The sequence below is a fragment of the Chloroflexota bacterium genome, from assembly GCA_015478725.1.
GTDB lineage: Bacteria > Chloroflexota > Limnocylindria > Limnocylindrales > CSP1-4 > C-114.
This window is the reverse complement of sequence record JADMIG010000001.1, coordinates 1-57,671: the sequence shown is the minus strand read 5'-3', so window position 1 is coordinate 57,671 and position 57,671 is coordinate 1. Positions and strand designations below refer to the sequence as shown.

Genomic DNA, 57,671 nt, shown 5'->3' with positions numbered 1-57,671 from the left:
TCGCGGCGCGAGTCAGCTCGAGGGCGACACTCATCTTGCCGATCGCGCAGTCCGTGCCGACGGTGAGGATCACCCGCTTGCCCGGACCGTGGAGCCGGCCGAGGGCGGTCTCCATCCGCGCGGGCGGTCGGCGGTAGTCGATGACCTCGACGCCCCGCTCCGCCGCCGCGGCGGCAAAGTCCGGGTCGTCTCCGATGAACGTGTGAAGGCCGGACAGGATGTCGAGGCCGGCCCCGATGGCCCCGAGGATCGTCACCCGCCAATCCTCCGGGAGCCGCCCTCCGGTCGGCGCGATGCCGATGAGGAGGGCTGTCGCCGGCGAACCCGCGGCCTCACCGGTGGCGAGCGCCTCCGCGAGCGAGGCGACCACCGGGATGTCGTACCGCGATCCTTCGCCGAGCCATTCGTGGACGGATCGACCGGCATTCGTCGAGTCGATGACCGCCACGACCGGGTCGGGGCCGTAGCGGATCACCCCCATCGCCGTCTTGCCGTGATGGAATCCGAACTGCCCCTCGGCAAGGATGACGATCCGCCGACCCGAGCCCGACGATGCCACGCGTGCGCCTCCCGACTTCAGCCCCCGGAACCGGTCCTGACCCCCGAGCACCGGGAGCATACGGTGCCCCGGCCACGTCGCGCCCCGGGCCACCACGAGAGACGCCCCCGGGGCGCGGTCCGGGGGTACGCCCTGTACAACACGCGGGCCTGGCGCGCCTCAGCGAGCGGGTGCTCCCGCGCATGGCGTGGACTGCGTGGGAACTGGTGCTCCGGCTACCAGCGCCCCGACCATCCGGCGAGCGATCTCACCGTCGACCATGTCGTCCCGCTTGCCATTGGCGATGCCTCGTTCGACGTCGCCAACTGCGCGGTGCTGTGCCGGTCCTACAACTCGACGAAGGGCGCATCGGCGGACGGGGGCAGGGTAGCCCATAGGCCGTCGAGCCTGCCGGCAGACCGCGCCTCCCGTCTGTGACGCGACCGAACGTGGAAGGGCCCCGGGTTGGCGCCCAGGGCCCGAAGGTCGACTGGTCGCGCACCCTCAACGTGGGCATGGGCTCAGTTCTCGTCGAAGGCCATGCCCCCGAGGGGGTGGCCCTTGCAGACGATGAGGGGGCAGGTGCCCATTACATGTCCGTGCGGACACAGCGTGCCGCCGGGTTCATCTCGAGGCGCGGGGGTGGCCGTGTTCCCCGGGCGGAGTGCGGCTCGCCACGGCACGAGCAGCTCGGCCGCCCCCTCTGGGGCGCTGCTCGCGGTCAACGCGAAGGCGGCATCCACGACAGCCCCACGCGCGGAGGCGGGCCAATCGGCGAGGGTGCTCGAGACAATCCGCGCGACGGTGCTCCAATCGCGCGGAGCGCCAGCCGCGCCGGCGGCGCTGGTCACCTTGGCACGAGACGGCTCGTTCTCCTCGTCCAGCCACTCGGTCGCAAGGCGATGCCTGGCGCCAGTGGAGAGCACCTGGGCCCGGGCGATCGTGTCGGCGAGGACCTTCTTGAACTCCGGACCGGCCGGTCGCACCGGTGCCGCGACAGGCCTCGTCGGAGGCTCTGTGGGGCGCGCCGGTGGAGTCGTCCCTGCCGCGGTTGCCGTGGGCTTGTCCCAGATCGGCCGCTGCTGGACCGGCTCAGGCCCCAGCGCGACAGTGACCCGCAGGCATTTCTCGATGTAGGTGCTCGCCGCAGCCGTGAGCGAGGTGCGGTCGTAGAACGCGAGGATCGCCCGCTGCAGCTCGCGATCCGACGGCATGACCGTCGAGCCACGGAGCTGGCGAGCAACCGCCTGGACCTCGGACGGCGGGATCTCCTCGAGGTCCCGGGCGCCGCGCTTCCGAACGACGACCTGCGGCTGATCGGGCAGGCGCAGCACGCGCTCGGCGAGCGAGCTGCCGATCCCCGAGGGCACCGCGATCAGCCGCCCTTCGCGCTCGGCTCGAACCGCCGCCTTGTTCAGCGGCGAGACGACGGTGTGGACCAGCCGATGGAACCCGGCCGCCTGCAGGATCAGGCGATAGGCGCGCCGGGCGAGCACCGGACCTTCGGCGGCGACCACGTCGAGCAGGATGGCCACGAGGTCACCCTGCCTCGCATACCGGGGGTCCGAGACGTCCGAGCCCGCCCAGGCTCGATAGGCGGGCACCTTGCCGAGCACGGCGGGGGCGATGGGAGCGACGGGCTGCGGGGTTGGCGCCGGCGCGGGAGCCGGTACCGGAAGGGGCTCAGGCGGGAGCGGCGGCGTCGGCTGCTCGGGCGGACCTGCTCCCTCGGCCGGCTCCTCGAACGGATCCAGCAGCGCCTCAACGACCGCCTCCAGGTCGCTGCTGTCGACCGCAACGGCACCCGGCTCCAGGGCGGCCACCCCGAGCTCTCCGAATGGCCGAATCCCGACCTCGCCGAGCTTCAGCCACAGCGAGCGGAGCGCGGCCTCCGGGTCCAGGTAGAACTCGCTCTCGCGGATCCGCACGAACCGCCAGCCGACGCGCTCGAGGTCCTGCTGGCGCGCGAGGTCCTTCTCGAACTGCTCGGCGCCGTGCCACTCGTCGCCGTCGCACTCCACCGCGAGCCGGTTCTCGCCGCCTGTGACGACGAGGTCGATCCGGTAGCCATACGCGGGTACCTGTGGGCGGACCCGATAGCCGCGGTTCTTGATCCGCAGATAGACACGCTGCTCGAACAGGCTGTCGAAGGCCTGATGTCGATCCCGCTCCGTGACGATCCCGAGGTCCGGGTCCGGATCAGGCATCTCCGGATGGAGGAAGTGCTCCAGCAGCTTCCACCGCAGGCAGTCCGGGTTCAGGTCCGCCTGCGTCACGGAGTGGAATAGCCACATCTGGTCCCGTGCGCGACTCGCGGAGACATTGAACCGGCGGCGGATCACGTCACTCGTCTGCGCTGGAAGCCGGTTTCCCTTGTCCGTCGGTGCCGCCACCATTCCCAGGAACATGACGTCGCGCTCATCGCCCTGGAAGGCGGACGCGTCGCCGCACTTGATCCGGCGGCTGAGCATCTCATCAGGCCCGATCCGCTCCAGGAGCAGGCGCTCCACGTACCTGGCCTGATGCTCGCCGGTGAGGCTGATGACGCCCATCGACCGGTCCGCGTACGCGGGATCGGCGATGCAGGCGACGATCGCCTCCGCCATCTCGTGCGCCTCGTCGCGGTTGAGGTTGCCGCGCACCCCGACCGACCGGGTGGCGCCGGCGACGTGGCTCGAGCGGAGGGGCGGGAGGCGGTCGGCTCCGAACTGGCGCAGGGGCTCCAGGGGCGAGTCGGCATAGGAGATGCGGTTCGAGAAGGCGATGATCTCCGGCATGCACCGGAAGTGCTCGCGCAGGTACGTGCGGTTGCCGGTGAACGCGATGTCGCCGAGGTCGAACAGGCTGGTGGTGGGCGCGATCACGCTCCCGATGGGCTGATCGCCGAGCAGCTCCTTCTTGATCGCCAGCACTGGCGCGAGCTCGAGGCCTACCGCGTCCGGACTGATCTGCTCATCGTCCCCGACGATCACGACCTTCTTGCCCAGCCACCACAGGAACAGGGCATCGACCCCGGACTGGCTCGCCTCGTCGACGATGACCACGTCGAACGCATCTCGATCCGGCGAGAGCGACTCGGCGACTCGGTAGGTCGGCATGATCCAGGCCGGCACGGCAGCTCGGCACTGCTCGAGCTCCCGCTGGGCATCGGCCAGATAGGTCGGCGCGTACTTGCCCTTGCCCTGGCCATACTTCTTCATGGCCTTCTGGTAGAGCGTCAAGTGCATGCGCTGGCCGAGGGTCAGCGCTGTGAGGCAGTTCCGCCATGCGAGGTGCTCCCCGATCGAGCCCGTTAGGCCGCGGATCTCATCGTTCAGGATCGCCACGCGACTGACGGCGCCACCCGACGACGCGTCCAGCATGTCGTGGAGCCACGCCTCGGCCTTCGCCCACCAGAACGCGGCCTCGTAGCGGGCAAGGCGCTCAGTCCACGACCCGTCCGTGGCCAATTGCGCGAGCGTGGGCTCCGGCGTCTGCGACATGAGCCGGTCCATGAGCTCATCGCGCCGCCGCACGCGGCCCGCTTCCTGCCAGCGCTCCTCGACGGCGGCCCGGGCTGTCGCGAAGGCCTTGGCGTCGCGGGCATCGATGGCCACGAGGACGATCGGGACCAGATCGCCAGGCTCGTCGGTCACCGATCCCTCGACCCGATCTCTGTGGCCTGCGAGCTCTCCGACGGCGGCCTCGAGTGCCGCCCCGGCATCGACGGCCCGTGCCGCCCGACCAAGCGCCACCCAGCCCTCTGTATCGGCCCATGGGGGCAACGGCAGGCCCGGCATTCTCGCCGCCACCGCCACCACGTCGGCCCGGCATCCCTCGGCAGCCACTACGCGATCGAGCGCCGGCAGGAGCTCTTCGAGGTTGGCCAGCACGCTGTACGCAGAGTCGTCCGTCAGGCGGCGCTCCTGGGACCAGGCCGCGCGGGCTCGATCCGCGGCGACACGGGCGTCGATCCAGGTGCGGAGCCGCTGCAGCGCTGGCACGGAGACGGGCTCCAGACCGTCGATGCGCACCGTCCCCAGCGCCAGTCGCGCGTCCTTCACGACCCTCGGCTTGAACGGGCCGAATCCCAGCCCGCGGCCCTCTTGCAGGTGAGCCAGCAGCGCATCGATCGCGGCGCGCGCCGCGATGGGCTCAACGGCCAATGCCCCGGTGACGAGTACGCCGTCCGCGGTCGCCGCCGTCTCCCGCAGCGTCGCGATCCACTCGACGGTGCGGGACTTGCGCTCCCGCCACCTCGCGACCGGTCCGCCGAGAGCGGCCTCGAACGCGGGCAGCTCCCAGGGCTCGGCGACGGCCACCGTTGCCCGCGCCTGCAGCAGGCGATCGATCGCCGCGGCGAGGGTCATCCGGTCGGCGTGGGTCGCGGCGGTCAACGCCGCCGCCGACGGTAGCTGGCGGCTCTCGGCCGCACCTGCGACCGCTACCTCGAGGTCGGCGATCCGCGAGCACAGCTCGGTGAATGTCTCGACCGTGGGCAGATCGGGGAGCGGCACGCGGCAGCGGGCCTCGATCTCCTGGGAGATCGAGGTGGCGAAGGCTGCCAGCTCCGTCGCCTCGGCATTGGTGAGGGTAGGCGCATCGCCGGCCATGCCGGTCGCCCAACCCAGGGCGTCGCGCTGCTCCGCGATCTCCGCGGCGATCTGCGACAGGGTGCCCCGGTAGCCGCCCAGGCCGGGGTCGTGGACCTTCGCGTCCCCCTCACGGACCTCTCGGATCGCCGCGAGGTGGCGCCGGCGCTCCTCGTGCGCTCGCTCCCGCAGCTGCCGGAACCGGGCGATCCGGTGGTCGATCTTCGGCGTCTCCCACTCGGGGTCCGTAGAGCGGTTGACGAGCGCGCTGACCGAGCGCTGAAGCTCGCGCATCCCCGCCCGTCCGTCGCCGACGAGGCTGACGGAGAGCGAGCGGATCTCATCGGGCAGCTTGTCCAGCAGGACCTCGAGCGCGCGACTCGTGTGGCTCGTGACCAGCACGCGTTGGCCCGTCGCGAGCAGATGCGAGACGAGGTTGGCGATCGTGTGCGACTTCCCGGTACCGGGCGGCCCGACCACCACCACCCCATCGGAGGTCGTGAGCCTGCGGAGGACATCGAGCTGCTCGGCGTTGTACGGCTTCGGGAAGTACAGCTCGTCCGTGTCGGCGACAGCCGCTGCCCCGGCGCCGGTCGATGACGATCCATCGGGCTCGGCCACGAGTCCCGCGACGAGGCCCGGGTCCAGCGTCCCGGCTTCGAGCTGCTCGTCCACCTTCCGGTAGAACGCGAGGAGCGATCGCGTCGTTCGCTTGCGAAGGATGAGCGCCGGCGCGAGCGCGACGAGCACGCCCTCCGACGGCATTGCCGGGGCGTCGATCCCAGCGTCAAAGACCGCGTCGTGGCGCATCGCCTGCGTCCACGTCGTGAGGGCGTCAACGAGGGTCGTGCCCGCCCAGATCTCCGTGCCGGCCGCGACCAGGGCTGCATGCGCCGGCTCGCGGAGCTCCTTACGCGGGACGAGCGCCGGGTCCAGCATGTCGTCCTCGAACTGGACGTCGATGCCGTCCGGCGCCGGCCGCACCGTGATCCGCCCCGTCTGCGGCTCGTAGTGGACCTCCGCCCGCATCGTCACGAGGTGGCGGCGAATTCGACCACGCTCTCCTCCCGGAACCAGCGCCAGGCCCGCGGCGACCACGGTCTCGAATCGCTCACCGAGTTGATCGGCCTGCTGCTTGATCCGGAACAGGCGCTCGTAGAGCGCCAGGAGGGGAACTCGGGGGCCATACCTGGCGGTCCAGTCGCGCCAGGCGTCGAGATACTCGTCGTATGCCGCGACGACGTCGTCAGGCAGGTCCTCGCCTTCGTCGAGGTCGCGCAGGGCGGGCTCGGCGGTGCTCTCCGCGTCGTCAACGAGCCAGCCCCACAGCGTTGCCGGGGCCTGAGGCCGTTGCGGGATCCGTGGACGCTCGATCGCGATCCAATCGGCGTCGGCGGTATGTCCTTCGTGCGTGACGCAATGGCTTCCGGACATGTCTGGCACGGAGGCGAACCAGACGACCTCCTCGTACTCGCCCACGTCGCGGACGGGTACGGTCCTCATCTGCGTGAGCCGCCGGAGGAACTCGACGAGGTTCCTCGCGCGGCGGCTCAGTTCAGCCTGATCTGGGCTTGTCAATGCCCCCTGCCCTTCCGATCCCGAAGCTCGGGTTACGCCACCCAATGTACCGGCCCGAGTGACAGCTTGAGTTGCCCACGCGAGGGCCCCGTCTCCGCCGAGCACCCTCTGCTGCGTTGACGATGGCGGCCAGTGCGATGGCCTTCGTCCTCGGGATGACGATGATCCCGATGTGCTCGTGTACCGAGTACACGAGTTGGGCACGCGGATGCCAGAAGTATCCGAATCCCGATCGATGGAGCAGACGTCCCTGATGTCGAGGCTGCGTAGATCCCTCCTGCGCCCCGTTGGATCCCGTACGCGGGTGCCCCGACGGTGGGTCGGGAAGGACGCGACTGACTCGATGGGCTCGACCGCCCCTACTCTTCGCCCTGGCGCCTCCGATCGGCATCGCCTGCGAGCCGGCGGAACTCGGCGACGATCGGCGGCGTGATGTACGGGTTGTTGGCGCTGATCAGGTCGACCGTCCCAACAGCGACATCGATCGCAAGAGCGCCGGCTTCAACGAGGGCGATGAGCGGCCGAAGGCCACGCATCCTCGGCACACCATGGGCGTCGCACTCATCGCCGAGCGGGCCGTCGTTGGTCCAGGCGATTCCCCCGGCATCGCGCGCAACGATTATGCAGACCTTGTCCGCGAACGAGAGCGCAGGGTGGGGAATCGCAGCTTCTCGGAGCTGGTCCAGCGTGGGCTCGACGACCTCCAGGCCGAGTGCCGCGCACTTCAGCTCGTCAAGGCCGTCGACCTCAGCGAGAACAGGCGTGGGGATGATGACCCGTGCCAGGTGCTGAGCGATGAGCCCTAGGACGGCCTCGTTTGCATCCGCGATGTCGATGAGCACACTGGCGTCACCGACGAGCGTGGACCGAGGCGTCCCCTCCACCGGCTACGCCCAGGATTGGTGAAGATCGCGCATCTTCCGGAGGTCGAGACCGAGGATCTCGGCCGCGCGACTGAGTGACATCCGCCGTTCATCGAGCGCCCTCCGGATGAGGCGCATCCGGCGGTCGGGATCGAAGTCGCTCGGGGCAAGCTCAAACGGTTCGCGACCGCGAAGGGGTTCCGGGGCCGCAGTTCCGCGCGCTGCCGGGGACAAGGGATCGGGCTCGTCGATCCGAGTCAGCGCCCGGCCCAGACGCCCCTTCGCCTGTGCCATGAAGCGTGGCCAGACATCCTTGAGTCCGTGCTCATCGAGGCGGTGCAGCACGCTCCTGTAGCTCACCCGGAAGATCCGCTTGATCTTCATCACGGCGTCGAACAGCGAAAGCCCTCGTACCTCCTGCCACTCCTTGGTGAAGCGTGGCTCGGGCATCAGGAGATACGCCGCAAAGACATCCGCCTCGCGTTCCGCGTCGATGTCCTCGGCGACCTCGTCTGGGTTGAACTCGTCTCGGTGGAGGAGCAGATGGCCCAGCTCATGAGCCGCGGTGAAGATCTGTCGCTCCACACTGATGCGATCCCAGCTATTTACGACGATCGCAGGCCCTGAGCCATCCTCGGCGACGGACAGGCCAAAGAACCCGTCCGAGGCGATCTCAAGCCAGAGGACTTTGATCCCGACCTTGTCTTCGAGGAGTCCGCTGATGTCGAAGATCGGGTCGTCGCCGAGCTGCAGCCCTTCCCGGACGAGTTCGGCCGCCTTCCGGGCGCGATCTCGTCCCTCGGGGGGGCTGAAGTTCCGGAAGAGATAGGGCCGCGCTTCGTCGACAAGCCGTTCGAGAGACGCGTAGTCGTCGAGCTCGCGCCCGACATCGTGAAGGATCCGAGGCCGGTCCTTCAGCCTGAGCTTCGACCGAAAGCGCGCCCGTGGCGGCGGCGGTGCCGGGAGCAGCAGGTCGGCTGGTGACACACCGAGCGCCTTGGCCAGCGCGACGAGAGTCGAGGCCCTAGGCTCGCTCAGCCCAGTTTCCAGGTTCCGGTACGCGGCTCGGGACAAGCCGGCTGCTTCTGCCGCTGCCTCCTGGGTGAAGCCGCGCATCCCCCGCAGCCGCTGAAGATTCGCCCCGATGTCCGCGGTCGGCGAAATTGCCATGAGTCCGTCTCCCTGATGAATACGCTGCTAGACTAGTCGATTTGACGATGTCCGTCAAGTTGAATAGTATGAGGCTATGACTCCGAGCGTCGTCCCGATCCTTCTCGGCGAGGATTACCAGCACCTCTACTTCTGGATCCAGGCCGCCCGCCTCTTCATGGAGGACGACCCGGCCGAGGTTGTCTACGTCGAGCACCCGATAATCCAGGCGTTCGACGATGTCGTGGCGGTCAACCGCGTCCCGCTGTACAGCCACGACAACCGACTCATCGAGGTCGACCATTACCAGCTCAAGTACCACGTCGACGGCCGAGAGACAATCCGGGCGCTCGATCTGTCGACGCCGTCGTTCATCGGCGCGACCACGCACTCCCTCCTGGACAAGGCGTACGCGGCCACGAAGGGCGGCGACATCGCCAAGCGCCTGACCCTTGTTACGGCCTGGCGCTTCGACCCGGACGACATCCTGCGGACGCTGGTCAGCAACAACGACGGCGAGATCATCACGAACAAGCTGTTCGTCGACGGGCCGAAGTCGGAGACGGGGAAGGTCCGGGAGCAGTGGCGGGCCGATCTCGGCGGCGTCAGCGATGAGCACCTAGAGCGCGTGCTGCGCCACCTCCGGATCCGGGACAACGTGCCGATGCACCGCATGAAGCAGGACCTCGGCTACGCTCTCGCCCTTGCCGGCATCGCTCCGCCGTCCGATGGGGAGCTGGACAACCCGCACATCTCGATGGTCCGGCGCTTCATCCAGGGCGGCCCACGAGAGCACCGGGCGACGTCCCTGCGGCCATTCCTGGAGAAGGCGAAGCTGTGGCGGGGCCGGCCGCTCCGGGCTGAGTCGGATCCGCGCGACATCGCGATCAAGAGCTTCTCGCGGGGCGCGATCAACCTCGAGGACCACGCCGCGACGCTCGACCTCGTCCCGGACTTCCACGGCCGGTACAAGGCCGCGGAGGTCGACTGGGATCGCGACCTCGCTCCTCGTATCCGCTCGTTCCTCGACGAACGGATCAGCGGGAACCGTATGTACAACCTGTACCTCGACGCCCACCTCTCGATCGCCTACCTGGCAGGCCACCTACTCGGGAAGAACGACACCGTGGCGCCCGTCCAGAGCGATGGTCGGGTGGTCTGGCGCCCGACGGGCGCGGTTGTTGCGGGCGAGCTGTGGACGGTTCACGAGGAGCAGCTCGGCGACGGCCCTGGTCTGGCGATCGCAATCGAGGTAACCCGCCCGACGGCCGAGGACGTCCGGCTCTACGCCGACAAGCACTCCCAAGGGATCGGACGGATGCTGGTGCTGACCATCGCGGGCGGCACCGGACCCACCTCGGTGCGTGACGGCGATCACGCCTGGGCCCTCGCGCGTGACCTCGGCCAGATCGTCGAGGCGCGCCGGACGACGGAGGAGCGGGCTGCCCCGATCCACGTCTTCGCCTCGGTCCCGGTGGCGCTCGCGTACCTGATCGGGCACGAGGGCCGAGCCTTCGGCCGCTCGACCACCTACGAGTTCGACTTCGACAACCGCACGCCCGGCGGCTACACGCCGGCGTTCCATCTGCCGCTGAGTGCCTAAGGGAGGACTGAACCCGTGACCACCGCGACACCCGCATTCGAGCGCTTTCTGAAGAACGTCCGTCTGCCGGAGGAGCTCGCCAACCAGTGCCGGGACGAGCACCTGCGCCTGCGCGGCCTGTTGCTGGCCGACGCGGATCTCCGCGACATCATCGTCTCGACCTTCCTCCAGGGCAGCTATCGCCGGGACACCGGCACCAAGCCCAACGGCGAGGACCCGCACGCCGACGTCGATGTCGTCGTGGTCACGACGCTTGACCCGATCCGCTACACGCCGGACCTCGTCGTTGCCCGCTTCACGCCGTTCCTCGAGAAGTACTACCCGGGCCAGTGGGAGCGCCAGGACCGCGCGATCAAGATCACGCCGGCCGGCAAGGACGTCACCCTCGACCTCGTCGTCACCGCGGCGCCGTCGAAGGTCCAACAGGAGTTCTTTGAGTCGGTCGACCCGACGTTCAAGGCCGCCCGCACCGGCCTGCCCGCGCCGGAGCCCCTGAACTTCCGGGAGGCCTTCGACCGCATCGCCAAGAGCGCCCGGCTCGAGGAGTGGCAGCGCGATCCGCTCCTGATCCCGTCGCGCGACCTCGGCCGCTGGGAGCGGACCCACCCGCTCGAGCAGATCCGTTGGACCCATGAGAAGAACGACAACATGGACGGCCACTACATCAACGTCGTCCGCGCCATCAAGTGGTGGCGGAAGGAGAACCCCGATGGGAAGTACCCGAAGGGCTATCCGCTGGAGCACCTGGTCGGCGACACCTGCCCCGACGGAGTCGGGTCGGTAGCCGAGGGCGTGACGCTGGCGCTCGAGGCGATCCGCGACAACTACCGGATCGACGTCCAGACCGAACAGAAGCCGATCCTGCCCGACCGCGGCGTGCCTGAGCACGACGTCTTCAAGAAGATCACGCCCGAGCAGTTCGCGAGGTTCTGGCGGCTGGTCGCGACGGCGGCGGGTGCCGCACGCGAGGCGCTGAACGCCGAAGCCAACGCCACCAGCGTCCAGCTGTGGCACGACCTGTTTGGCGAGGAGTTCCCGAAGCCGCCGAGGGACGAGTTCAAGGAGTCGGTCGCCGCGGCACTTCGCAGGGGCCCGGCCGGCATCACGGGCGGCGCGATCGTCTCGGGCGGCGGGCGCCCGATCGTCCCGGGCCGATCGTTCGGTGCCGACCACGAGTAGGCCCTCGGATCGCCGCCGCGGGCCGCTGGGTCCGCGCAAGCCAGTCGCGCTCGCCGAGCGCGTTCATCGCCTCGCGCGCCTCGAGGGAGGGCTGGGCGATCACTACGCGTTCGAGCGGGTCTCGACCAACTTCCGACTCCAGGCGTACATCTGGCTGGTCCCGGTCTCCGTGCCGGCCTACGACGAGCGACACGTCCTGCGGATCGAGCTTGACGAGCGACGCGCCGTGCAGGTGACCGCCGAGGGCTGGCACGGACCGATGCGGCACACCTTCGGCGCCAACCGACTCTGCATGTGGTACCCGAAGGACCCACCGAACCGCCAGTGGAACCGAGCAGATGGTGTGCTCAAGCTCGTCGACACAGCGGTGGCGCACCTCTTCAAGGAGCTCTACTTCCGGGAGACAGGCGAGTGGCTCGGCGAGGAAGTGCATCGGGACGTCCCGAAGATCGAGCAGCGCGCGCCTCTCGATCGCGCCGCTTGACGAGTGGTCCGCTGGACGAAGCCGAGCCTCGAGTGCTCCCGAGAGGGTTTGTGACACGGGCTGTAACACTTGTCACAGACGACGATGCGAGCGTCACCCGGTCGAGGGCGCTCGCATCGTAATAGAACATCTGTACTGGCGCGCCCGACAGGAGTCAGCCGCGCCATACCTATTTGTTTGATCCTCGGCTCCGGCTCGACGGCTACCTACCGTCCCGGGGGCGCGGCGCGTTCGTGCTCGGTCGCGAGTCGCTCGAGCAGCCAGGCGACATCGCGGAGCAGCTGAGCAAACTCACCTGCGCCGGCCGTCGCGACGTCGCCGTAGAGCGCGTCGTTGCGGAAGCGGCGCGCCCGATCGAGGCGGCGCAGGCGTGCCCGCTCGGCGTCGCCGACGAGTTCGGTGGTCGCGTCGATCGCCGCCCGGTGGTGACCAGGCTGGCTGGTCACGCGGTAGCCGGCCAAGTCGAGGAGGCCTGCGCAGCAGCGGTATCCGGCCTCGTAGGCGACGGCCATCGCGCGATCGCGATCGACACCCGCAAGCACATCTTTGGCGAGCGCGAGATCCTTGCGCGAGCGGTCCAGCCAGCCCGCGACGCGGCCGGTGTCGGGCGGCTTGCGCTGGAGCAGGCCCGCTCGGACGAGTTCTGCGAGGGTAGGCGCTGGCATCGGTCAGCCACCCACCGTGGTCGGGACAAGCTGGATGCGCGGCCCGGCGAGGACGGTCTCGATGAACCGGTCGCCTGCGGCGCGCAGCCGCTCCAGCTCTGCGCGCTCGTGGGTCGTGACGTTGACGTCGCGATCGAGCTCGCGCTCGAGCTCGGCGAGTCGTTCGGTCAGCGCCACCTGGTCGACCGCTCCGATGACGAACAGGTCAAGGTCGCTCGTCGCCCGCTCGTCGCCCCGCGCGTACGAGCCGTACAGGAATCCCTCCTCGACGCCATCGAGATCCGCGAGCGCCGCGCGTAGGCGGGCCTCGATGCCGATCGTCTTGCGTACGAGCGAGCGGATCTCGGCCGCGATCGGCGAAGCGTCGTCGACCCGGTAGCGACGCGCCCGGCCGATCCGTTCGGAAGTCAGGACGCCGGTCCGCTCGAGCCGGTCGAGCTCGGCCCCGACGATCGTCGGCGAGCGGTCGAGCTCCCGGGCGAGCTCGCGGACATGGCGAACAACCCCCGGCCGCGAGAAGAACCGCTCGAGGATCTGGCGCCGGACCTTGGACTCGCCAAATAGCGCGATGTCAGCCTGCACGTGGACATATGTACACCCCGAGGCGCACATCTGTCCACCGGCTGGCCCGGCCCCGGACGAGGCCAACGAAAGGCCCGATCCGAACGTGGATCGTGCCAGAAATGGCGAATTTGGTACCGCATACCGGATTCGAACCGGTGGTCTCCGCCTTGAGAGGGCGGTGTCCTGGGCCTCTAGACGAATGCGGCGCGGCGGCTCGGCGGCACTCCGTCGGACCGGCCGGCATGATACCAGCCGACCGCGAATCGACGCCATCCGGTCGGCGCCGGGCAGGCACCCGGCGCGGCTCAGAGCCGGTTCGTCTCGAGGAATGCCCGGACGGCCTCGGCCACCTGGACATGGCTGTGCTCGCCGGCGACGAGGCCGAAGTGCGAATGGGCGCCGAACGGCTCGTAGGCCGCCCCGAGCCAGTCCGCGAGTCGTTCGGACCCGGGCTCCGGGACCATCCGGTCGAGGCCGGCCCCGACGACGAGGATCGGGACGCCGACCAGGCGATCCCGGTCCACGCCCACGCCGCTGAGGACCTCACGTCGCGACACGCCGGATTCGTGGGGCTTCTGGCCGAGGAGGTGCTGGATGCGCCGGACGTCGTCCAGGGTCAGGTCGCTGTTGTCGCGCTGGATCCGCTCGGACAGGGTCTCCCAGCCGATCCGATCCTTGCCGTACACGTCGCCGAGCTCACGGAGCTCGTGCAGGCGGGCGGGCACGCGAAGGTCGCGCGGCAGCTCCGGACTGAGGAGGACGAGCCCGCCGACCGGATGCCGCTCGGCGGCCTTGAGCGCGAGGAGTCCACCGAGGCCGTGACCCACGAGGACGGTCCCGTCGCCGAGATGATCGAGGGCCGCGAGGACGTCGAGGACGTACGACTCGACGGTCAGGGTCGTGGGGTCCGCCGTCTGCGACCAGTAGTGGTTGCGGAGATTGACCGCGTGCCCCTCCCAGCCGCGCGACGCGAAGTGACCGAGATAGCGCTCCCAGACCCACGACCCGCCGAGTTCGCCATGGACGAACAGGAGCGGCCGCCGCCGCGAGCGGCGCTCCGGCAGCCAGCTCTCGATGTACACGCCCCGATCGAACAGCTCGATCTCGTCCTTGCGGATCGGTCGGGCGCCGAGGGCCTGGCTCGCGAGGGTGGCGGCTCCGTGCGCTGGGTCGGTCATCGTGCGGTCGTCCTCGTTCGCGCTGATCTCACCATTCGTGAGGGTTGATGAGCAGGCCGCTGAGAGCCTTGGGGAAGAAGTACGTCGACTTCTGGGGCATGACGTCGCCGGCCGCGGCAACCGCCACGATGTCCGCGACGGGGGTGCCCTCGAGAAGGAACGCCGCGTCCGCTCCGTCGACGGCCCGTTCGACGTCCTCGATCGCCTCCGACGCCGATTTGGTGTAGCGAACGCGTCCGCCCGCGATCGACGCGCCGTCCATGCCGGCGAGTCGCTCGAGGACGACCTGCAGGCGGACGACATCGAGGCCACGGACCGCGCTCCCACCCGGGGGCAGCGCCGCCTCGAACGCTCGTGGCCTGGCGCTGAGGATCGCTCCGCCGGACCGGGTCCACAGGCCGAATCTGCCGCGACCGCCCGCCCGTGGATCCGCCGCCTGCGCCGCCGGACCGAAGGCGTCGAGGAGGGCGGACGGCCCCTCCACCGGCGACACCTCGAACCAATCGCCGATCGAGGCGAGGAGGGCGGCCGTGCCGTCGTCGCCGAGTCCGAGCGCGATCCGATGGGTCGGCAGGACGGTGAGCGGTTCGCTCGTGGCGAGGAAGAGGGTGAGGATGTAGTCGAAGGCGGGATCCTCTTCGCAGGACCGGCTCATGCGCCGTTCGTCGCGGTAGCGGAGCGCCGTCTCGTAGCGATGATGCCCGTCAGCGATCGTGATCGGCCGCGCACCGGCCACGGCGGTCAGGGTCGCGGGCGACGGATCGACCGGGGCGTCGTCCCCGGCGGCCGCCGCCGGCAGGATCCACATCCGATGGCGCACGCCGTCGCCATCGGTGACGTCGGCGACGAGACGCCCCGCTTCCCCGTTCGCGACGCGCGCGAGAACCGCGGCTGCGCGGCGATCCGGATCGTCGAACAGCGCGACGACGGGGCTCATGTTCGCGCCGGTCGCCCGGAGGAGCTTGTATCGATCCTCCTTCGGCGCCGTGAGCGTCCGCTCGTGGGGGAGGATCGTGCCGGCCTCGAACGGCTCGAGCCTGAGGCGCGCGAAGAATCCGCGCTGGGTGTGCTCGACTGCCGTCCCGGGCACAGCGTAGGTCTGCTCGTAGACGTAGAGCGACGGTCGCGGATCCTTGTGGAACGTCCCGTCCGATCTCCAGGCGGCGAACGTCCGGGCGGCGCGCCGGTAGCGGTCGTCGGCTTCGTCGCCGAGCTCCGCGGCCGGCAGGTCCAGCCGGATGACGTTCCTCGGGTGGCGGGCGAGGAGCTCGGCCTGCCCGGCGGGATCGACCACGTCGTACGGCGGGCTCGTGACGAGCCCGAGGTCGCCGACCACCTCCACCTCGTATCGAAGCGCGCGGAAGGGTTTGATCTCGGGCACAGGCTCCTCGGGCAGCGGCGACCGGGCCGACGACGATCGCCGGACGACGGGTTTCGGGTTCGCCGCCATCGTACGACAGGCGTGCCACAATCGACCCCGCCGAGGCGTGGTCGCGGCGTCACGAGACCTGGAGACGGGAGGCCGGGCATGTCCGCGCTGCCACACCACTCGGCCACGACGCGAGTCGGCGTGTCCCGGTACCTCCGCCTGGTGACCGCCGGGATCGCCGCGGCGTACCTGTTCGGGGTCACGGCCGGTGGTGCGTCGGCGGCGGGGACGATGGCCACGACGGGATCCGGAGTCGTCGCACCGCAGCACGGTGCCCGCGTCCACGTCATGGAGCTGGGCGCCATCACGCCCGCGATCGCCGCCCGGACCGCATCGATCGCCGCACCGCGGCCCGCCGGGTCGGGATGGGCACCGCGCCCGATCGGCACCGCGTCGCGAGCCCCGCGGCTGTCGCCGGGCGCGACGCCGCCCGGTGCCGGCACGCAGCCTGGGGGAACGCAGCCCGGGCAGCACGTCGCGGTTTCGCTCGGTGGCCGAACGATACCCACCCCCATCGCGCCAGGTTCCTCGGTCGCCGCCACGGTCGCGTTCGCGTTCGGGGGGCTGACCCAGGCGGAGAGCGGGGCGGAGCCGCCGGATGGATGGGTCGCCGTCAACGCCACATCGGTCGTCGCGTCGGTGAACGGGGCCGTCCGGATCTACGATCGAGTCGGCGATCCGCTCCAGACGACGCCGACGTGGGCGTTCTTCGGCGTCCCGGTCGGTCAGGAGGAATCGGATCCACGGATCCTCTGGGACGCCTGGCACGGTCGGTGGGTGGGGAGCATCGTCAGCAAGAACCCGGACTTCAGCGCGAACTTCATCTACCTCGTCGTGTCCGAGACGGCCGATCCGCTCGGGGCCTGGGACCGTTTCGCGTTCCCGAGCGGCGGCATCCTCCCGGATCAGCCGACGATCGCGAGCTCGACGGACAAGATCGTCATCACGGCCAACGATTTCCGCGGCGCCGGAGCGTTCCTCGGGGCGGCCATCCTCGCGATCGACTGGGCCACCGTGATCGCCGGCGGTCCCCTCTCGTTCGTCTGGACGGACGCGGACAGCAGCCTCTTCTCGATCAGGCCGGCCCAGGTCCTCAGCCCGAGTCCGGACATTCACCTCATCGCGGAGGATGCGATCGGCGCCACCCCCGATGTCATGTACAAGGTCCTCAGCGGGCCGGCGACGGCCGCGACCACGAGCGGCTTCATCGACCTCACCACCGGGCCCGCCGCAGTCGCCGCGTTCAGCATCCCTCCGGCCCCCCGGCAGGCAGGCGGCGACACGATCTCGCTCGCGGTCGACGAACGTCCGCTCGACGCGGTGTGGCGGAACGGCATCCTCTGGTTCGTGGCGACTGCGGCGACCGCCACGACGAGCGGGCCGGCGGACGCGGCCAGGTACACCCAGCTCGACACGTCGACGGCGGTCCCGACCGCGCCGGCGGACTTCATCGTCACCGCGCCCGGGGTGGACGTCTACACACCGGGCCTCACGCTATCCGCCGATGGCACGCTGTTCGCCTCGTTCAGCACCTCCTCGCCCACGCTGAACCCGGACATCGAGTTCGCGACGTGGACGGCGGCCGGTGGCCTGAGCGTGCCGCAGGTCCTCGACCGGAGCGCGGCGCCCTATGCGGGCGAACGCTGGGGCGACTACGCCGGGATCGCCGCGGACGTGGTGGGCACCGGGGCGGCCTGGATGGTCGGTGAGGTCGTCGCCGCCGACGGAACGTGGGTGACGGACATCGCCCGACTGACTGCCGACGCGACCGCGCCGCCCGTCCCCAGCCGACCGATCGTCGCGACGATCGTCGCTCCGGCAACGCTCGCGACGGACACGTCCGCGGCCTCGAGCTCGCTCGCCGTGCGACTCACGTGGGGCCCGGCGGCCGACCCGACCAGCGGCGTCGCGACGTACCAGGTCGACGAGGATATCGACGGGACCGGGTTCTTCACGATCGGCCAGGTGACCGCTCTCGGGCTGACCCACACGATTCTCCTCGGCCACACCTACCGGTTCCAGGTCCGTGCCGTGGACGCGGCGGGCAACGTCGGCCCGAACGCGGCGGTGACGCCGGTGACGCCGATCCTCTACGAGGAGACCACGCACGTTGCGTACAGCGGCACGTGGAAGTCGGCCACGAGCGCGCGGGCCAGTGGTGGCAGCACGAGGATGGCGACCGCGGCAGGAGCCACGGCGACGTTCACGTTCGTCGGCTCGGCGGTCGCCTTCCTCTCCGCGATGGGCCCCACGAGCGGGAGCGTCCGCCTGTACGTCGACGGACGGTACGTGGGGACGCGGAGCCTCTACCTCGCCGCGGCGCGCAATCGCCAGCTCGTCTACGCCACCGCCTGGCCGTCCGCGGGCACCCACCGGCTGCAGGTCGTCACGATCGGCACGGCCCGCCATCCGCGGGTCGACATCGACGGCTTCGTCGTCCTCAGGTAGTCGGAGGGACGGCCGGGTCCGCCTCCACCTCGCCTGAGCCCGGATCCGGCGCGCCGCCGTCGACGAGGGCCTCGTCGCCGATCGCATCGCGCCAGGGGTCCACGAGGGCCTCGAAATCGGCCGGATCGAGGAGGTCCCGGAGGGCGAGCGCGAGCGCTGCGTCGACGATCGCCGGCACGGCCGCCGAACGAGCCGAGCCGCCTGCCGTCTCCACCGGATCGGGGTCGACCCACTGCTCGCCCCAGCCGGTCGTGCCATGCGTCTGTGGCTCGTCGCCCCAGCGCACGATCGCGTCCTGCACATCGCGGATGGCGGCGCGCCGATCGGGCGCGGCCGTCGCGGCCGTCTGGGCTCTCGCATGGGCGGTCGCCCGTCGCACCGGGTCGGAACCCGCCCAGAAGGCATGGAGCCGGGCGCACTCGGCAGGACCGAGCGTCGGGAGCGCGGCGGTGAGCTCGTCGAGGGCGAGCTCCGGCGTCCGGTCGAGGTGGTCCATCGTCGCGCCTGGGCGCCTCCGTTCGGGGCGCCATCGTAGCGCCGATGGTAGCCTCGCGCGGTGATCGGATCCATCCGCGCGCTCGGCGTGGCGCGCCTCGTCCTCGTCGCCGGCCTCGTCGCCGGTTGCACCACGTCGAGCGTCCCACCCATGCCCACGCCGGCGGATTTCGGTGGCCTGTCCCAGGTGCTCCAGGCCCGGGGCCTCACGATCCTGAACGTGGTCTCCGGCGATGCCGGATGCGTGAACCCGGACCTCGCCAGGACGGCGATCGCCTTCACCGCAAGCGGCCTCGACCAGGCGACCGCCGTCCCGATGTACCTCTACGTCTTCAACGACCACGCTGCATTCGTCCGCCGCTCGACGGACGTCGGCTCGTGCGCCCAGTCGTACGTGACGGACCCGCAGACCTACGAGTCGCTCGCGATCTCGCCGTACGTCCTGAGCGGCCAGGGTCCGTGGGCACCCGCGTTCAAGGCGCAGCTCCAGGCCGGCCTCGCGGTCGCGGCGGGTGACGGCGGGACGTCGTCCGGCGGTGGCTACCCGTAGATCCAGGACCCTCAGACCACCCTGAGGCCGAGGACCTTCCGGGCGATGACGAGCCGCTGGATCTCGCTCGTCCCCTCGCCGATCTCGGTCAGCTTGGCGTCACGGAAGAACCGCTCGACCCGATACTCGGCGATGTAGCCGTAACCGCCGTGGACCTGGATCGCCGCGTTGGTCACCCGTGAGCTGACCTCCGACGCGTAGAGCTTCGCTTGGGCCGCCGCCAGGCCGAAGTCGCGACCGCGATCCTTGAGCCACGCGGCGCGCCAGACCATCGCCCGGGCGGCCTCGAGCTCGGTGGCCATGTCGGCGATCCGGAACGCGACACCCTCGAAGGTCCCGATCGGGCGGCCGAACTGCTCACGCTCGCGCACGTACGGGATCGACGCGTCGAGGGCTGCCTGGGCGATTCCCACGGCGAGGGCCGCGATGCTGATGCGGCCGCCGTCGAGGACCGCGAGGAACATCCGGAATCCGTCGCCGCGGGAGCCGAGCATGTCGGCGGCCGGGACGCGGACCCCCTCGAACCGGAGCTCGCCCGTCGCGGACGCGTGGAGTCCGAGCTTCTCCTCGAGACGACCGATCGAGAACCCCGGCGCCTCGCCGGACACGATGAACGCGCTGATCTCGGCGCCGCCGTCGTCGCGAGTGCCGCTGCGGGCGGTCACGATGTACGTCCCGGCCTGCCCGGCGTTGGTGATGAATCGCTTGCCGCCGTCAATGACCCACGTCCCGCCGTCCGGCCCCTCCTCGTGGCGAGCCGTGGTCCGCGTGCCGCCGGAGTCGGATCCCGCACCGGGCTCTGTCAGGCCGTAGGCACCGATGACCCGCCCCGACGCCAGGGGGACGAGATAGCGCTCCTTCTGCGCGGCCGTTCCGGCCAGGTGGAGTGGCGCGCAGCCGAGGCTCGTGTGGGCGGCGACGATGAGGCCGAGGCTGCCCCAGACGCGGCCGATCTCCTCGACCGCGATCGCGTAGGCGAGCGTGTCGAGACCCGCGCCACCCTCGTCCTCCGGGATCGGGATGCCGAGCCAGCCGAGCGCACCGATGCGATCGACGATCTCGCGCGGGAAGCGCCGCGCCCGTTCGTGCTCTTCGACGACGGGGGCGACCTCGGCCGCCATGAACTCCCGGATCGTGTCGCGGAGGAGGACGTGCTCGGCGGAGAGATCGAGATCCATCGTCGGGCGAGCGTAGCACTCGGCGTGGAGCCGGTGGCCCGCAGGGTCGCAGCGGCGGGGCGGTGACGCGCCGGTGGTCGGCGCATTCGGCCCGTTCGCCGCATCGGGCGCCGACCCGGCTCCGGACCTCGTCGCATCCGGCATCGGCGCGCCTCCGGGGTTCGGCGGAACTCCGGGTCCGGCGGAACTCCGGGTTCGGCGCGTCGGGGGTGTCGGTCGCCGTCCCGGCTCGACCCATCGGGAATTACGCACCCCTCCCAACGTTCCGCCAATCGGGAATCGGCGCTGATCGCTTCGTGCAGACGATTACGCGACCGGCGACCGCCCTGCGGGCCCTGATCGGCCGCTCGAACCGTCCGCCATCTCGCTCTGTGGGAACGATTCTCGCGGCCTGAGATCGCAGGCGACTCGCAGGCGGCCGGATCGGGTGCGCCGCGGTCCCGATATCACGTAGCGGTCTGGAGGAGTCGATATGCGGGAAATCCGTGGACGGCCGGCTGACGCGGGCAACAGCGTCCGAAGGGTCGCGACGGCGGACGCGGGCAGCAGCGCCGATCCGCGCTCGGTGCTAGCCTTCGGCGATGCCCGGCATCGAGCCAACGGACGCCGCCGCACCCGTCGGTCCCGCGGCCGTCCGGCGACCGGTGGACGAACGACCGGTGGACAGCGGCACGGGGGCCCGTCAGACGGTGGCCCGTAGGACTGCGGCCGCCCGGCAGGCGATCCTCGTCGAACTCCGCCGCCACGGCCCGGCAACGCTCGACGGTCTGATCCGGGCCCTCGAGGCGAGCCGTGGGTCCATCCTCCAGCACCTCCGTGCCCTCGAGGCGGCGGGCCTGGTCGATCGGACTCCAGAACGGCACGGCGTCGGCCGACCTCGCCATCGCTACGATGTCACCGCGGACGCCCAGGGGCTCTTCCCTGCCAACTACGACGGTCTCGCGGTGAGCCTCCTCAGGGCCATCGGATCGATCGGTGGCGAGGAGCTCCTCGACGACGTATTCCGCGCCCGACGACGCCAGCTCGGCGATCGCGTCCGGGCCACGATGGCCGCCCGGCTCGGTTCGGACGCGCCCCTCGCGGACCGCGTCCGCGAGCTGGCCGTGATCCAGGACGAGCAGGGATACCTGAGCGAACCGTTCGTCGCGGTCGACGGCACGATCGGCCTTCGCGAGCACAACTGCGCGATCCTCCATGCGGCCCAGGGCTCGCCCGCGGCCTGTGCCGCCGAGCTCGACCTGTTCCGCGATGTGCTCGGCGCGGAGGTCGTCCGCGAGTCGCACATCCTCGCCGGCGATCGGTGCTGCAGCTATCGGGTGAACACCTCGCCGCGATGACCCGCGCTGACCCTCACGCCTCCTCGCGCTCGACGACCTCGCGAGGCGGCGGCGCGACTGCGAGCGTCGGCACGTCGGAGACGTTCGGCACGAACGAGGCGGCGAGCGAAGTCGCGGCCACCTGCTCCTGGTCCTCCACCGCGAGGATCCCGAGCCGGCCGAGCGTGGCGAGCTCGTCGCGGATGTACGTCTTGAGCATCTCCGGACCGTCCGTGTTGATCGTGAAGCGGATGCCGTTGCGGCGGAACGTGTCGAAGATCCAGCGGAACTCCTCCCACCCGGAGACGACGCGGGTGTTGAGGTTCGATGTGGGGCACAGCTCGAGGACGATGCCGCGTTCGCGGATCATCGCCATCGCCCGAGGGTCGTAGGCGGCCTTCACGCCGTGGCCGAGCCGATCGGGCTCGAGAAGCTCGACCGCCCGGGCGATCTCGTCGACGGGGCCGGATTCCCCCGTGTGGACGGTGAGCCCGAGACCGAACTGTCGCGCCCGCCGATAGAGCCGCCGATAGTCCGCGAGCCGGAAGGTGGCGGACTCGGGACCGGCGATGTCGATGCCGACGACGCCTCGGTCCCGCCACGCGATGGCCTTCTCGCAGATGATCTCGTTGAGCTCGAACGGGAATGCGCGGTCCATGCAGAAGATGAGCCCGGGCTTGACCGGATACTCCAGGGTGGCCTTGTCCATGCCGCGAACGGCGGCGGCGATGATGTGGTCGAGATCCTGCTCGCCACCCCGGTTCCGCTTCATCGGGTTGAAGCGGAGCTCCATCGTCGTGACGTTGTTCTTCCGGTACGCGCCGCCGACGACCTCGTATACCGCCCGCTCTACCGCGAGCGGGCTCGACTGGATGAGCTCGGTCCAGTGAAAGAGCTGGAGGTAGCCATCGAAGCTGTGGGAGCGGCGCGACACGGTGATCATGTCCCGGAACTCCCAGTAGTCCTTGGTCGGGAGCCGGATCCCCTGGGAATGGGCGATGCCCCACATGATCGCCGGCGTCACGGCGCCCCCGAGGTGACAGTGGAGCTCCGCGAGCGGGATGCGGCGGGCCAGCTGACGGGTCACCCGCTGAGGATACCCCCTGCCCCGTCATCCATGACCGATGCAGAACGAGACCGCGAGCGCGTCGCCACCCGCCCGGAGATGGAGCTCGTAGCGACCGTCGGGCCACGGCTGGCCGTCACGCCGTTCGAGGGACAGGAGCGGCGGGGAGCTCGGGACGGAGAGGATCCGCAGCTCATCGGCGATCCCCGTGATGAGGACGCCGTCGGACCACCAGCCTGCGTGGGTCCAGGCGAGGCCGACTGCGAGCGGCGACGTCACGGCGACGACGGACGGACGATCGAGCAGGGTGGGCGCGCCCGAGCACAGACTCGTATCCGCCCAGCGGATGAGCGAACTCGGAAAGGTCGCGGCGCTGACCGGTGCCACGGCCGCCCAATCCCACCATGGATCGTCGCGGATGAGTCTCGGTCCGGATCCGCCGTCGCCGACGCCCCATGATCCCGTCCGCCGGGCCAGGAGTCGCTGCACGGCGGCGACGGTCGCCGGCAAGGCGGGCGGAACAGCGACGACACCGCCGACCGTGAGGGACGGGCCGACCTCGCCGACCGGGCGGGACGGCGACGATGGTGTCGGGAGCGTCGGTGGTGGCGCCACGGACGCCACGGCGATCGCGGCCGACGCGCCATCCGGGGCCGGCTCGCCGACCCACGGCTTCACGATCGCCAGGGCGACCAGGGTGACGATGAGGCACCCGACGGCCACGGAGAGCGCCCTCGGCGGCGCGCCACCGACACGGCTCGCCGTGAACTCGATCGGCCGGTCGGGGCGAGCGTCAGCCGGGACGTCGCGTCGGGTGTCGTCGGCGGGCACCGTCGGCGCCGTCGGTCAGCTCGCGACGGGGACGACTCGGCCTTCCGCGTCGAGGGTCGCCTCGCGGCGGAGGCGCCGAAGCTCGGCGCCCGGGACCTGATCGCGGGCGTGGTAGCTCGACCGGACGAGCGGGCCGGATTCGACGTGTCGGAAACCGAAGGAGAGAGCTTCGGTCTTCATATCCGCGAATTCGTCCGGATGGTAGTAGCGGATGAGTGGCAGGTGGTTCGAGGTCGGGCGCAGGTACTGGCCGATCGTGAGGATGTCGCAGTCGACCTCTCGAAGGGCGTGGAACGCTGCCGTGAGCTCGGCGCGGTATTCGCCGAGACCGACCATGAGCGAGCTCTTCGTGTGGACCGGCTGGCCGATCTCGGCCGCGTCTGACTTGGCCCGGGCGAGGACGCCGAGCGAGCGATCCCAGCGAGCCCGCCTGCGGACCGGCTTCTGGAGCCGCTCGACCGTCTCGAGGTTGTGGTTGAGGATGTCCGGGCGGGCCTCCATGACCTGACGGAGCGGTTCCGCCTGCCCGTTGAAGTCCGGGATGAGGACTTCGACGCCCATGAGCGGCGATGCTGCCTTGAGCCGGCGGATCGTCTCGGCGAAGACGTGGGCACCGCCGTCCGGGAGATCGTCGCGCGCGACGCTCGTGACGACGACGTGCTCGAGGCCGAGCGCCGCGACCGCCTCCGCGACGCGCCGAGGCTCGTCCTCGTCATTCCAGGTGGGTCGGCCGGTCTTGATCGCACAGAAACCGCAGGCTCGCGTGCAGGTGTCGCCGAGGATCATGATCGTCGCGGTCCGCTGGTCCCAGCACTCGCCGATGTTCGGGCAGCGTGCTTCCTCGCAGACGGTGTTGAGCTCGAGACCGCGGAGCAGCCGCTTGAGCTCGTGGTAGTTCTCGCCGGACGGCATCCGCGCCCTGATCCAGTCGGGGTGCCGGCGGAACGGGACCGAGCCGTCCTCGGCGGAGGTCGCGAACGAGCCGCCACCGCCGAGCGCCAGCGTCAACGGCTCGCGGTGGCCGTGACCGCCGGGCGAGTCGAGGATCGGCAGCTCGCGGCCCATCAGTTGATCGCCGTCTCAGGTCCGATCGCCTCGAGGGAGGCCTTGACGTCGCGGAGGAACGCGGTCGCGCCCGCGCCGTCGTTCGCGCGATGATCGATCCCGAGGACCATGTTCATGATCGGCCGGATCGCGATCATGTCGCCCGCGGCGGACTCCACGACGATCGGCCGCTTCGTGATCGCCTCCATCGTGAGGATCGCCACCTCCGGCACGTTGATGATCGGCATCGTGAGGTTCGAGCCGAGCCAGCCCGTGTTGTCGACGGTGAAGGTGCCGCCGCCGACGTCGTCGAGCCGGAGCTTGTTCGCTCGGGCGCGCGTCGCGACGTCCGCGATCGCGTGGTTGAGGCCGTTGATCGACAGCTGGTCGACATCGCGGATGACCGGGACGATGAGCCCATCGTCGACCGCGACCGCGACGCCGACGTTGATCCGCCGTTTCGCGAGCAGACCGGCGTCCGTCCAGTGGGCGTTGAGCGTGGGGCGGCGGCGGAGCGCTTCGACGCACGCCTTGACGACGAACGGCACGTAGCTGAGGCCGATCCCCTCGCGCGCCTGGTAGTCGCCCTTCGCCGATTCGCGCAGGCGGACGAGATTCGCGAGGTCGACCTCGACATGGACGTAGGCGTGCGGCACGGCGAGCGCCCGGGTCATCTGCGCGGCGATCCCCTTGCGCATCTGGGTCATCGGGAGAAGGAGCTCGTCCGCCCCGGGCGGGAAGACCACCGTGGACGCGACCTGGGCGGACGGGGGCGCGGTGGCCGGACCGGGCGCCGCTGGGCTGGGCGACGATGGCTTGGCCGCCGCTGGGCTGGCCGCCGCGGACGAGCTCGTCGATGACGGCGTTGTCGCTGCGGCCGCCGCAGGCGAGACGTGACCCGTCCGGATCGCCTCGACGATCGCCAGGACGTCGTCACGGGTGATGCGACCGCCACCCCCGGTGCCGGCGATCTGCGCCGCGGTAAGCCCGTGCTCACGGAGGAGGCGACGGACCGCCGGCGTCATCCTCGCGTCCGGGTCGCCGGCCAGGGCGGTCCTGGCGGATGCGGCCGGCGCGGATGTGGCCGGCGCGGATGTGGCCGGCGCGGATGTGGCCCTTGGCGCTGCCGTCGACGCGGAGGTGGACGTGGGCGCTGCGCCTGGTTCGGTGTGGCCGTTCGCCGGTTCGCGGTGCCCCGGCCGTTCGTCGGAACCGGCCGGGCCGTGGGCGCCGGCGGTCGCGTCGGTCGATCCGGTTTCGGCGGTCGCGTCGGTCGATCCGGTTTCGGCGATCACCGCGATCTCGGCGTTGTTCGGGACGGTCGCCCCTTCCTCGACGAGAATCTCCACGAGCGTTCCCTCGAAGGGCGACGGCACCTCCGCGTTGACCTTGTCCGTGATGACTTCGAGCAGCGGCTCATACTTCGCGACGTGATCGCCGGGCTGCTTGAGCCACTTGCCGATCGTCCCCTCCGCCACGCTCTCGCCGAGCTGGGGCATCGTCACTCTGGCCACTGATCGTGTCCTCCTGCCGAGGGTCGGATCGGTCGAGTCGGTGGAGTCGGCCGGCCGCTAGTGTCGCGCATCCGGCCGCCGGGTGCGCAGGCAGGTGGACGGAGCCGGCTGGGGGCGGGGTTGGCCGCGGGCGGGGTCGCGTCGGTTACGCACCCGGTGCGTCGTAGAGAGCGCCGTCGCCAGGATCCGGGCGGATCCGAGGCGGCACATCGAACGTTCGAGCGTGGCGGATCCGCCGCCGCGCCAGACTGCCCGTCGGACCGCGCTTACCACGCGTGAGGTGCGTAGGGGGTACGAACAGCAGGCCGCGGACCGGTTCGGTGGGCCGACGCAGCCATGATCGGAGCTCCCAGCTCCGGACCGGGTATGCCCGCTCGAAGACCACCCCCTGATGGTTCACCCGCCGCCGCGCGGTCGCTGTTCCGGGCAGCACGAGGACACGCCCGACCACGGTCGGCCGCCACTCGAAGCGCGCTTCGGAGATCTGGGCGCCGAGCCTGGTCTTCACGTCGTGGCGACGGAGCGTCTCCTCGACCGAAACGAGCTCCGTCTTGACCTCGACCACGAGCAGCGTTCGCGATGGCGGGTGCCAGGCGAGCACATCGATCGACCCACGTTCCCCGAAGACCGAGAACGAGACCTCGAGTTCCGGCTGCCACCCGAGCCGTGTCAGAAGGGACGCCGTCCAGGCGACGAGGTGCGCGTGTCCGGCGTCGAGCAGGCGATCGAGTTCACCGCCCCGCCAGCGCACCAGGAGGACAAGCTCGCCGTCGACCGCGTCGACGATCCGCTGGAGCTTGTCGACCGTCATCCCATCGATCAGCCCGCGCTCGACCCTCGAGACGGCGTCCTGGCTGAGCCGCGCCCTGTCGGCGAGATCCTGCTGGCGCCACGAGAGCCGATGGCGCAGGGCACGAATGGCACGCCCGACGCGGTGGTGGCTCATCGGACGTGACTCATCGGGCGTGGCTCATCGGGCCATGGACTCGCTTCTCGGTTGGCGGAACGGGGGCGCGGCTCTCGGTCGGCCGTTCACTGAGCTGTTCGTGAGGCTCGGGAGCACGGACGTCAGACGATGAGGAGCCTATGCGTGGGCGCTCATCCGCCACTCATCGACAGTGGCGACCGACAAGCGCGGTACGCAGCGATACCGCCGCCCCGGACATCGCCACGCGCGCGTCGACGACCCTACCCGCCGACGATTCCGTGCGTGCGGTGCGTGCCCCGTCGTACCCGCGATCCCGCAGCCCGCGCCGGTCGGACCTTCCCACGCTGGTCGGGATCACCTCGTTTACGCATCGGATCAGTGCAAGAGAGGAACCATCGCCGGAGAAGCATCACCCGAGTCGCCGCATCCGAACCCGCACGCGTGCGGCAGGTGGGATCGCGGGTCGGTCGCAGCCGCGATCCTGCGTACGACGCACCTGGCGCGTAAAAGCGAGGGACCGACGTCCCGTTTGCGCATACGACGCACCCGGCGCGTGTCAGTACGCAGCGAGCGTCCGGATCGCCGCGAGGATCTTGTCCGGGTTCACCATGAACCAGTCCTCGAGCACGTGGTTGTACGGGACGCCGGGTACATCCGGACCGGCCACCCGTGTCACCGGCCCGTCGAGGAACTCGAAGGCCTCCTCGGCGACGATGGCGGCGATCTCCGCGCCGTATCCGCCGAACTTGTTGTCCTCGTACACCACCAGGCACTTGCCAGTCTTGCGGACGCTCGAGAGGAGCGTCTCGCGATCGAGCGGCCGAAGCGTCCGAACGTCGACCACCTCGACGCTGATCCCGTCCTCCGCCGCCCGGTCAGCGGCCTCGAGCGCGTAGTGGGCCATCAATCCGTACGCCACGACTGTCACTCGCGACCCGACGCGCGTGACCTGCGCCCGTCCGAGCGGCACGGTGTACTCACCGTCGGGCACCTCGCCGCGGACGGACCGGTACATCTTCTTGTGCTCGAAGAACAGGACCGGGTCGTCGTTCCGGATCGACGACCGCAGCAACCCCTTGGCGTCGTACGGGGTCGATGGGATGACAACCTTCAATCCCGGGATGTGGGTGAAGAACGCCTCGACGGATTGGCTGTGATAGAGCGCCCCGTGGACGCCGCCTCCATATGGCGCGCGGATCGTCATCGGCACCCCGAGGGCGTTGTTGCTCCGGTATCGCATCCGAGCCGCCTCGGAGAGGATCTGGTTGAAGGCCGGAAAGATGAAGTCGGCGAACTGGATCTCGGCGATCGGCCTGAGGCCGTTGACCGCCGCCCCGATCGACGCACCGACGATCATCGATTCGGTGAGCGGCGTGTCGATGACGCGGTCATCACCGAATTCGCCGTGCAATCCGTCGGTCGCGAGGAAGACTCCGCCCTTGAGGCCGACGTCCTCGCCAAGAACGATCGTCGTGGGGTCGCGGCGCATCTCCTCCGCGAGCCCCTCGCGGATCGCCTCGATGAATGTCTTGACGGGCATCAGTCGGGACGGCCCTCGGAGGGACGGCCCTCGGAGGGACGAGCGACGGGACCCAGGACCGATGGCCCCGCGGCTGCCCGCGTCGGATGCGCCCCCATCGGGGGACCCGCGGCCGGCGGCATCGGATACTCCGCCATCAGAACGTCCCCTCGACGCCTTCGGCATAGACGTGGTCGAGTGCGGTCGCCGGATCCGGGTCGGGCTGCGCCTCCGCGTACGTCGTCGCGTCGTCGACGATCACCCGATTTTCGGCGTCGATCCGCGCCACGGTCGCATCGTCGAGGATGCCGACCGCCCGGAGCTGCTCGCGGAAGTGCGGGAGGGCATCGCGCGCCCGCTCGGCAGTGAGCTCCTCCGCTGCGCGGTACTTCGTCTGCTGATCGTCCGAGGAATGACCGGTGAGCCGGGTGACCTTCGCCTCGATGAGGGTCGGACCCTCACCGCGCCGCGCCCGCTCGACCGCTATCTTGCTAGCGCGATAGCACGCTAGCACGTCAGCGCCGTCGACCACGACGCCCGGGATCCCGTAGCCGCTCGCCCTCGCCGCCACGTCCGGCAGCGCGAGTTCCTTCGTCGCCGGCACGCTGATCGCGTATCCGTTGTTCTCGACGACGAGGACGAACGGTAGATGATGGATCGCCGCGAAGTTCAGCCCTTCGTGCACATCGCCCTGGTTCGAGCTCCCCTCCCCCATGAACGTCATGGCGACCTGGTCCGTGCCGCGGATCCGAGCGGCGAGGGCGATCCCGACAGCGTGGAGGATCTGGGTCGCGACCGGCGAACTGACGCTCACGATGTTGTGGGACGGGTGGCCGTAATGCCCGGGCATCTGGCGGCCGCCGGAGGACGGGTCGTTCGCCGTCGCGTACTGAGCGGTCATCATGTCGCGAGCCGTCATCCCGAACGTGAGGCACGTCGCGATGGAGCGGTAGAACGGGGCGATCCAGTCGTGCGCCCGACGGAGCGCCCAGGTGATGCCCACCTGGGCACCCTCATGGCCCTGGCCGCTGATCACGAATGGGATCCGGCCGGACCGGTTGAGGATCCACATCCGCTCGTCGATGGCTCGCGCGAGGGCGACCATGCGGTACATGCCTACGAGCGCGTCGTCGTCCAGGCCGAGGTCCGCTCCGAGGCGGGCAGCGGACTTCCCGTGTTCGGCCCCTGGCTTCCCGACGTTGACCGAAGGGTCGCCGCCATCTACCGGGGGCTGCTCCTCGCGGGTTCGCGGTGTCGCGGCCATCGGCCCGTGGGCCTCCCTCGCGCCTGGTCAGAAGTTGATCGATCGCCCGTCGGCAGCCAGCGCGGCTTCGCCGATGATCTCGGACAGGGTCGGGTGGGCGTGCGTCGCTCCGCCGATCTCCCATGGTGTCGCATCGAGGCTGAACGCCAGGGACGCCTCGGCGATGAGATCCGTGGCGTGCGGGCCGACGATGTGGACCCCGAGCGTGTCGTTCGTCTCGGCGTGACCGATGACCTTGGCGAAGCCCTCGTACTCGCCGCCGATGAGCGCCTTCGCGATGGCCTGGAACGGGACCTTCCCGATCTTGACCGGCAGGCCCCGCTCCGCGCACTGCTGCTCGGTCAGTCCGATCGAGGCGATCTCCGGTCGGCAGTACGTCGCCCGCGGCTGCTGGAGATAGTCGATCTCGTGGACGTCGTTCTCGCCGGCGATCGTGTGCGCCGCGACGATTCCCTCATGAGCGGCGACATGGGCGAGCCATAGACCGCCGACGATGTCGCCGATGGCATAGATGTGCGGCTCCTTCGTCCGCATCCGGCCATTCACCCTGACGATCCCGCGGTCCGTCTCCACCTTCGTGGTCTCGAGGCCGATCTCCTCGATGTTCGCGGCCCGGCCGGTCGCCACGAGCATGACGTCGGCCCGGATCTCCTCGCTCGAGCCACCCTCCGGTCCGACATCGACGCAGATCCCGTCCGCCGTGGTCTCCACCCTCGTCGCGTCGAACCGCGCCTTCGTCATGACCCGGATGCCGCGCTTCGTGAAGCTCCGCTCGAGGAGTTGGCTCACCTCGCGGTCCTCGAGGGGGACGATCGCGGGCAGATACTCGAGGAGCGTGACCGAGGTTCCGATATCGTGGAAGAAGCTCGCGAACTCGACCCCGACCGCTCCGCCACCGACGATGACGATGCTCTTCGGCGCATCCGCGCGGCGGAGGACATCGTCGCTCGTGATGATCCGCGCTCCGTCCAGCTCAAGGCCGGGCAGGCTCTTCACGCGCGAACCCGTCGCGAGGATGATGTCCGTCGCCTCGAGAAGGCGCTCGCCGCCCGCGCCCGGAGTGCCGTCGTCGCCCGGCTGGCGGATCCGGACCCGGCCCGGGCCGTCGAGGCGGCCGCGACCGTCGATCCAGGTCACCTGGTTCTTGACGACGAGGCTCTTGAGCCCGGTCCACATCCGCTTGACGACCTGGTCGCGGCGGGCCGCCATCTGCGCATAGTCCACGGCGGGCTCGCCGGGCAACACGACGCCATAGTCCTTGAGATGTCGGGCGCGGTTCACCATCTCGGCCGATTCGAGGAGCGCCTTCGTCGGGATGCAACCGCGATGCAGGCACGTGCCGCCGATCTTGTCCTCGTCGACGAGGGCGACCCGGAGTCCGAGCTGGGCCGCCCGGAACGCCGCGGTGTAGCCGCCCGTACCCGCCCCGAGGACGACGAGATCGAACGAGTTCGACGAACCGACGGCCATGGGTCAGGCGGGCCGAACAGTCGCGGAGGCGGTGATTCGATCCGCCGTGCCGACTCGAGCGTGGATCATCGAACCGATGGTACGCGTGGCGCCGAGAACGGCGCAACCGCGCAACTGCCGTCCGAGGAAGAGCGGTCCATCGGGGCGGCCCGGTGCTGGGAGGGCGCGGGCGGTCCGTCGCGGGCTGGTCCGTGTGGATCCGCGGAGTTAATCCGCGGACGGGGGCTGCGGGGCGAGCTGCGGGGTGCGGCGGGGCCAGGATCGGCGACGTCGATCAGCGTCGACGCCCTGAGATCCGGTCATCTGCTCTTCAGGAGGGCACTGGTCACGAACCCCGGCGGCACCGAGCCTCGCCAGCCGTTCCCGTGTGGCCATCTGTACCACCAGGGGGACAGATGTCCGCGAATGCGGCCAAAAACGGCAGATCGCGACCGAATGCACGGAGGCCGCCGTGACCAACGCCCGCCTGGGGAAAATCTGTCAGGGATGCCGGGCGGAACGCGGTGCCGGGGCAGAACGCGGTGCCGGGTGCCGGGCGCGACGCCTCTGCCGGGCGCGACGCGGTGCGGTGCGGTGCAACGCGCGACCGGTCATGGAATCGAACGACCCGGGCGGCTGACTGACCCGGGTCGTTGGTTCGCGAGGGCGGACCGGCAGGTTTGCCGGTCCGGAGAGAGGAGTCTGGACTAGTTGCCGCGCATGCTCCGGAAGCAGTCGCTGCAATACACGGGCTTGCCGCTCGTGGGGCGGAACGGCACCTGGGCCTCGCGGCCGCAGTTGCTGCAGGTCGCGGCGAACATCTCGCGGGGGCCGCGGTCGTATCCGCCGCCACCACCGCCGCCGCCGCTGCTGCTGTACCCACTACCGCTGCTGTACCCACCACCGCTGCTGTACCCACTACCGCCGCCCGTGGTGGTACCGCGCGAAGCCTTGCGGCTCGCTCGACAGCTCGGACAGCGGCGAGGCTCGGTGAACCCGCGCTGTGCGTAGAAGTCCTGCTCACTCGCGGTGAACACGAACTGCTGACCGCAATCTGCGCAGGCCAGGGTCTTGTCGTTGTACACGGAATCGAAACTCCTCTCGGGTAGCCCGCGCGATCCGTCGTGATCCCGCGTCAGCCGAGAGGAGTCCGAGTCGGTCGGTCAAGCTACGTTATGTCTGCCACGGCTCCCCGTGGCGTTTACTCGCGGGACTATAGGCCCCCTGTCAAGCGCTGTACAGGGGGCCCGTCGTTGGTCCGTGAATCGGACCGTTCCGACCGATCGGTGACGCCGTCCGCCTCCCGACTGGACCCGAGGTCCGAACGGCGCGCCGGCTGTGCGACGGGGTCGCCGACGCGACGGCGACCCCGTCGCCTCGTCCATGGTGTCACACAGTCGTCACCGCCTCGTCATGGGGCGCCGGTAGGGTCGGGCGCCTCAGGAAGCAGCAGCGAGGTCGACCCGATGACAGCCACCATCCGTTCCCCGCGATCCGGAGCCGTTGCAGCCGCCCTCGCAGCGGTCCTTATCGTCGGCTCCTGCACGAGCGCCGCCAGTCCATCCGCCTCCGCCCCTCCATCGGGCAGTCCGGATGCGATGGCCAGCCATGAGGCGATGGCCAGCCACGAACCGATGGCAAGCCACGAGGCGATGGCCAGCCACGAGGCGATGGGATCCGGCAGTCCCGAGGCGATGGGATCCGGCAGTCCCGAGGCCGTCGCCCCCGGCGCGCCCGCGGGCTCCACGTCGGTGGCGAGCGGCTCGTTCCATCGAGTCGACGCCGATGCGACGGGGAACGTCATCCTCCGCCACCTGGCCGACGGCAGCTTCACGGTGGTCTTCGAGGACCTCTCGACCGGGAGTGCCGCGAACATCCACGTCCTGCTCGTCACGGCCAGGGACGTCACCCGGGACGCCGACGTCGTCCCGACGTCCGCCATCGATCTCGGTCCGCTCATCGGCACGACGGGGATGCAGGACTACGCGGTCCCCGCGGCGATGTCGGCGGACGCCATGCGATACCACACGGTCGTCCTCTGGGATACGCAGATGGCCCACGCGGTGGCGGCGGCACCCCTCAGCGGCGGGTGACCGTCTCCGCCGACCGAACGCGACGCCTCGGCAGCGAACGGCGCTCAGGCCACCGGCGGGCGGCGGGCGAGTCGAACGAGCAGGCCCACCGTCCCGACGACGATCACGACGATCGCCAGCGGCGTTCTGAACACGACATCCTGGCCGGCCGTCGGCAGGATGCCGGTGAGGAAGGCCGCTCCGAGCACGACCGCCACGACGAGCCCGGCGACGGTGAGCACCTCGCGCCAGCCGGGCGTTCGACCCACGCCGGTGCCAACCGGGTCCGCCGCCGCGGGACCGCCGTCCGGGCGCGGTTCAACCACGATCCGCCTCGGCCGGGATGCCGATCGGGGCGACCAGCACCCGGCCGGCGAACGTCGCACCCCGGCGCGTCCGGAGTCCGACCTTCGGGCGGTGGAAGGTCACCGTGACATCGGCGCGGACGACCGGGTCGGAGATCTCGCCGCTCGTCAGATCGATCGCCGTCGGCGTATCGACGGCCACGACGGGCACGCCTGCCTCGCGGGCCCGTCGGATGAGCTCGACGCCCGAGCGGATCGGTTCGCGAAGAGCGCCGCGGACCCCGGTCCCGAGCAGTGCATCGACGACGATCGCCACGTTCTCGATACCCTGACCGAGGATCGCGAGATCGCGCGCGACCGGCGCGTGGATCCGCTCGACGTTCGGCTCGCCGGCGAGGCGATCCCAGTTCGGGCCGCTCGCGCGGCCGGCTGGACGTCCCTCCGAGGCCACGAAGACCACGACGACACGCGCACCGAGGCGGCCGAGCCGGCGCGATGCGACGAACCCGTCGCCGCCGTTGTTGCCGGGCCCGCAGAGGACGAGGATGGGGCCGCTGCCCCAGCGTTCGGTCCGCTCGGCGAAGGCGCGGGTGACCGCCGCGACGGCCGTGCCCGCGTGCTCCATGAGGGTGGACCCGGGCATGCCGAGCGCCTGCGCCCGACGGTCGGCGCCGGTCATCGCCTCGGCGCTCATCGGTGACCGGTGCATCGCCTCCGTCCAGCGGGCAGCGAGTCCCGGGAGGTCGAGTTCGAAGAGCGTCGGATCATCGCCCGGCAGGGGCAGCGCACGGTCCACGGTGGGAGGGCGAACGGACGACGCACGCTCGACGATCGGTTCGGCGACGCGGATCGGGCGGCGGGGGGTCGTCGCGCGAGGCACGCCCGCAAGCGTAGCCGTTTCCGGGTGCAGCACGCACCGAGAAGCCGACTGGCCGAACGAGCCGAGGAACCGACGAGCCGAGCAACCGAGCGACCGTCAGGCGCGCAGGCGAAACAGGTCGCCGTCGACCTCGATGAATCCTTCGGCGGCGAGCCCGGCGAGGGCGCGAATCACCGCGGCGCTGTCGTGATCGCCGATCGGACCGTCGAACACCACCCACGATCCGGGTGCCGCCTCCCGGGCACGGGCGACGAGCCGGCCGCGGAGCCAGCGGTTGGTCCGCCGGAACGGGACCGCCGCGGATCGCGCCGAGGAGCGCGTCGCGGAGCCATCCGCGCCGCCGACCGGACGACGCGACGGTTCGTCGCCCATCGTCCCGCGCGAGACGCATCCTGCCGCCACCGGACACCGATCGCACGCCGGATGGCGCCGGACGCAGATCGTGGCCGCCAGGTCCATCACCGCGTGGACCCAGACGGCAGGACCGGACGCAGACGTGCCGATGAGCCGGTCCGCCGCGTCCTGGACCGCACGCGCACCGCTCAGGCCGGTGAACCGGCTTACGACCCGGCGCACGTTGACGTCGACCGGCGCGACGGGCATGCCGAAGGCGCTCGCGGCGACGGCCCGGGCGGTGTACGGCCCCACGCCCGGCAGGGCCTGGAGCGCTCCGATGTCGGACGGCACGACCCCACCGTGCTCTGCCACGATCCGTCGCGCGGCGTCACGGAGCGCGAGCGCGCGGCGGTTGTAGCCGAGGCCGGCCCACGCCGCGAGGAGATCCGGCGTCGAGGCGGCGGCGAGGGCGGCCGGCGTCGGCCAGCGATCGATGAATCGCCGCCAGAACGGACCGACCCGGGCGATCTGCGTCTGCTGCGACATCGTCTCCGCGACGAGGACCGCCCACGGATCGGCCGTCGCGCGCACCTCGAGGGTCCGTCCCTCCCGGCGATACCAGTCGCCGAGGTCCCCGGCGAACCGTCGGAGTGCCGCGCGGTCCGCTAGCATCCGTGGACGATGACGCTCCCCGACCCGACCGACTTCCTCGACATCGACCGGCTCCTGAGCGGCGAGGAACGCCTCATCCGCGACACCGTGCGGAGCTGGGTCGCGGACAACGTGAGCCCTCGCATCGAGGACTGGTACGAGCGCGGCGAGTTCCCTCGCGAGCTGTTCCCCGCGCTCGGTGAGCTCGGTCTCCTCGGAATGCATCTCAGTGGCTACGGCTGCGCGGGCGCGAGCGCCGTCTCGTACGGTCTCGCCTGCCTCGAGCTCGAAGCCGGTGACTCCGGCTTCCGCAGCGCGGTGAGCGTCCAGGGATCGCTCTCGATGTTCCCGATCTGGCGCTACGGCTCGGACGCACAGAAGGACGAGTGGCTGCCGCGGATGGCACGGGGCGAGGCGATCGGCTGCTTCGGGCTCACCGAGCCGGACTTCGGCTCCGATCCCGGATCCATGCGGACGACGGCCCGCCGCGACGGCCCGGGCGACCATGCCGACTGGATCCTGTCCGGCGCGAAGATGTGGATCACGAACGGCGGGATCGCGGACGTCGCGGTGGTCTGGGCCCGGACGGAGGACGACATCCGCGGCTTCGTCGTGCCGCGCGGCACGTCCGGCTTCGACACTCGCGACATGCACCGAAAGCTCTCCCTCCGGGCGTCTGTCACGTCCGAGCTCCTGTTCGACGAGTGCCGCCTTCCGGCGAGCGCGGTCCTGCCCGGCGTGCGCGGGCTCAAGGGTCCGCTGAGCTGCCTCACGGAGGCCCGCTATGGGATCGTCTGGGGCGCCATGGGGGCCGCCCGAGCGTGCTTCGAGGCGGCCGTCCACTACTCGCGGACGCGGGTCCAGTTCGGCCGGCCGATCGGCGGCTTCCAGCTCACGCAGCGCAAGCTCGCCGACATGCTCCTGGAGCTCGAGAAGGGAACGCTTCTCGCGCTCCACCTCGGGCGCCTCAAGGACGAGGGGCGGATCCGCCCCGACCAGGTGAGCCTCGGCAAGCTCAACAACGTCCGCGAAGCGCTGGCGATCGCCCGCGAGGCCCGCACGATCCTCGGCGCCAACGGCATCACCCTCGAGTACCCGATCCTCCGCCACGCCGCGAACCTCGAATCCGTGCTCACGTACGAGGGCACGTCCGAGATCCACCAGCTCGTCCTCGGCAAGGCGCTCACCGGCCTCGACGCCTTCTCCTGAGGCGACCGCGCCGCAGCGGCGCTCGGGCCAGTCCCGGCACTCCCGGCAGTCCCGCCACTCCCGTCGGGCTCAGAGCTTGACCATGACGTGCTTGACGACCGTGTAGTCCTCGATCGCGTACATGCTCTGGTCCTTGCCGTAGCCGGACTCCCGGAAGCCGCCGTGCGGCATCTCCGAGACGAGCATGAAGTGGTCGTTGATCCAGACGGTCCCAAACTGGATCGCCTTCGCCACCCGCATCGCCTTGCCGACATCGCCAGACCAGACCGAGGCGGCGAGACCGAAGCGGACGTCGTTCGCCCAGGCGATCGCCTGGTCCTCGTCCTTGAAGCGCTGGACCGTGACGACTGGCCCGAAGACCTCGTCCTGGACGATCTCGCTGCGCTGATCCGGACCGGCGATGACCGTCGGCTCATAGAACGAGCCCGCGCGCTCCGGTCGATGGCCGCCGGTGACGATCTCCGCCGAGGCCTGCGCCCGCTCGACCATCCCCGACACCTTGTCCGCCTGGGCGGGCGCGATGAGCGAGCCCATCTCGATCTCGTCGCCCTCCGCGGGGTCGCCCCACCTGATCGCCTTCACCTGGCTGGCGAGGTCGGCGACGAAGCGCTCGTAGATCTTCGGCCCGGCGATGATGCGGCAGGCAGCCGTGCAGTCCTGGCCGCTGTTCCAGTAGCCCCACAGCTTGATGGCCTCGGTGACGGCGTCGAGATCCGCGTCGTCGAAGACGATGACCGGCGCCTTGCCGCCGAGCTCGAGATGGAGCCGCTTCACCCGCTCCGCCGCCACCCGCGCGATGTGCTTGCCGGTGTCCGTGTCCCCGGTGACCGAGATCATGCCGACCTTCGGGTGGCCGACGAGCGCGTCGCCGATGGCGGCGCCGGTGCCGGTGATGACGTTGAGGACGCCGGGCGGGAGGACCTCCGCAGCGATCTCGGCGAGGACGAGGGCCGTGAGCGGGGTCCGGGCGGACGGCTTGAGGACGACCGTGTTGCCGGCCGCGAGGGCGGGCCCGATCTTCCAGCCGGCCATCATGAGCGGGTAGTTCCACGGTGCGATGGAGGCGACGACGCCGACCGGCTCGCGGCGGATCATCGAGGTGTGGCCGGCCATGTACTCGTTGGCCGCCTTGCCCTCCATGACCCGCGCCGCACCGGCGAAGAAGCGCAGGTTGTCGACGACGACGGGGATCTCTTCGATCGCCGCGCCGACCGGCTTGCCGGCGTTCCTGGACTCGAGCCGGCCGAGCTCGTCCGCTCGCGCCTCGATGCCGTCCGCGAGCTTGAGCAGGGCGAGGCTCCGCTCCTGCGGGGTCGTGTGCTGCCAGGTCTCGAACGCCTTCGCCGCGGCCGTGGCCGCGCGATCGACGTCCTCCGACCCGGAGGCCGGGACCCTCGCGATGACCTGGCCGTCGGCCGGGTTCTCGACGGCCAGCGTCTCGCCGCCCGCACTGTCCACCCATCCGCCGTCGATGAACTGCTGGTACGTCCTGATCCGCTCGAGCGTCTCGGTCACGGGGCCCTCCGGTGGTTCTCGGACGGCGTCGCGGTGCGGCGGTCCGGCAGCGGCGTCGTCCCGATCTGATGGAGCGTCGGGAAGGCCTCCATTGTGCATCGGGACGTCCAGCGAGTCTCACGCTGCGCCTCGCGGCTTCGCACCACCGCCGGCCCGATCGCATCGATCCGCCCTTGTCGATCGCAACCTTCGTGCGTCCGAGATGACTCCGGGGCGACGTCCGTACTCCCGCCCCCGGTCGGCGAGCATGGGCCCGCTGACGACCGGCACCGGCTGCGGTGCACAGTGGAGGAGGATCCCCGATGACGGCCGCCACTTCCGGCGAGATGAAGAAGACCCTCTCGCTGACCGGACTGACGATCAACGCGATGGCGCTCATCGCGCCCGGCGCGTTCCTGTGGACGACGTTCCAGGCGCAGGTCGTCCAGACGAACGGCGGTTCCACCACCGCCAACGACATGGTCCCGGGCCTCCTCTTCGTCCTCATCCTCGCCTTTCTCACGGCGTACTCGTACGCCGAGCTGGCGAACCTCTATCCGGACGCCGGCGCCGGATCGTCGTACTACTTCGCCGAGGCCGCCTTCCTCGACCGGGAGAAACAGGCCCACTACCAGTTCGCGCGGCTCGCGAAGTTCATCGTCGGCTGGGTGTCGCACCTCTACTACTGGATCTATCCCGGGATCATGGTCGCGTTCACCGGGACGCTCGCCGTCTACATCCTCGGCATCGTGGGCGTGACCCTCAGCACCCCGCTCGAGATCGGGGCGGTCGTCATCTTCTCGGCGGCCACCGGCTACATCGCCTTCCGCGGGATCTCGGGCTCGACGATGACCGCCATCGTGATCAACGTCATCCAGCTCACCGCCCTCGTCGGCTTCTCCATCCTCGCCATCGTCTTCCGGCTTACCCACCCGGAGCTGCAGTACGCCCACAGCGGCCTCACCTCCGTCGTCCTGCCGCACAGCATGACGAACGTGCTGTTCCAGGGAACGATCGCGATCCTCCTTCTCGTCGGCTTCGAATCCGTGACGGCGCTCGGGGCCGAGGCGATCAACCCGAAGCGCGACGTCCGGCGGGCGATCCTCCTGTCGCTCGCCATCCAGGGCGCTGTGGCCTACGTCATCGAGTACGTGGCGGCGAACTTCTTCGTCAACAACGGGGTCACCGCGACCGTCACCGACGCCGCCGGCAACACCTCCACCGTGTCCGGCTATGCGGCCGCGGCCGCCTCGGGAGCGCCGATCGGCGACATGATCAGGTTCATCGGCGACACGATGCTCGGCGGGACGGGCTCCATCCTCGCCCTCATCCTGGCCGCGACCGTCCTCGTCGCCCTCATCGGGACGACCCTCGCCTGCCTCAACACCGGCGTCCGGATCACCTACGTCATGGGTCGCGACAAGGAGGTCCCCGGGGTCCTCGGTGCACTCCACGGCAAGTACGCCACGCCCCATTACGGCGTCCTCGCCCTCGCCATCCTCTCCGCGGTCCTCGGTGCCTACGGCGTCCTCAGCGCGGACAACCTCCTCCAGATCACCCTCGCCTCGAATACCGGAACGTTCCTCGTGTACGGGATGACGAACCTCATCGTCATCGTCGCCTTCGCCGGACGGCCCGGCCGGAGCCTCCTCAAGCACATCGTCATCCCGGTCATCGGGGCACTGGCGAACGCCGCGATGCTCGGGGCCGTCATCTTCGAGAGCGTCTCGGCGGGCGGCTCCACCCAGAGCGACACCATCATCGCCCTCGGGGTCGTCGTGGTCTGGGTCGTGGCGGGCATCGTCTGGCTCTTCGCCGGATCGGCGGCTCGAAGAAGGAGCGTCCTCGTGACCGCGAAGTCGAGCACCTGATCGGCAGCGGCCGGGCCGCCCGACCCATGACCCGAACCCGGGTCGAGCCTGCGGCGGGTCCGTGACGCCGATCCCGGGATCCCTGCCAGGCGATCCGACGAGCGCCGTCGAGGCGGCGCTCGTCGTCGTGCACGGCGCGATGTCGACGACGGGGCCCGTGCGGGAGCGCAATGAGGACCATCTCGGCTGGGGCCGCCTTGCGGCGCCGGCGTCCGGCGTCATCATCGGGAGCCGGACGGACCTCGCCCCGATCCCGCTGATCAGCGCCGTCGACGGTCCGGTGGAGGCCTGGGGTCCGGTCGGCGGGATGAGCGCCGAAGCGGACGATTCCGGCGTCGTCTTCGCCGTCGCGGACGGTCTCGGCGGCCATGGCGGGGGCGACGTGGCGAGCCGGATCGCGATCGGCGAACTGCTCGACCGCTTCGGCGCATCGACGGACGCGGGATCGCGGGGTGCGCCGCTCCTGCGGTCCGGCTTCAACGCGGCGAATCAGCGGGTCTTCGATGCGGCCCTGTCCGGGGAGGGGGCGCGCCGGATGCAGACGACCCTCACGGCACTCCTCCTCGTCCCGGGCGAGGCGCACATCGGCCACGTTGGCGACAGCCGGATCTACCGGGCGCGCGGCGATATGCTCGACCTCCTCACGACGGACCATACCCAGGTCATGGAGATGCTCCGCATGCGCCTCATCCGAGCGGACCAGGCGGCCGATCACCCGGCCCGCCACGCCCTCACCCGGTCGCTCGGCGCGGAGATCACGGTCCGCACGGACGTAAGGATGGAGTCGCTCGCGGATGGCGACACGTTCCTCCTCTGCTCCGACGGTCTGTGGAGCAAGGTGGACGCGAGCGAGATCCGGCAGGCACTGCGCGGCGACGTGCGGTCCGGATGCGAGCGGCTGGTCCTGCTGGCCATCGAGCGCGGCGGCGAGGACAACGCCACGGCCGTGACGGTCCGCGTGGAGCGCGCCGGCCACCCGGCGGACCGTCCCCGCGGCTGGCGGCGGTTCCTTCCCTCATGACGGCGCAGGAGCTCACGGCCGGTTCGGACCTCGACGGGTTCACGATCGTCGAGGCGATCGGCCATGGCGCCTTCAGCGACGTCTTCCTGGCCACAGATCCGGCCGGCCGGCGCGTTGTCATGAAGTGCCCGCACGAGGCGATCCTCGCCGACGTCAACTCGTTCGACCGCTTCCGCCGCGAGATGCAGATCGCCAGGACGCTCGACCACCCCGGGATCCAGCGCTCGCTCGATGTCGGCGGCGACCGCAGCCGGCCGTATCTCGTCCTCGAGTACGTGGCGGGCGAGACCCTGCGGGCGCTGCTCGCCCACGAGCAACGACTGGAGCTCGATCGGGCCATCGATCTCGCCCGCCAGCTCGCGGCGGCGATGGCCTACGCCCACGGCCGATCCGTCTACCACCGCGACCTCAAGCCGGAGAACCTCCTCGTCACGCCGGACGGCCGGCTCGTCGTCACCGACTTCGGGATCGCGCTCATGGCCGGCGCCCGGCGGCTCACCTACCGCTGGTTCACGTCCACGGTGGGGACACCGGACTACATGGCACCCGAACAGGTCCAGGGCAAGCGCGGGGACGCCCGCACGGACGTCTACGCGATCGGGGTCATCCTCTACGAGATGCTCGCCGGGAGCGTCCCGTGGGAGGGCGACAATCCGCTGTCGGTCATGAGCCAGCACCTGAGCGCGGCCGTCCCGCCGCTCCACGCCATCAACCCGGCCGTGCCGGCCCCGATCGAGGGGATCGTCCGGAAGTGTCTGCGCAAGGATCCGGACGAGCGATACCGCGACGCCGGCGCCCTTCTCCACGACCTCGAGACGTGGCACGACCTGGACATCTCGCGGTTCGTCTTCGCGGACGAGGCGCCGCTGCGCCCGGAGAGCAAAGGTCGGCTGTGGCTCCTCGTGGCGGGGATCAGCATCGGCTTCCTCGCCGCCAGCGTCGTCCTCGTCGTCGGGTTCTACCTCCTCACCCACCGGATCGGCTGAACGCCGGGAGATCGATCATCGTGTCCAGACGCGCCATCTCGCACCGCCCGTCGCGGGTCGACGTCAAGGAACTCCTCCGCCGCTCCGCCCAGGCCGGCGCCGAGCAGGCCGAGCTGCAGTTCGCCGACATCAGCGGGGCGCTGCGGAGCGTCTTCGTGCCCGTCCGCCGGCTCGACGAGGTCCTCGACGGCGGCGAGTGGTTCGACGGCTCGGCGATCGAGGGCGCCACGCGCGAGCTCGAGTCGGACATGTACCTGCGGCCGGACCTGACGACGTTCAGCCTCGCCTCGTCGTCCGTGGACCCGATCTGTGCGCGGTTCATCTGCGACGTCGTGACCCCGGACGGCGAGCGCTACGCGGGCGACAGCCGCGGCGTGCTGCGGGCCGTCCTCGACCAGGCGCGCGACGGAGGGCTCGACTACTGGGTCGCCCCCGAGGTCGAGTTCTTCCTCTTCCCGGCGGATGCCGCGGGGCCGAGCCCGGGGGGCGGCGAGGCGAGCGGCTACTTCGAGCGCAGCCGCGGCCGATCGCGCCAGGTGGAGCTTCGCATCGTCTCGACCCTCGAACGGATGGGGATCCGGATCCGGTCGAGCCACCACGAGGTGGCGACCGGCCAGTTCGAGCTGGACCTGCCGTTCCGCGACGCCCTGCGGACCGCCGACGCGCTCGCGACGCTCAAGCCGGCGGTCAAGGAGATCGCGGCCTCCGCGGGACTGCGGGCGAGCTTCATGCCGAAGCCGGTGGCCGATGCGGCAGGCTCGGGCATGCACACGCACCAGGTCGCCCTCCTCCACGACGGCACGAACGCGTTCCACGACCCGGGCGAGGCGTACGGGCTGTCCGCCATCGGGCGGCGGTTCGCCGCGGGACAGCTCCATCACGCTCCGGGCATGGCGGCGCTCCTCGCCCCGCTCGTCAACTCGTACAAGCGGCTCGTCCCGGGCTACGAGGCCCCGGTGGCGGGGAGCTGGGGTCGCCACAACCGGTCGGCGCTCATCCGGGTGCCGACACTCGCTCCGGAGTCGGCGACGTCGCTCGACGACGCCGGCACCCGCCTCGAGCTCCGACTGCCGGATCCGTCGTGCAATCCGTACCTTGCGTTCGCGGCGATGCTCACCGCCGGCCTCGACGGACTCGAGTCGGAGCTCGAGCTCGGCCCGCCGATGGAGGAGCTCGACCACGGATTCCAGGGCGGACCGAAGCAGTCCGTCCCCGCCCTTCCGACCTCGCTCGGGGAGGCGCTCGTCGCCCTCGAGGACGACGACGTCATCGCCGCCGCGCTCGGGAGCGGCCTCGTCGAGCTGTTCATCGCGGCGAAGACCGCGGAATGGGAGCGCTACCGTCGCCAGGTCACGCCCTGGGAGATCGAGGCGTACCTCGACCAGTACTGAGCGAGCGCGGCGTGGCGGGCCTCGTGGCGGGCCTGGGCGGGCGGGGGGGCGGTGGCGGGCCGTGGCGCGGGAGCGGCGGGCGTCACCTACGCGTGCGGTGCGTGGTATGCGCGACTCGGCAGCCCGTCCGCGTCACCTACGCGTGCGGTGCGTGGTATGCGCGACTTGGCAGCCCATCCGCGAACGTTGGGACCCCGATCACGCTCGATCCCGGCTGCCGGAGCCTTCGCCGGCTCTGGCTGCTGAGCCTACGACGCACCTGGTGCGTACGCGAGGCGGCCCGAGCCCTCCTCCCCGGCGCTGAGGTTGCAGGCGCCGCACCCCACGCGGCGGCCCTCGCACGCTCGCCGCGCCAGATCACCGGACCCGCCACCTACCCCGACGCGCGCCGCCAGCGTGGTGCCCACGGAACCACGAGCCGCTCGATCGCGACGACCACCGCGAACGCCGCGACCGAGACGGCGAGGACGATGAGCACGGCACCGAACACGAGGTCCACCCGGAAGGCCTTCTGGCTCGTGAGGATCCAGATGCCGAGACCGTCGAAGGAACCGACGTACTCGGCATAGACCGCGCCGAGGACCGCGTAGGTGACCGCGATCCGGAGCCCCGTGAAGAACGAGGGCAGGGCCGCCGGCCACCGGGCGAGCCAGAGGGCCTGGCGCCGGGACGCGCCGTACGTTCGAAGGAGGTCGGTCGCCTCCGGAGCGACCCCGGCGAAGCCGTCCAGCAGTCCCACGACGATCGGAAAGAACGTCAGCAGCACGATGACGATGACCTTCGGCAGCAGTCCGAAACCGAACCACAGGACGAGGATCGGGGCGACGACGAGGATCGGCAGGGCCTGGCTGCCGACAAGGAACGGGTAGACCGAGCGACGCACGGCCGGGATGAGATCCATGACCACAGCGGCAACGACCGCGAGGGCGAGCGATGCGCCGAACCCGACGACCGCCTCCCCCAGGGTGACGATCGTGTTCTGGATCGCCGCGTCACGCTGATCCCACAGGGCGCCGACGACCGCCGACGGGGCCGGCAGGATGACGAACGACGAGGCATCGCCGAGCGACCGCGCGTACGCCTCCCAGGCCGCCACGACCGCGATGGCGAGGGCGACCGGGACCACTCGCCTCATCAGGGGAGGAACTCGTTCGTGAACAGCGACGCGTAATCCGGCGGCGACGTCAGCGGCTTGCCCGCCGCGTCGGTCAGGAGCCCATGGTCATAGAGGAACTTCGAGTACGCCGTCCACTGGGCGAGCGTCTGCGTCCCGACGTTCCCGCTTGCGTCCACGTAGTACCTGCCCTGGGCGAGGTAGCGCGCCGAATCGAGCGGCAGCCGCTTGTTCGCGTCGAAGATGCCGGGGTTCTGGGCGATGAGGATCGCCGCTGCGTCGTCCGGGTTCGTCGCCGCGTACTGGAAGCCGCGGACCGTCGCCCCCACGAACCGGCGGGCGACGTCCGGGTGCGCCGCGAGCCAGCTGTCGGAACAGGCGAGGACCACCTGGTAGAAGTCGGGGAAGCCGTAGTCGGTGAACTGGAAGTAGCGGAGCGCGATCCCCTTCTCCTTCGCCTCGACGCCCTCCCAGGCGGTGAACGGGATCGTGAAGTCCGCCTGATGCGAGTAGAGCGCCTGGTACGCCGTGCTGTCCGCGGTGACGACCTTGAAATCGCCCTTCCCGCCGTCCGCCTTGATGACCGCCTTGAGTGTCGGGACCTCACTCGGATAGCCGAATCCGGCGTAGACCTTGCCGTCGAGCTGGCGAGGCCGGGTGATCCCCGAACTGGCGAGGACCGCGATCGCCGAGGCGTCGTGTTGGAGGATCGCCATGACGCTCCTGACCCGAACGCCGGCCGCGACGGCGAACGTGAGCGAGTCCTGGAAGCTGATGCCGCAGTCCGCCTGGCCGCTGCCCATGAGCGTCTCCGGCGCCGCCGTGCCGTACGGGATGAACTTCACGTCGATCGCCGCGTCGTGGTACCAGCCCTTCGCGATGGCGACATAGAACCCGGTGTGATCCGTGTTCGGCGTCCAGTCGAGGGCAAGCGTGACCGTGTCCGGATGGGCCACGTCCGGGGTCGGCGATGCGGTGGCCGGCGCGGAAGCAGACACCGGCGCCGATGCCGAAGGCGCCACCGATGCCGCTGTCCCGGACGACGTGGTCCCGCTCGGCCCAGCGCCGGGGGTCGAGGCGATCGGCGCGGCCGTCGTGCAGGCGCCCACCGCCACGACGAGGGCGGCCAGGAGGCCCGGCAGCCTGGATCGGACGGCGTGTCGGACGGCATGGCGCATGTCGATGATCGATGCCACGGTGGTCGAGACCTCCAGCCTGCCAGATGCGGTCCGCCCGGGAGACGATGGGGCGACCTCATGACGAGGCGGGCCTGCTTCCTTCGCTGGTACGAGCCAGATCAGGTTCGGCGGGTCTGTGGCGAGAGCCACACTCTCAGCGCGTTCGCGCTCCCCGGAGGCGGTCTTCTGTTGTGGCGGCAGTCTATACCCGAGCGCCGCTACCATCCAACGCGTGACTGAACCTGCCAACCCGTGACCGAACCTGCCGCCGCCGCCGACGCACGACTCCCGGCCCATCTCCGCGGCTGGGTGGAGATCGGCGACCGGGTCTTCGTCCGCCGCTATCGGTTCGTCGACCAGAACATCGGCGTCGTGCTCGGCGACGGCGAGACCCTCGTCGTCGACAGTCGCTCGAGCCCCCGCCAGGCGGCCGAACTCATCGGCCACATCCGCGAGCTGCGGGCGGGCGCGGCCGACCGCCTGACCGTGGTGAACACGCACGGCCACTGGGATCACGCGTTCGGCAATCGCGCTTTCCGGCCGGCGGCGATCTGGGGCCACGAGCGGTGCGCGACGATGATCGAGGTGACCGGCGAGCTCCAGCGGGCGTCGATCCGGGAGGAGATGCCGGAGTACGACGAGGAGTTCGCGGAGGTCGAGCTCGATCCGCCGGACCGGACCTTCGCCACCGAGACCACCATCGCGGTCGGAGGTCGACCGGTCGACTTCCGGTATCTCGGTCGGGCCCACACGGACAACGACATCGCGATCGTGGTGCCGGACGCCGGCGTCGTCCTCGCCGGCGACCTCCTCGAGAACGGGGCGACACCGTATTTCGGCGACGGCTGGCCGATGGACTGGCCGGACACCGCGGACCGGCTCGTCGCCCTCGTCCCGGCGGACGGGACCGTCGTGCCCGGCCACGGCGACCACGCGGGGCGGGCCTTCGCCCTCGATCAGGCTCGCGCCATCCGAACGCTCACGGAGCTCGCGACGCGGATCTGGCGCGATGAGCTGAGCCTCGACGAAGCGATCGCCCGGTCGCCATTCCCATCCGCCGACTCCCGGGAGCCACTCGAGCGCGCCGTTGCCCAGCTCCGCGGGGAGATCGTCGCGGCGTACTGACGGGACGTCGCGGCGTACTGACGGGCTCGCTACTCCCCGAGCCGGACGATCCAGCGCCCCTCCGCCGCACCGGCGAGGATCCCGTCCAGGGCCGGCTCGAGCGTGTCGAGGCCCACCTCCGTCGCACGTTGGTCCAGGCGACTGGGTCGCAGATCCGTGGCGAGACGCTCCCACAGGTCCCGCCGCTCCCGGATCGGCAGCCAGGCCGAATCCATCCCGAGCAGGGCGACGCCACGGAGGATGAACGGCAGGACCGTGGTCGCGAGCGCCGGACCGGACGCGTTCCCGCAGGCGGCCACGGCGGCCCCGCGACGAAGGGTCCGGAGGATGTACGGGAGCGCCGCGGCTCCGACACTGTCGATGGCCCCCGCCCACCGTTCGTGCTCGAGCGGGCGGCCCTCCACCGCCACCTCGTCCCGCGACAGGAAGCCTGCGGCGCCGAGCCCGGCGAGCCAATCCCGGGCCGCCTCCTTGCCCGTCACCGCCCAGACCTCGTAGCCGCGATCGGCGAGGATCGCGACGGCGGTGCTGCCGACGCCACCGGTCGCACCCGTGACGAGAACGGGGCCGGCGGCCGGCGTGAGCCCGCGCGACTCGAGCGCCTGGACGGACAGCGCGGCGGTGAAGCCGGCGGTGCCGATCGCCATCGCGTCCCGTGCGGTGAGCGCGGCCGGCAGCGGAACGATCCAGGCGGCCGGGACTCGGGCGTACTCGGCGAAGCCGCCGTGCTGCGCGACGCCGAGGTCGTGGCCATGGACGACGACGGCATCGCCGGCGTGGATGGCCGGATCGTCGCTGGCGACCACCGCGCCGGCCAGGTCGATGCCAGGGACGAGCGGACTGATCCGGGCGACCCGTCCGGCGGACGTGGCCGCCAGCCCGTCCTTGTAGTTGACGCTCGACCACGCGACCCGGATCGTCACCTCGCCCGGCGGCAGGTCCGCGGCGGCGAACTCGCGCACCCCGCGCGTCACCGGACCGTCGAGTCGCTCACCGGCGTGCTCCACCACATAGGCGCGGAAGGTCGGCCGTACGGTCTCGGGGGTCATCCTCGCATCCTACCCGGCACGGCGTGGCGACGCGGCACGCCGGCCCCGCGACCGACTCCGAACCGCGACTTGACGAACTCGCGCCACTCCCCCACTATCCGCCCCAACGTGACTCACACCTGCGTCTCCTGGTCGATGTGTATGCGCTGGCGGCCCCGCCGTGCGGAGGATGGGGTCTGAGGTCACGCGCAACCTGATCGAAGGAGTGCAGCGGGACCACAGACGAGGTCCCGGGGCCGCGGATCCATCAGATGGATCGCGGTCCTTTTCTTTTTCCTCCGACCAACACGACGGGTAGCCGCCGAAGCCACCGGGCTCGCAGCCAGCGAGCCGCCGCCCTCCCAGGGCCGGGACTTCGCGAACCGACGACTCATCCAACCGGCGCCGTCCGCCACGGCGCACCACGCCGGACACCCGTCACCGGAGGACACCACCACCATGGCCGAACTCGATCCCGAGACCCAGGCGACGCTTCGCCCCGAGTCGCTCGCCCTCCACGCCGGCCAGAAGCCGGACCCGACCACGGGCGCGCGCGCCGTCCCGATCTACGCCACCACGAGCTACGTCTTCAACGACGCCGCCCACGCGGCCCGCCTCTTCGGGCTCCAGGAATTCGGCAACATCTACACCCGGATCATGAACCCGACCACCGGCGTCTTCGAGGAGCGCGTCGCCGCGCTCGAAGGCGGCGTCGGCGCCCTCGGCCTCGCGTCCGGCCAGGCCGCCGAGACTCTCACGATCCTCAACCTCGCCCGGGCCGGCGACAACATCGTCAGCAGCTCCAGCCTCTACGGCGGGACGTACAACCTCTTCAACTACACCCTGCCGAAGCTCGGCATCACCACCCGCTTCGTGGACGGGACGCGGCCGGAGACGTTCGGCCCGGCGATCGACAAGAACACCAAGGCCGTCTACCTCGAAACGATCGGCAACCCGCGGCTTGACATCCACGATCTCGCCCAGATCGCCGACATCGCCCACGCCCACGGCGTGCCGCTCGTCGTGGACAACACGTTCGCACCGCTCCTCTCCCGGCCCATCGACCACGGCGCGGACATCGTCATCCACAGCGCGACGAAGTGGATCGGCGGCCACGGCACCGCGATCGGCGGCGTCGTCGTGGACGGCGGGAAGTTCGACTGGGCGGCGAGCGAGCGCTTCCGCGCCGACTTCGTCGACCCGGACCCGAGCTACCACGGGGTGAGCTACACCGGCGCCTTCGGCCCGGCCGCCTTCATCATCAAGCTCCGCGTCCAGGGCCTTCGCGACCTCGGCCCGGCCCTCAGCCCGTTCAACTCGTTCCTCTTCCTCCAGGGCCTCGAGACGCTCCCGCTGCGGATCGCCCGCCACAGTGAGAACGCCCTCGCGGTCGCTCGCTGGCTCGAGCGCAACGATCAGGTCACCTGGGTGAGCTACCCGGGACTCGAGAGCCACGCCTCGCACGGCCTCGCGAAGAAGTACCTGAGCGGCGGCTTCGGCGGCATCGTCACCTTCGGCATCAAGGGCGGCGTGGACGCCGGCCGGCGGCTCATCGACGCGGTCAAGGTCTTCAGCCTCCTCGCGAACGTCGGCGACGCGAAGTCGCTCATCATCCATCCCGCCTCCACGACCCACTCGCAGCTCGCCGAGGCCGAGCAGATCGCGACTGGCGTCACGCCGGACCTCATCCGCCTGTCCGTCGGCCTCGAGCACGTCGACGATCTCACCGCCGATCTCGATCAGGCGATCCGGGTCGCGACGCAGCCGAACCCGCAAGGCGACCTCGTCGGGGCGGCCGCATGACGATCCCCCTCCCCACGGAGGCGGCGCCGGTCCGACAACCGGCGTCGCCTCCCACGCCCCCGTCGGCCGCAGAAATGAGCCCAGACCACGCGGCCGGGCCGCCCCTCGGGACCGGTCGGGTCGAGGAGCTCGCCCTCGGCCCGTTCACCCTCGAATCCGGCGTCACCCTGCCGGCCCTGACCGTCGCCTTCCGCCACGACGGACCCGGTCCGGCGGAGGCAGCCCAGGTGCTCGTCGTCCACGCTCTCACCGGCTCGGCGGACGCGGCCGGCGACTGGTGGGCGCCGCTCATCGGCCCCGGAAAGGCCTTCGACACGACCCGCGTCGGCGTCCTCTGCGCGAACCTCCTCGGCGGCCGCTACGGGACCACCGGCCCCACCTCCATCGATCCGGCGACCGGCGCCGAGTACGGATCGGACTTCCCGATCGTCACCACCCGCGACCAGGCCCGGGCGCAGTGGCAGCTCCTCGATGCCCTCGGGATCGGCGAGCTGGCCCTCGTCACCGGCGGGTCCCTCGGCGGCATGGTGGCGCTCGAGGTGGCGCTCGAGCGTCCCGACGCGGTGCGCCACGTCCTGCCGATCGCCGCGCCCTCGGCCACCGGACCCCTTGCGATGGCCTGGAACCATCTCCAGGCGACGCTCATCGATCGACTCGGCGACGACGGCCTCGCCCTCGCCCGCCAGCTCGCGATGACCACCTATCGCTCCGAGGCGGATTTCGCCGAGCGATTCGGTCGCCAGCTGGAGCCGGACGGCCGGCCGGCCATCGTCAGCTATCTCGACTACCAGGGGGGCAAGCTCGTCGACCGCTTCGACGGTGCCACATATCGAGTCCTCGCTCGGGCGATGGACCACCACGACATCGGCCGCGGACGCGACGGCACCGACGCGGCGCTCGCGATCCTCGCCGCCGCCGGGACCCGCCTCACCGGCCTCGGCATCCAGGGCGACATCCTCTACGGCCAGGCCCAGGTGCACGCCCTCGTGGATGATGCTGCGGCGGCCGGGGTGGTCGCCGCCTACCGCGAACTCCACTCATCCAAAGGCCACGATGCGTTCCTCGTCGAGTGGCCGCAGCTCACCGAGGTGCTTCGGGAGGCGCTCGAGGACCGATCCGATCGAGCCTGAAGGTCGTCCCGCCGACCCGGCCGAAGCCGGCCCTGCGGTATCATCCGCGGGCGTCACTGGCGAGTGGCCAAGCGGTAAGGCGCCTGACTCTGGATCAGGAGATCGAAGGTTCGAATCCTTCCTCGCCAGCCAAACCGCCGTGCCGTTCGCGGACTGGGCGAAGACCGCACGATCGAGCATCCCGCGCCGAGCCGGAGCTGCGGGCCTGGATGCGTCCAGTCCAAGCGCAGCTCGCGCAGGCGCCGGGCGACGTCTTCGATCGTGTTCGTGAACGGCGGCAGCCGTGACGGATCCAGCCACGACCCCATCGTCTCGTCCCAGGCCCGCGCGATGGCCTCGAGGTTCAGCTGCCACAGGCCGGACCGCCAGCTGCGGTGGCGCGTCAGCGCCAGCTTCGCGTCGACCGCACGGCGCAGATCAGCCGGATCGAGGTACCAGCCCGACTCGATCAGATACAGCCGGAGGTCGAAGAGGTCCCGGGGTTGGGCGCGCTGCACGAGGGCGCGGAGCTTTTCGGCGACCAGCTCCACCTCGGCCACGGCGAGCACCGAGAACGGTGCGATGCCAAGCTCGGAGACGTCGAAGAGCGCGTCACGCACCGCGAAGACGAGATCCTCGCGGACGCTCACCTCGAGCCTGGCGGTGCCGGCATCGGTGAGCGAGTCGAAGCGGAAGTGGACGATCAGCCCGCCCGGCGTGCGCTCGGGCTCGCCGTCGAGGCGCACGTTGAACGCGCGACCGGCGCGCCGCAGGTCGGCGATCACCCGCTCCGGGTCGATGCGGCGCTGGCGGCCCGTCGTCGCGTCGATATCCGCCGATGACCGCGGAGAGCGCAGCTCGCCCGCCATCAGGATGCCGCCCTTGAGCGCAACGCGATGGATGAAGCTCGCTGGCTCGACGGCGAGGCGCTCGAGGATGGCGAGCAGGACGAGGCAGGTCTCCTCGTTCTGGAAGCGACGCATCGCTGCCGCATCGCTCGCCTCGCGGGCGGCCTGATAGTCGGCCGCGATCGATTCGCGCCGGCGTGCCTCAGCCATACACCCGCCAGCGGGTGGAGTACGGACCGCGACGCGTGTCTCTTGGCCGCAGGCGGACGGCGCGCAGCGGCCGCAGTTCCGCGAGCAGCTTCGGCGGTTGACGTCCGGCCTCCTCGAGCAGGTACCCGAGGCGTTGGGCGGCGGCGGTCGAACGGGCCAGTGCACCGACCGCCGTTCGCTCCAGCTCATCGTCGGCGAAGACGGCCAACACCTCCGCAAGCAGGTCGCCATGCATCATCCAGGCGGGCTCGGCTACGGCGTCGATGACCGCCTGCTCGCGACTCGCCAGCCGGACGGTGAAGCCGTCGGCGGTCGTCGCGTAGGCGTCGGCGGCTTGGAGCCGGTCCACGCTGACGGTCACCGGCCCTACGACGGCTCGCCCGATGTCGATCGCCCGCCGGGTGCCGGACAGCACGACGGTGATGGTCCGGATCGGCTGATCGATGAGGCCGTGGAAGATAAGCGCAGCGTCGGTCGTCACGTAGTGCGGCACCTCGGCGAACAGCGCGCTGGCGATCGCGATGGCCGGAGTCTCGCGCACCGGGTCGACGACGACGTAGAGGCCGCGTCCCACGCGCCGCAGGCGCCCGGCTCTGGCGAGCCGGCGCATGCACTCATCCGGCGCGTAGCCGGGCGGTACGACCTCGGCCCGGGCATGGCGCCACGCAGCCGACCGCAGGTCGACGACGGCCAGCCGATGGCGCAGGTACCAATCGGGAAGATCGGAGCAACTCAAGGTGTCACCTGATGGCTCAGACCCTACATTATTGTGTGGTTCGAGTCAATGGACGACACCGCCGCCGGCTAGGTGCTCGGGCGAGTCTCCGTGCCCACGTCCGCCTCGCGCCGAACCGATCGCGTTACGTGTCCACGCCTTGCTCAAGTCAGAGAACTGAACCGTTCTGGGTTTCGTGGCACCGCAGCGTGAGGTGCCGCGGCCCACAGCTCGGACAACGCTTCCGCCTGCTCGAGGACGAGTTGCGCCGCCTTCTCCTGCTTGTCGGGCGGGTAGCCGTGCTTGCGCAGGATCCGCTTCACGAGGACGCGTAGCTGAGCACGCACGTTCTCCCGTACGGTCCAGTCGATCGTCACATTGGCGCGCACCTGCTCGGTCAGCTCCCGGGCGATCGCCAGTAGCTCGGGTTCGCCGAGCACGGCGACGGCGCTGTCGTTCGTGCCGAGCGCGTCGTAGAAGGCGAGCTCATCCTCGGTCAGTCCCAGCGCCTCGCCGCGGGCGTTCGCCGCACGCAGGTCCTTGGCAAGCGCGATCAGCTCCTCGATGACCTGTGCCGTCTCGATCGCGCGGTTCTGGTAGCGGCGGAGCGCCTGCTCGAGGAGGTCCGCGAAGGACCGTGCTTGCACGACATTCCGCCGCCCTCGCGCCTTGATCTCGCCGGCGAGCAGCTTGCGGAGGAGCTCGACCGCGACGTTGCGCTGCGGGAGCCCCCGGACTTCGGCGAGGAACTCGTCGGAGAGGATCGAGATGTCGGGCTTCCGCAGGCCAGCAGCGGCGAAGATGTCGACGACCTCGTCGGACGCGACCGAGCGGCTGATGATCTGGCGGATCGCGTGGTCGAGCTCCTCATCACTCCGGCGCTCGGTGGCGATGCCCTTCGCGAGGACGGCGCGGACGGCCTGGAAGAAGCCGACGTCGTCGCGGATCTCGAGCGCCTCGTCCGCCGGCACGGCAAGGGCGAATGCGGCCGAGAGCTCGGTGACCGACTGGAGCAGACGAGCCTTACCGTCCACCTGGGCGAGGATGTGCTCCTGCGCGAGGGTCAACAGTGAAAGTCGCTGTTCCGCGGTCCCGGTCACCCACTTCGAGTGATCGAAGCCGTAGAAGAGCCCGCAGCAGACCTCGTACTTCTCGAGCATTAGCGCGACCGCCTCGCGCTGGTCGATCGCCGTCCGCCCGGTTCCACCGCTCTCGGTGTAGATCGCGAGCGCCTTGCGCAGTTCGTCGGCGAGCCCGAGGTAATCGACGACGAGGCCGCCGGGCTTGTCACGGAAGACCCGGTTCACCCGGGCGATCGCCTGCATGAGGCCGTGGCCGCGCATCGGCTTGTCGAGGTACATCGTGTGGAGCGAGGGCGCGTCGAACCCGGTGAGCCACATGTCCCGGACGATGACCATCCGGAACGGGTCAGTCGGGTCACGGAACCGTGTGGCGAGCGCCTCCCGGCGGCCCTTGTTGCGGATGTGCGGCTGCCAATCGAGCGGATCGGTCGCCGAGCCGGTCATCACGACCTTGAGCGCGCCACCGGCATCGTCATCGAAGACCCAGTCCGGACGCAGCAGCGCGATCTCGCGGTACAGGTCGACCGCGATCCGCCGACTCATCGCGACGACCATCGCCTTGCCGTCCATCGCCGCGAGACGGTCCTCAAAGTGCGCGACGAGATCCCGCGCGACAAGGCGCAGGCGGTGCTCGGAGCCGACGAGCGCCTCGAGTTGCGCCCAGCGCGTCTTGAGCTGCTCCTTGCGGTCGACCTCCTCGCCCTCGGTCACTTCCTCGAAAGCGGGGTCGATCCGCGGGCGCTCGTCCTCGCGCAGGGTGATCTTCGCGAGCCGGCCTTCGTAGAAGATCGGGACGGTCGCTCCGTCGCGGACCGCGCGCTCGATGTCGTAGATGCTGATGTAGTCGCCGAACACCGAGCGCGTGTTCGCGTCGGCGAGCTCGATCGGCGTGCCAGTGAAGCCGATGAACGACGCTCCGGGCAGCGCGTCACGGAGGTGGCGGGCGAAGCCGTCGATGAAATCGTACTGGCTCCGGTGCGCCTCGTCGGCGATCACCACGATGTTGCGGCGATCAGACAGCACCGGGTGGGTGTCGCCCTTCTCGTCGGGGAAGAACTTCTGGATCGTGCTGAAGACAACGCCGCCCGAGCCTACCGCGAGCTTCTCACGCAGATCGGCCCGGTCGACGGCCTGAACGGGATCCTGGCGGAGCAGGTCGCGGCAGCGGGAGAACGTCCCGAAGAGCTGGTCGTCGAGGTCGTTGCGATCCGTCAGCACGACGACCGTCGGGTTCGCCATCGCGGGTTCGAGGATGATCCGGCCCGCGTAGAAGGCCATCGTGAGGCTCTTGCCAGAACCCTGGGTGTGCCAGATGACCCCGACGCGTCGATCGCCGGCATCGCCGCCTGACTGTGGGTTGCTCTCGTATCGGCCCGGCCGTTCGGCGGCTCTCGCGTGCGCCTGCCCGGCCGGTGCACCCGCCCGAAGCGTCTCCTCGACCGCGGCATTGACGGCATGGAACTGGTGGTAGCCGGCGATCTTCTTCGCGAGCACGCCGCCGACCGCGTCCTCGAACACGATGAAGTGGCGGACGAGATCGAGGAACCGGCGATGCTCGAAGACGCCCTCGATGAGCACTCGCAGCTCTGGCAGGTTGGCCGGGGCGTCGCCATCGCCGTCGATCGTCCGCCACGGCTTGAACCACTCCCGGCCGGCGCCGAGCGCGCCGATCCGCGCCTGCGTGCCGTCCGACACGACGAGCACCGCGTTCGTCCCGAACAACGCCGGGATCTGGGCCTCGTACGTGCCGAGCTGGTTGAACGCCGTCCAGATCGTCGCCGCCTCGTCGGCCGGGTTCTTCAACTCGATGACGGCGAGCGGCAGCCCGTTCACGAACAGCACGACATCGGGACGACGTTCGTGGCCCGCCTCGACGACGGTGAACTGGTTGACCGCCAGCCAGTCGTTAGCGGCCGGCCGGTCGAAGTCGATGACGCGGGCCTGCGCGCCGGCGATCGAGCCATCAGGACGGCGGTGCTCGACCGTCACGCCATCGACAAGCATCCGGTGGAGCGCGCGGTTCCGCTCGAGCTGCGTTGGCAGGGCGACCCGAGTCAGCTTGCGGAACGCCTCGTCGATCGCCTCCGGAGGCAAGCCAGGGTTGAGACGCGTGAGTGAGCGCCTGAGTCGTGCCTCGAGGATGACGTCGCGGTAGCCCGGATCGGACCGCTCAGCCCCGGGCGTGCCGACTGCGATCTCCGGCCCGTGGAGCACGGACCAGCCAAGCGCGCCGAGCCACGTGAGTGTCGCCTCCTCGACGATCGACTCGGTGAACGAAGAGCCGGTCACGCGAGCACCCAGTGGCTCGCCGGCTGTGCAAGGAATTCCTCGACGGCGATGCCGTCCCCGCCCACGAGGAGCGTCCGTCCGGGCTGGAACGCGGCCGCGAAGGCGGACAGGCCCGGCAGCATCTCGGGCGTTCGCCCGCTCTTCACCTCGATGGCCGTCAGGTGCTTCCCCGACCGAACGACGAAGTCCACCTCCCGATTGCGCTCGCGCCAGTGGAAGAGCTCGAACTCGCCGGATGCCGCCGCATTCGCCAGGTGCGCACCGACGGCCGACTCCACGAGCCGTCCCCAGAAGGCCGGGTCCGCGCGTGCGGCCTCGGGCGGCAGGCCGGACGGCGCGGTCAGCAGTGCGGTGTTGAGTACCTGCAGCTTGGGGCTCGATCCGCGCTGGCGAACGACCTGACCCGCGAACTTCGGGAGCCCCTGGATCAGGCCGGCGCCGGCGAGGAGGTCCAGGTAGTGGGCGAGCGTCGTGGTGTTGCCGGCGTCCTGGAGCTGCCCGAGCATCTTCGTGTACGAGAGCACTTGCCCGGAGTATCTCGAGCCCAGCTCGAACATCCGCCGCAGGAGCGCGGGCTTGTCCACGCGCGTGAGCAGGAGCACGTCGCGCGAGATCGTCGTCTCGATGAGGGAGTCGAGGACGTACCGCCTCCACCGCGCCGGGTCGCCCGCGAGCGGTGCCGCACCCGGATACCCGCCAAAGTACAGGTACTCGTCGAGCGAGAAGCCGAACGCCTCCCGCATTTCGCCGAACGCCCAGTGCGACAGGCGCAGCACCTCGAACCGGCCGGCGAGGCTCTCGGACAGCCCGCGCTGGATGAGGAGCGGCGCGGACCCCAGGAGCACGACCGCGAGTGAACGCCGCGCCCGCGTGTCTTCGTCCCACAGTCGCTTCACGGCCTCCGACCAGTGCGGGATCTTCTGGACCTCGTCGAGCGCGAGGATTGCCGGGCCGCCGCCGGCCTCCAGCCGAGCCGCCTCCCACTGCTGGGCGATCCAGTCCGCGCCGCGCAGGGTGGGCTCGTCCGCGCTCGCGTAGCGCACCGGCACGTCCATGCGCTCGAGCACCTGCTGCACGAGCGTCGTCTTGCCAACCTGCCGCGGCCCCGCGACGACCTGGATGAAGCGCCGCGGGTCCCGCAGTCGAGCCTCCAGCACGGCGGCGGGCGCCCGCTCGAACCGGGAGCCCGACGGATTACTCGACATGGTGAGTAATCTTACTCAGGGTGTCGAGGAGCGTGGCGCGGTCAGTGACCGAAGATCAGGACACGAAGTGCTGTCCTGACGAGAATCGCATTTCCCAGCCGCCAACCCTCAACGTCCAGCTGCCGGGCCCAACTCATAGTAGGTGTTCTGCTTGCTCGTCCCGCGCTGGGCCAGCAGCCCGTGGCGCACCATCCGGCGGAGGATGTGTCGCATCGCCATGATGTCCTCGACTCCCAGCAAGCGCCTCGCTTCGCCGTTCGTGATGCGGCCGTAGCGACGGACGTGGCCAATGTGCGTATTCCGCTGAATCCGATCACCCATTCCGGGGTTTTCGATCACCCTCGGT

Annotated in this window: 45 protein-coding genes, 2 tRNA genes and 1 riboswitch (1 of these 48 running past the window's edge); of the genes, 17 read left to right on the top strand and 30 right to left on the bottom strand. The window is 70.4% G+C overall.

Features of this window, described 5'->3' with window-relative positions; all coding sequences use genetic code 11:
- The 4 genes from IVW53_00235 to IVW53_00220 form a co-directional block, all read right to left on the bottom strand.
- Nucleotides 1-619, bottom strand: partial view of a DUF1611 domain-containing protein gene (locus tag IVW53_00235; protein ID MBF6603999.1) — the 5' portion only. The gene continues 545 nt to the left of window position 1, outside the view; 619 of the gene's 1,164 nt are visible here — the first part of the coding sequence; the start codon lies at nt 617-619; the stop codon falls past the left edge of the window.
- A 440-nt stretch (nt 620-1,059) separates the two neighbouring features.
- Complete coding sequence (locus tag IVW53_00230) at nt 1,060-6,612, bottom strand: AAA family ATPase (GenBank protein ID MBF6603998.1); 5,553 nt, start codon at nt 6,610-6,612, stop codon at nt 1,060-1,062.
- A 434-nt stretch (nt 6,613-7,046) separates the two neighbouring features.
- The gene (locus IVW53_00225) at nt 7,047-7,571 is read right to left on the bottom strand and encodes a hypothetical protein (GenBank protein ID MBF6603997.1); all 525 of its coding nucleotides are present in this window, start codon (nt 7,569-7,571) and stop codon (nt 7,047-7,049) included.
- 3 nt (nt 7,572-7,574) lie between these two features.
- Entirely contained in the window at nt 7,575-8,720 is a 1,146-nt protein-coding gene (locus tag IVW53_00220) for an ImmA/IrrE family metallo-endopeptidase (GenBank protein MBF6603996.1), read from the bottom strand.
- A gap of 76 nt (nt 8,721-8,796) precedes the next feature.
- Between IVW53_00220 and IVW53_00215 the strand changes: the two genes are divergently transcribed.
- From IVW53_00215 to IVW53_00205, 3 genes are read left to right on the top strand one after another with little or no spacing between them, the layout of a single operon-like run.
- Nucleotides 8,797-10,302 carry an SAVED domain-containing protein gene (locus IVW53_00215; protein MBF6603995.1) on the top strand — a complete coding sequence of 502 codons (1,506 nt, stop codon included), beginning with the start codon at nt 8,797-8,799 and terminating at the stop codon, nt 10,300-10,302.
- Between the two features lie 15 nt (nt 10,303-10,317).
- A complete protein-coding gene (locus IVW53_00210) occupies nt 10,318-11,481 on the top strand; it encodes a nucleotidyltransferase (protein MBF6603994.1) in 1,164 nt (387 codons plus the stop codon).
- Nucleotides 11,465-11,965 carry a hypothetical protein gene (locus IVW53_00205; protein MBF6603993.1) on the top strand — a complete coding sequence of 167 codons (501 nt, stop codon included), beginning with the start codon at nt 11,465-11,467 and terminating at the stop codon, nt 11,963-11,965. The genes IVW53_00210 and IVW53_00205 overlap by 17 nt, the downstream gene beginning before the upstream one ends.
- Nucleotides 11,966-12,171: 206 nt before the next feature.
- On the opposite strand, the gene IVW53_00200 is transcribed toward IVW53_00205, so the two are convergent.
- The 5 genes from IVW53_00200 to IVW53_00180 all read right to left on the bottom strand — a co-directional run bounded on the left by IVW53_00200 (nt 12,172) and on the right by IVW53_00180 (nt 15,753).
- Nucleotides 12,172-12,630 (bottom strand): hypothetical protein, encoded by a 459-nt coding sequence (locus tag IVW53_00200; protein ID MBF6603992.1) that lies wholly within the window; start codon nt 12,628-12,630, stop codon nt 12,172-12,174.
- 3 nt (nt 12,631-12,633) lie between these two features.
- On the bottom strand, nt 12,634-13,212 hold the full coding sequence (locus tag IVW53_00195) for a nucleotidyltransferase domain-containing protein (protein ID MBF6603991.1): 579 nt from the start codon (nt 13,210-13,212) through the stop codon (nt 12,634-12,636).
- A gap of 111 nt (nt 13,213-13,323) precedes the next feature.
- A tRNA-Glu gene (locus IVW53_00190) sits at nt 13,324-13,400 on the bottom strand.
- A gap of 99 nt (nt 13,401-13,499) precedes the next feature.
- Complete coding sequence (locus IVW53_00185) at nt 13,500-14,372, bottom strand: alpha/beta fold hydrolase (protein MBF6603990.1); 873 nt, start codon at nt 14,370-14,372, stop codon at nt 13,500-13,502.
- A 28-nt stretch (nt 14,373-14,400) separates the two neighbouring features.
- A complete protein-coding gene (locus IVW53_00180; GenBank protein ID MBF6603989.1) occupies nt 14,401-15,753 on the bottom strand; it encodes a DUF1015 domain-containing protein in 1,353 nt (450 codons plus the stop codon).
- 147 nt (nt 15,754-15,900) lie between these two features.
- On the opposite strand from IVW53_00180, the gene IVW53_00175 reads away from it, so the two are divergent.
- A complete protein-coding gene (locus IVW53_00175; GenBank protein ID MBF6603988.1) occupies nt 15,901-18,249 on the top strand; it encodes a hypothetical protein in 2,349 nt (782 codons plus the stop codon).
- Here IVW53_00175 and IVW53_00170 read toward each other — a convergent pair.
- Complete coding sequence (locus IVW53_00170) at nt 18,242-18,745, bottom strand: hypothetical protein (protein ID MBF6603987.1); 504 nt, start codon at nt 18,743-18,745, stop codon at nt 18,242-18,244. The two genes, IVW53_00175 and IVW53_00170, sit on opposite strands and share 8 nt — an antisense overlap.
- A gap of 60 nt (nt 18,746-18,805) precedes the next feature.
- On the opposite strand from IVW53_00170, the gene IVW53_00165 reads away from it, so the two are divergent.
- Nucleotides 18,806-19,294: a hypothetical protein gene (locus IVW53_00165; GenBank protein MBF6603986.1), complete on the top strand. Its 489-nt coding sequence runs from the start codon at nt 18,806-18,808 to the stop codon at nt 19,292-19,294.
- 11 nt (nt 19,295-19,305) lie between these two features.
- Here IVW53_00165 and IVW53_00160 read toward each other — a convergent pair whose 3' ends face one another.
- On the bottom strand, nt 19,306-20,472 hold the full coding sequence (locus IVW53_00160; protein ID MBF6603985.1) for an acyl-CoA dehydrogenase family protein: 1,167 nt from the start codon (nt 20,470-20,472) through the stop codon (nt 19,306-19,308).
- Nucleotides 20,473-21,053: 581 nt separating this feature from the next.
- Between IVW53_00160 and IVW53_00155 the strand changes: the two genes are divergently transcribed.
- Nucleotides 21,054-21,809: an ArsR family transcriptional regulator gene (locus tag IVW53_00155; protein MBF6603984.1), complete on the top strand. Its 756-nt coding sequence runs from the start codon at nt 21,054-21,056 to the stop codon at nt 21,807-21,809.
- Nucleotides 21,810-21,822: 13 nt separating this feature from the next.
- On the opposite strand, the gene IVW53_00150 is transcribed toward IVW53_00155, so the two are convergent.
- The 9 genes from IVW53_00150 to IVW53_00110 form a co-directional block, all read right to left on the bottom strand.
- A complete protein-coding gene (locus IVW53_00150; protein MBF6603983.1) occupies nt 21,823-22,863 on the bottom strand; it encodes an adenosine deaminase in 1,041 nt (346 codons plus the stop codon).
- Between the two features lie 36 nt (nt 22,864-22,899).
- The gene (locus tag IVW53_00145; GenBank protein ID MBF6603982.1) at nt 22,900-23,685 is read right to left on the bottom strand and encodes a hypothetical protein; all 786 of its coding nucleotides are present in this window, start codon (nt 23,683-23,685) and stop codon (nt 22,900-22,902) included.
- Between the two features lie 15 nt (nt 23,686-23,700).
- Nucleotides 23,701-24,750 carry a lipoyl synthase gene (lipA, locus tag IVW53_00140; protein MBF6603981.1) on the bottom strand — a complete coding sequence of 350 codons (1,050 nt, stop codon included), beginning with the start codon at nt 24,748-24,750 and terminating at the stop codon, nt 23,701-23,703.
- A complete protein-coding gene (locus IVW53_00135; GenBank protein ID MBF6603980.1) occupies nt 24,750-26,228 on the bottom strand; it encodes a 2-oxo acid dehydrogenase subunit E2 in 1,479 nt (492 codons plus the stop codon). Before IVW53_00135 ends, lipA begins: the two co-directional genes overlap by 1 nt.
- 160 nt (nt 26,229-26,388) lie before the next feature.
- Nucleotides 26,389-27,189: a helix-turn-helix domain-containing protein gene (locus tag IVW53_00130; protein ID MBF6603979.1), complete on the bottom strand. Its 801-nt coding sequence runs from the start codon at nt 27,187-27,189 to the stop codon at nt 26,389-26,391.
- A gap of 538 nt (nt 27,190-27,727) precedes the next feature.
- Entirely contained in the window at nt 27,728-28,711 is a 984-nt protein-coding gene (locus tag IVW53_00125; GenBank protein MBF6603978.1) for an alpha-ketoacid dehydrogenase subunit beta, read from the bottom strand.
- A 136-nt stretch (nt 28,712-28,847) separates the two neighbouring features.
- A complete protein-coding gene (locus tag IVW53_00120; protein ID MBF6603977.1) occupies nt 28,848-29,954 on the bottom strand; it encodes a thiamine pyrophosphate-dependent dehydrogenase E1 component subunit alpha in 1,107 nt (368 codons plus the stop codon).
- A gap of 27 nt (nt 29,955-29,981) precedes the next feature.
- Nucleotides 29,982-31,424 (bottom strand): dihydrolipoyl dehydrogenase, encoded by a 1,443-nt coding sequence (gene lpdA, locus IVW53_00115; GenBank protein MBF6603976.1) that lies wholly within the window; start codon nt 31,422-31,424, stop codon nt 29,982-29,984.
- Nucleotides 31,425-32,110: 686 nt separating this feature from the next.
- On the bottom strand, nt 32,111-32,488 hold the full coding sequence (locus IVW53_00110) for a zinc-ribbon domain containing protein (protein MBF6603975.1): 378 nt from the start codon (nt 32,486-32,488) through the stop codon (nt 32,111-32,113).
- Between the two features lie 381 nt (nt 32,489-32,869).
- On the opposite strand from IVW53_00110, the gene IVW53_00105 reads away from it, so the two are divergent.
- Nucleotides 32,870-33,496, top strand: coding sequence for a DM13 domain-containing protein (locus IVW53_00105; GenBank protein ID MBF6603974.1), 627 nt, complete (start codon nt 32,870-32,872; stop codon nt 33,494-33,496).
- Between the two features lie 44 nt (nt 33,497-33,540).
- On the opposite strand, the gene IVW53_00100 is transcribed toward IVW53_00105, so the two are convergent.
- From IVW53_00100 to IVW53_00090, 3 genes are all read right to left on the bottom strand, one after another.
- Nucleotides 33,541-33,801: a hypothetical protein gene (locus tag IVW53_00100; GenBank protein ID MBF6603973.1), complete on the bottom strand. Its 261-nt coding sequence runs from the start codon at nt 33,799-33,801 to the stop codon at nt 33,541-33,543.
- Nucleotides 33,794-34,660, bottom strand: coding sequence for an NAD(P)H-hydrate epimerase (locus IVW53_00095; protein ID MBF6603972.1), 867 nt, complete (start codon nt 34,658-34,660; stop codon nt 33,794-33,796). Before IVW53_00095 ends, IVW53_00100 begins: the two co-directional genes overlap by 8 nt.
- A 96-nt stretch (nt 34,661-34,756) precedes the next feature.
- The gene (locus IVW53_00090; GenBank protein ID MBF6603971.1) at nt 34,757-35,668 is read right to left on the bottom strand and encodes an A/G-specific adenine glycosylase; all 912 of its coding nucleotides are present in this window, start codon (nt 35,666-35,668) and stop codon (nt 34,757-34,759) included.
- 9 nt (nt 35,669-35,677) lie between these two features.
- Between IVW53_00090 and IVW53_00085 the strand changes: the two genes are divergently transcribed.
- Nucleotides 35,678-36,856, top strand: coding sequence for an acyl-CoA dehydrogenase family protein (locus IVW53_00085; GenBank protein ID MBF6603970.1), 1,179 nt, complete (start codon nt 35,678-35,680; stop codon nt 36,854-36,856).
- A gap of 69 nt (nt 36,857-36,925) precedes the next feature.
- Here IVW53_00085 and IVW53_00080 read toward each other — a convergent pair whose 3' ends face one another.
- Nucleotides 36,926-38,470, bottom strand: coding sequence for a gamma-aminobutyraldehyde dehydrogenase (locus IVW53_00080; GenBank protein ID MBF6603969.1), 1,545 nt, complete (start codon nt 38,468-38,470; stop codon nt 36,926-36,928).
- Nucleotides 38,471-38,673: 203 nt separating this feature from the next.
- Here IVW53_00080 and IVW53_00075 point away from each other — a divergent pair, with 203 nt between their 5' ends.
- The 4 genes from IVW53_00075 to IVW53_00060 all read left to right on the top strand — a co-directional run bounded on the left by IVW53_00075 (nt 38,674) and on the right by IVW53_00060 (nt 43,619).
- On the top strand, nt 38,674-40,221 hold the full coding sequence (locus IVW53_00075) for an APC family permease (GenBank protein ID MBF6603968.1): 1,548 nt from the start codon (nt 38,674-38,676) through the stop codon (nt 40,219-40,221).
- Nucleotides 40,222-40,282: 61 nt separating this feature from the next.
- Nucleotides 40,283-41,242, top strand: a complete 960-nt coding sequence (locus IVW53_00070; protein MBF6603967.1) for a serine/threonine-protein phosphatase — start codon at nt 40,283-40,285, stop codon at nt 41,240-41,242.
- The gene (locus IVW53_00065) at nt 41,239-42,228 is read left to right on the top strand and encodes a serine/threonine protein kinase (GenBank protein ID MBF6603966.1); all 990 of its coding nucleotides are present in this window, start codon (nt 41,239-41,241) and stop codon (nt 42,226-42,228) included. Before IVW53_00070 ends, IVW53_00065 begins: the two co-directional genes overlap by 4 nt.
- Nucleotides 42,229-42,263: 35 nt before the next feature.
- Entirely contained in the window at nt 42,264-43,619 is a 1,356-nt protein-coding gene (locus IVW53_00060) for a glutamine synthetase (protein ID MBF6603965.1), read from the top strand.
- Nucleotides 43,620-43,992: 373 nt separating this feature from the next.
- Here IVW53_00060 and IVW53_00055 read toward each other — a convergent pair whose 3' ends face one another.
- Together IVW53_00055 and IVW53_00050 are read right to left on the bottom strand one after the other, a co-directional pair.
- Nucleotides 43,993-44,754 carry an ABC transporter permease gene (locus tag IVW53_00055; protein ID MBF6603964.1) on the bottom strand — a complete coding sequence of 254 codons (762 nt, stop codon included), beginning with the start codon at nt 44,752-44,754 and terminating at the stop codon, nt 43,993-43,995.
- The gene (locus IVW53_00050) at nt 44,754-45,911 is read right to left on the bottom strand and encodes an ABC transporter substrate-binding protein (protein MBF6603963.1); all 1,158 of its coding nucleotides are present in this window, start codon (nt 45,909-45,911) and stop codon (nt 44,754-44,756) included. The genes IVW53_00055 and IVW53_00050 overlap by 1 nt, the downstream gene beginning before the upstream one ends.
- A 78-nt stretch (nt 45,912-45,989) precedes the next feature.
- Nucleotides 45,990-46,096, bottom strand: a riboswitch (TPP riboswitch).
- Between the two features lie 67 nt (nt 46,097-46,163).
- On the opposite strand from IVW53_00050, the gene IVW53_00045 reads away from it, so the two are divergent.
- Nucleotides 46,164-47,036, top strand: coding sequence for an MBL fold metallo-hydrolase (locus IVW53_00045; GenBank protein ID MBF6603962.1), 873 nt, complete (start codon nt 46,164-46,166; stop codon nt 47,034-47,036).
- 29 nt (nt 47,037-47,065) lie between these two features.
- Here IVW53_00045 and IVW53_00040 read toward each other — a convergent pair whose 3' ends face one another.
- Nucleotides 47,066-48,085: an acryloyl-CoA reductase gene (locus tag IVW53_00040; GenBank protein ID MBF6603961.1), complete on the bottom strand. Its 1,020-nt coding sequence runs from the start codon at nt 48,083-48,085 to the stop codon at nt 47,066-47,068.
- A gap of 438 nt (nt 48,086-48,523) precedes the next feature.
- On the opposite strand from IVW53_00040, the gene IVW53_00035 reads away from it, so the two are divergent.
- The 4 genes from IVW53_00035 (at nt 48,524) to IVW53_00020 (ending at nt 51,818) form a co-directional block, all read left to right on the top strand.
- Nucleotides 48,524-49,867, top strand: a complete 1,344-nt coding sequence (locus IVW53_00035; GenBank protein MBF6603960.1) for an O-acetylhomoserine aminocarboxypropyltransferase/cysteine synthase — start codon at nt 48,524-48,526, stop codon at nt 49,865-49,867.
- A gap of 74 nt (nt 49,868-49,941) precedes the next feature.
- Nucleotides 49,942-50,997, top strand: a complete 1,056-nt coding sequence (gene metX, locus IVW53_00030; protein MBF6603959.1) for a homoserine O-acetyltransferase — start codon at nt 49,942-49,944, stop codon at nt 50,995-50,997.
- Between the two features lie 57 nt (nt 50,998-51,054).
- Nucleotides 51,055-51,129, top strand: a tRNA-Gln gene (locus IVW53_00025).
- A 242-nt stretch (nt 51,130-51,371) separates the two neighbouring features.
- Complete coding sequence (locus tag IVW53_00020; GenBank protein ID MBF6603958.1) at nt 51,372-51,818, top strand: hypothetical protein; 447 nt, start codon at nt 51,372-51,374, stop codon at nt 51,816-51,818.
- Between the two features lie 208 nt (nt 51,819-52,026).
- Here IVW53_00020 and IVW53_00015 read toward each other — a convergent pair whose 3' ends face one another.
- The 3 genes from IVW53_00015 to IVW53_00005 form a co-directional block, all read right to left on the bottom strand.
- Complete coding sequence (locus IVW53_00015) at nt 52,027-52,770, bottom strand: hypothetical protein (protein ID MBF6603957.1); 744 nt, start codon at nt 52,768-52,770, stop codon at nt 52,027-52,029.
- A gap of 143 nt (nt 52,771-52,913) precedes the next feature.
- Nucleotides 52,914-56,120, bottom strand: coding sequence for a type I restriction endonuclease subunit R (locus tag IVW53_00010; protein MBF6603956.1), 3,207 nt, complete (start codon nt 56,118-56,120; stop codon nt 52,914-52,916).
- Nucleotides 56,117-57,325: an ATP-binding protein gene (locus IVW53_00005; GenBank protein MBF6603955.1), complete on the bottom strand. Its 1,209-nt coding sequence runs from the start codon at nt 57,323-57,325 to the stop codon at nt 56,117-56,119. The genes IVW53_00010 and IVW53_00005 overlap by 4 nt, the downstream gene beginning before the upstream one ends.
- Nucleotides 57,326-57,671 lie beyond the last annotated feature (346 nt).

Excerpts from the sequence above, each read along its gene's own strand:
- IVW53_00230 (MBF6603998.1), bottom strand. The coding sequence starts at position 6,612 with ATGAGGACCGTACCCGTCCGCGACGTGGGCGAGTACGAGGAGGTCGTC.
- IVW53_00220 (MBF6603996.1), bottom strand. The coding sequence starts at position 8,720 with ATGGCAATTTCGCCGACCGCGGACATCGGGGCGAATCTTCAGCGGCTG.
- IVW53_00215 (MBF6603995.1), top strand. The coding sequence starts at position 8,797 with ATGACTCCGAGCGTCGTCCCGATCCTTCTCGGCGAGGATTACCAGCAC.
- IVW53_00200 (MBF6603992.1), bottom strand. The coding sequence starts at position 12,630 with ATGCCAGCGCCTACCCTCGCAGAACTCGTCCGAGCGGGCCTGCTCCAG.
- IVW53_00185 (MBF6603990.1), bottom strand. The coding sequence starts at position 14,372 with ATGACCGACCCAGCGCACGGAGCCGCCACCCTCGCGAGCCAGGCCCTC.
- IVW53_00175 (MBF6603988.1), top strand. The coding sequence starts at position 15,901 with ATGTCCGCGCTGCCACACCACTCGGCCACGACGCGAGTCGGCGTGTCC.
- IVW53_00170 (MBF6603987.1), bottom strand. The coding sequence starts at position 18,745 with ATGGACCACCTCGACCGGACGCCGGAGCTCGCCCTCGACGAGCTCACC.
- IVW53_00160 (MBF6603985.1), bottom strand. The coding sequence starts at position 20,472 with ATGGATCTCGATCTCTCCGCCGAGCACGTCCTCCTCCGCGACACGATC.
- IVW53_00155 (MBF6603984.1), top strand. The coding sequence starts at position 21,054 with ATGCCCGGCATCGAGCCAACGGACGCCGCCGCACCCGTCGGTCCCGCG.
- lipA (MBF6603981.1), bottom strand. The coding sequence starts at position 24,750 with ATGGGCCGCGAGCTGCCGATCCTCGACTCGCCCGGCGGTCACGGCCAC.
- IVW53_00135 (MBF6603980.1), bottom strand. The coding sequence starts at position 26,228 with ATGCCCCAGCTCGGCGAGAGCGTGGCGGAGGGGACGATCGGCAAGTGG.
- IVW53_00130 (MBF6603979.1), bottom strand. The coding sequence starts at position 27,189 with ATGAGCCACCACCGCGTCGGGCGTGCCATTCGTGCCCTGCGCCATCGG.
- IVW53_00125 (MBF6603978.1), bottom strand. The coding sequence starts at position 28,711 with ATGCCCGTCAAGACATTCATCGAGGCGATCCGCGAGGGGCTCGCGGAG.
- IVW53_00120 (MBF6603977.1), bottom strand. The coding sequence starts at position 29,954 with ATGGCCGCGACACCGCGAACCCGCGAGGAGCAGCCCCCGGTAGATGGC.
- lpdA (MBF6603976.1), bottom strand. The coding sequence starts at position 31,424 with ATGGCCGTCGGTTCGTCGAACTCGTTCGATCTCGTCGTCCTCGGGGCG.
- IVW53_00105 (MBF6603974.1), top strand. The coding sequence starts at position 32,870 with ATGACAGCCACCATCCGTTCCCCGCGATCCGGAGCCGTTGCAGCCGCC.
- IVW53_00090 (MBF6603971.1), bottom strand. The coding sequence starts at position 35,668 with ATGCTAGCGGACCGCGCGGCACTCCGACGGTTCGCCGGGGACCTCGGC.
- IVW53_00085 (MBF6603970.1), top strand. The coding sequence starts at position 35,678 with ATGACGCTCCCCGACCCGACCGACTTCCTCGACATCGACCGGCTCCTG.
- IVW53_00080 (MBF6603969.1), bottom strand. The coding sequence starts at position 38,470 with ATGCACAATGGAGGCCTTCCCGACGCTCCATCAGATCGGGACGACGCC.
- IVW53_00075 (MBF6603968.1), top strand. The coding sequence starts at position 38,674 with ATGACGGCCGCCACTTCCGGCGAGATGAAGAAGACCCTCTCGCTGACC.
- IVW53_00065 (MBF6603966.1), top strand. The coding sequence starts at position 41,239 with ATGACGGCGCAGGAGCTCACGGCCGGTTCGGACCTCGACGGGTTCACG.
- IVW53_00055 (MBF6603964.1), bottom strand. The coding sequence starts at position 44,754 with ATGAGGCGAGTGGTCCCGGTCGCCCTCGCCATCGCGGTCGTGGCGGCC.
- IVW53_00050 (MBF6603963.1), bottom strand. The coding sequence starts at position 45,911 with ATGCGCCATGCCGTCCGACACGCCGTCCGATCCAGGCTGCCGGGCCTC.
- IVW53_00040 (MBF6603961.1), bottom strand. The coding sequence starts at position 48,085 with ATGACCCCCGAGACCGTACGGCCGACCTTCCGCGCCTATGTGGTGGAG.
- IVW53_00035 (MBF6603960.1), top strand. The coding sequence starts at position 48,524 with ATGGCCGAACTCGATCCCGAGACCCAGGCGACGCTTCGCCCCGAGTCG.
- metX (MBF6603959.1), top strand. The coding sequence starts at position 49,942 with ATGAGCCCAGACCACGCGGCCGGGCCGCCCCTCGGGACCGGTCGGGTC.
- IVW53_00005 (MBF6603955.1), bottom strand. The coding sequence starts at position 57,325 with ATGTCGAGTAATCCGTCGGGCTCCCGGTTCGAGCGGGCGCCCGCCGCC.